The sequence below is a fragment of the Pseudomonas sp. RP-B7 genome (assembly GCF_059803535.1).
On sequence record NZ_JAPFHC010000017.1, the window covers coordinates 57,672 to 111,681 of the forward strand.

The window sequence follows — 54,010 nt, forward strand, 5'->3', positions numbered from 1 at the left end:
CACCTTGCAGTTGGCGGCGGGGATGAACCTGCATGTGTTCACCACAGGGCGTGGCACGCCTTACGGGCTGGCGATGGCGCCGGTGGTGAAGGTGTCGACGCGTACGGAGTTGGCGCAGCGCTGGCCGGACCTGATCGATATCGACGCTGGGCGTATTGCAACTGGGCGGGCGAGCATCGAGGAACTGGGTTGGGAGTTGTTTCACTTCTATCTGGACGTGGCCAGCGGCAAGAAGCAAACGTGGGCTGAGCATCACAAGCTGCATAACGACATCACCTTGTTCAACCCAGCACCCATTACCTGAGACCGCCGCGGACCTTGTGGGAGCAGGCAAGCCAGCTCCCACATATGATCAGCGTTGCCGGGACGAAGTGGGCTGCATGGCTTATCATTAGCCACCTAACGACGCTCACCAAGGTTCTCCCCGGCATGCTGGCAATTTTCCTCACCACCCTGTCCATCACCGCGCCGGTGTTTGCCATGCTGTTTCTCGGTGTGCTGCTCAAGCGCATCGACTGGATCAACGACAACTTTATCCACACGGCGTCGTCCCTGGTGTTCAACGTCACCATGCCGGCGCTGCTGTTTCTTGGCATCCTGCATGCCGACCTGCACTCGGCACTCAAGCCGGGTTTGCTGATCTATTTTGCCGTCGCCACGCTGCTCAGCTTTGCCCTGGCCTGGGGCTGGGCGCTGTTTCGCTGCCCGCGTGAAGACCGCGGCATCTATACCCAGGGCGCCTTTCGCGGCAACAACGGGGTGATTGGCCTGGCGTTGGCGGCCAGCATGTACGGCGATTACGGTATCTCCCTCGGCGCGATCCTCGCCGCGCTGGTGATCCTGTTCTACAACACGCTGTCGACCATTGTGCTGGCGGTGTACAGCCCGGTGATCAAGTCCGACCCATGGAGCATCTGCAAGAGTGTGGTGGCCAACCCGTTGATCATCAGCGTGATCGTGGCCACGCCGTTCGCGGTGTTCCAGATTGGCCTGCCGGGTTGGTTGGAGTCTTCCGGCCGCTATCTGGCAGACATGACCTTGCCGCTGGCGCTGATCTGCATCGGTGGCACCCTGTCGCTGGCGGCGCTGCGTAAAAGCGGGAGCATGGCCTTGAGTGCGAGCCTGGTGAAGATGATCGGGTTGCCGCTGGTGGCCACGCTGGGCGCCTGGCTGTTGGGTTTCCGGGGTCCGGAGTTGGGGATTCTGTTCCTGTATTTCGGCGCGCCGACGGCCGCGGCCAGTTTTGTGATGGCCAGGGCAGCGGAGGGCAATCACGAGCTGGCGGCGGCGATTATCGTGATCACCACGCTGATGGCGGCGGTGACCACGAATATCGGGATTTTCGTGTTGCAGGCGGGTGGGTGGATCTGAATTTTGTGGGGGCCATTCGCGAGCAAGCCCGCTCCCACATCCGGCCGCGTTCTCAGGTTGAAGCTTGGCCAACTGGGGGAGCGGGCTTGCCCGCGAATGCTAGCTAGCCGTCACTGCTGATCGGCCTGATACGCCTCAATCACTTCCTGCGCCGCCCTGAACGCATCGATCGCCGCCGGTACACCCGCATACACCGCGCAATGCAGCAGTGCCTCGCGAATCTCTTCCACCGTACAGCCATTGTTCAACGCACCCCGTACGTGCCCCTTGAGTTCCTGCGGGCACTTGAGCGCGGTGAGGGCGGCGAGAGTGATCAGGCTGCGGGTCTTCAGCGGCAAGCCTTCGCGATTCCACACACCGCCCCATGCATGTTCATTGACGAAATCCTGCAACGGTTGTGTGAATTCGGTGGCGTTGCCCAAGGCGCGGTCGACGAACACGTCGCCCATGACCTGGCGACGCATTTCAACCCCGGACTTCTTCTGATCGGTCATTGCGATTCCCTCTTGTGTTGACGGCGCCAGGCTCGCAGCGTGCTGAACAACAGGAATGCCACCAGCACTGGCAGGACGTAATACAGCATCAGGTGTTCAAGCTTGGTGGCCAGCGGCATGCCAGTGGTGAACGACATCACATGCAGCCCATACGCCAGGTACAGGCCCAGCAGCACCAGGCCTTCGGCGCGGGTTACGCGGTAGCCGCTGTAGAACACCGGCAGGCACAGCGCCGCGGCGGCGAGCATCACCGGCAGGTCGAAATCCAAGGCATTGGGCGATACCGACAGCGGCGTGGGCGCCACCAGGGCGGTGAACCCCAGCACACCCAGCAGGTTGAACAGGTTGCTGCCGATCACGTTGCCCACGGCGATTTCCCGCTGGCCGCGCAGGGCGGCGATCAGCGAGGTCGCCAGGCACGGCAGGGAGGTGCCGACGCCGATCAGCGTCAGGCCGATTATGCGCTCCGACAAGCCCAGGTCCGCCGCTACATCCACCGCCCCAGCGAGCAGCAGGTGGCCGGCAAGCAGCAGGATCAGCAGCCCACCGACTATCAACAGCACGCTGCTCAGCCAGGGCGCGCGGGCCACGGTGTCCAGGGTGCGTGGGCGGCGAGAGTGGCGGGTCTGGTAGTGCAGCACGCCGAGGTAGGCGATCAGCGCGCTCAGCAACAACAGGCCATCGGCCGGTGTGAGTGCTTCATTGGCCGCCAGCGTGAACACCAGCAGCGCGGCGAGAATCATCACCGGGATGTCCAGGCGTACCAGCTGGCGCGAGACCCGCAGCGGGATGATCAGCGCCGACAGGCCCAGGGTGACGAGGATATTGAAGATGCTGCTGCCGATCACGCTGCCCACCGCGATGTCGGTGTTGCCTGCCAGGGTGGCTTGCAGGCTGACGCTCATCTGCGGTGCGCTGCTGCCGAAGGCGACGATCGTCAGGCCGATGATCAGTGGCCGCACCTTGAGGCTGGCAGCCAGGCGCACCGCCGCGCGCACCAGGATTTCGGCGCCGGTGATCAGCAGCAGCAGGCCGCCGACTAGTTCGAGCAGGCTCCAGGGGGAGAGGGCTGTCAGTAATCCGAAAATGGCCAGGGCTCCTCAGTTGCCAAGGGCTTGTACCCGCACGCGTGCGGTCCCGCTGCTGATCATGCCCAACTGCTCGGCGGCCTTGCGTGAAAGATCGATCAAGCGCCCACGGGTATGCGGGCCGCGATCATTGATACGCACCACCACGGATTTGTCGTTGTTCAAGTTGGTGACCTTGACCTGGGTGCCGAACGGCAGTTGCCGGTGGGCGGCGGTCAGGGCGTTCTGGTTGAAGGGTTCACCGCTGGCGGTCTTTTTGCCGTGGTGCTTGGCGCCGTAATAGGAGGCGGTGCCGGTTTCGTCGTAGCCGTTGGGGTTGATGACGCCGCTGGCGCAGCCGGCCAACAGCGAGAACAGGGCCAGAAGGGCAAATAGACGCTGCATTTTCAAGGATACCCCCTTATCAAATGTGGGAGCGGGCTTGCTCGCGAAGGCGGTGTGTCAGCCAAGTATTCCTTCACTGATCAACCACCTTCGCGAGCAAGCCCGCTCCCACAAAGGGTCCGAGTTGAGCATGGGATCTCGCTCGGACCATTCGTCGCTATCAGCCTTCGAGCTTGCTTTTGAGCAATTCGTTCACCTGTTGCGGGTTGGCCTTGCCTTTGGAGGCTTTCATTGCCTGGCCCACAAAGAAGCCGAACATCTTGCCGCGCTTGGCTTCGTCTGCCGCACGGTACTGTTCGACCTGCTCGGCGTTGGCCGCGAGCATTTCGTCCAGCACGGCCGAGATCGCGCCGCTGTCGGTGACTTGCTTGAGGCCGCGGTTCTCGATGATCTCGTCGGCGCTGCCTTCACCGCTGGCCATGGCTTCGAACACGGTCTTGGCGATCTTGCCGGAGATGGTGTTGTCCTTGATGCGCAGCAGCATGCCGCCCAACTGCTCGGCAGTGACCGGGGCTTCGTCGATTTCCAGGCCCTGCTTGTTCAACAGGCTGCCCAGCTCGACCATCACCCAGTTGGCCGCCAGCTTGGCGTCACCGGCAATGCTCACGACTTTTTCGAAGTAGTTGGCTTGCTCACGGCTGGAGGCCAGCACGCTGGCATCGTAGACCGACAGGCCGAACTGCGCCTGGAAGCGCTCGCGTTTCTGCTGCGGCAATTCCGGCAGGGTGGCGCGTACGTCATTGAGGAACGCGTCCTCGATGACCACCGGCAACAGGTCCGGATCGGGGAAGTAACGGTAGTCGTTGGCTTCCTCCTTGCTGCGCATGGCGCGGGTTTCGTCTTTGTTCGGGTCGTACAGGCGGGTCTGCTGGATGACCTTGCCGCCGTCTTCGATCAGCTCGATCTGGCGACGCACTTCACTGTTGATCGCTTTCTCGATGAAGCGGAACGAGTTGACGTTCTTGATCTCGCAGCGGGTGCCGAACTCGACCTGGCCCTTTGGACGGATCGACACGTTGCAGTCGCAACGCAGCGAACCTTCTGCCATGTTGCCGTCGCAGATGCCCAGGTAGCGCACCAGTGCGTGGATGGTCTTGACGTAGGCCACGGCTTCCTTGGCGCTGCGCATGTCCGGTTCGGAAACGATCTCCAGCAGCGGCGTACCGGCACGGTTCAGGTCGATGCCGGTGGCGCCCGGGAATTCTTCGTGCAGGCTCTTGCCGGCATCTTCTTCCAGGTGTGCGCGGGTGACGCCGACGCGCTTGATGGTGCCGTCTTCCAGAGGGATGTCCAGGTGGCCCTTGCCGACAATCGGCAGTTCCATCTGGCTGATCTGGTAGCCCTTGGGCAGGTCCGGGTAGAAGTAGTTCTTGCGCGCGAACACGTTGTGCTGGCCGATCTCGGCGTCTATCGCCAGGCCGAACATCACCGCCATGCGCACCGCTTCCTGATTCAGCACCGGCAAGACACCGGGCATGCCCAGGTCGACCAGGCTGGCCTGGGTGTTGGGCTCGGAGCCGAACGTGGTGGCGCTACCGGAGAAAATCTTCGATTGGGTGGCGAGCTGGGTATGAATCTCCAGCCCGATCACGACTTCCCATTGCATAGTGTTCTCCTCAGAAGCCGGTAGGGGTGCGGGTGTGCCAGTCGGTGTGCAACTGGTACTGGTGCGCCACATTGAGCAGGCGGCCTTCCTGGAAATACGGGGCGAGCAATTGCACGCCCACCGGCAGGCCATCGACGAAACCGGCAGGCATGGACAAGCCCGGCAGGCCCGCGAGGTTGGCGGTGATGGTGTACAAGTCTTCGAGGTACGCAGCCACCGGGTCGCCATTTTTGGCGCCGAGCTTCCAGGCCGGGTTCGGCGTGGTGGGGCCGAGGATCACGTCGACTTCATTAAAGGCAGCCATGAAGTCGTTCTTCACCAGGCGACGGATCTTTTGCGCCTTGAGGTAGTACGCGTCGTAGTAGCCGGCCGACAGGGCGTAGGCACCGACCATGATGCGGCGTTGTACTTCGGCACCGAAGCCTTCGCCTCGGGAGCGTTTGTACAGGTCGGTCAGGTCTTTCGGGTTTTCGCAGCGATAGCCGAAGCGCACGCCGTCGAAACGCGACAGGTTGGAAGAGGCTTCAGCCGGGGCGATCACATAGTAGGCAGGGATCGCGTGCTGATTGTTCGGCAGGCTGATTTCCTTGATCACCGCGCCGAGCTTTTCCAGCTCCTTGACGCTGTTGTGCACCAGTTCGGCGATGCGTGGGTCGAGACCGGCGCTGAAGTACTCCTTCGGCACGCCGATGCGCAGGCCCTTGATCGACGTGTTGAGGCTGGCGCTGTAGTCCGGCACTGGCTCATCGATGCTGGTGGAGTCCTGTTGATCGAACCCGGCCATGCCTTGTAACAAAATTGCGCAGTCTTCGGCAGTGCGTGCCAACGGGCCGCCCTGATCAAGGCTGGAGGCGTAGGCGATCATGCCCCAGCGGGAAACGCGACCGTAGGTCGGCTTCAGGCCGGTGAGGTTGGTGAACGCCGCTGGCTGGCGGATCGAACCGCCGGTGTCGGTGGCGGTGGCCGCCGGCAGGAAGCGCGCGGCAACGGCTGCAGCCGAACCGCCGGACGAGCCGCCGGGCACGTGCTCCAGGTTCCACGGGTTTTTCACCGCGCCGTAGTAGCTCGATTCGTTGGCCGAACCCATGGCGAATTCATCCATGTTGGTCTTGCCCAGGGTCACGGCCCCGGCGGCAGCCAGCTTGGACACCACGGTGGCGTCATAGGGCGCTTTGAAGTTGTCGAGCATCTTCGAGCCGCAGCTGGTGCGAATACCCTGGGTGCAGAACAAGTCCTTGTGGGCGATTGGAGCGCCCAGCAGTGCGCCATTCTCACCGTTGGCGCGACGTGCGTCGGCGGCCTTGGCCTGGCTCAGGGCCAGCTCTTCGGTGAGGCTGATGAAGCTGTTGACCTGCGGGTCCAGTGCGGCGATACGCGCCAGCAGGGTCCTGGTCAGCTCTTCGGAAGAAAACTTTTTGTCGGCGAGACCGCGGGCGATCTCGGCCAGAGTCATGTGATGCATGAAAGGCTCTTTCCCTTTAGTCGATGACTTTCGGAACCAGATACAGGCCGTTTTCGACCGCTGGTGCGATGGACTGGTAGGCCTCGCGATTATTACGTTCGGTCACGACGTCTGCGCGCAGGCGCTGGCTGGCTTCCAGTGGGTGAGCCAGGGGCTCGATGCCGTCGGTATTCACGGCCTGCATTTGGTCAACCAGCCCGAGAATGCTGTTCAGGGCTGCGGTGGTTTGTGGAATTTCGCTTTCAACCAGGTCCAGGTGGGCCAGGTGAGCGATTTTTTCCACGTCGGAGCGTTCAAGCGCCATGGGATTCTCCAGTGGAAAGGCGTCCGTGTGTTAGATTGTCGGAACACTACCGCATTTCTACGGTCATATGGCCGCGATTGTGGGGGTTGGTGCGTAGAAAGTCGGCCAATTTAGCACATTGGCGCCTTGCCCAAAATCCCTGTCGTTGTTAGAGTTTGCCGCACTTTTTTACCCACGCGTTGCCTAGGGTCCTTTCCCCATGTTCAAGAAACTGCGTGGCATGTTTTCCAGCGATCTTTCCATTGACCTGGGCACTGCCAACACCCTTATTTACGTGCGCGAGCGCGGTATCGTTCTGAATGAGCCATCGGTTGTGGCCATTCGGACCCATGGTAATCAGAAAAGTGTCGTTGCCGTCGGCACCGAGGCCAAGCGCATGCTCGGCCGTACACCAGGCAATATTGCCGCCATCCGTCCGATGAAAGACGGCGTGATCGCCGACTTCAGCGTCTGCGAGAAGATGCTGCAGTACTTCATCAACAAGGTTCACGAAAACAGTTTCCTGCAGCCCAGCCCGCGTGTGCTGATCTGCGTTCCGTGCAAGTCCACCCAGGTGGAGCGTCGTGCCATCCGTGAATCGGCCCTTGGTGCTGGTGCTCGCGAAGTCTTCCTGATCGAAGAGCCAATGGCCGCTGCGATCGGTGCCGGCCTGCCGGTTGAAGAAGCCCGCGGTTCGATGGTGGTGGATATCGGTGGTGGTACTACCGAAATCGCCCTGATCTCCCTGAACGGTGTGGTGTATGCCGAATCCGTCCGCGTCGGCGGCGACCGCTTCGATGAAGCGATCATCACCTATGTGCGCCGTAACTACGGCAGCCTGATCGGTGAATCCACCGCAGAGCGCATCAAGCAGGAAATCGGCACCGCCTACCCGGGCGGCGAAGTGCGCGAAGTCGATGTTCGCGGTCGCAACCTGGCCGAAGGTGTTCCACGTGCCTTCACCCTGAACTCCAATGAAGTGCTGGAAGCTCTGCAAGAGTCCCTGGCCACCATCGTTCAGGCTGTGAAGAGCGCCCTGGAGCAATCGCCGCCGGAACTGGCTTCCGACATCGCCGAGCGTGGCCTGGTGCTGACCGGCGGTGGCGCCTTGCTGCGCGACCTGGACAAGTTGCTGGCCCAGGAAACCGGCCTGCCGGTGATCGTTGCCGAAGACCCGCTGACCTGCGTTGCCCGTGGCGGTGGTCGTGCACTGGAAATGATGGATAAACACACCATGGACCTGCTCTCCAGCGAATAAGCTTCGTTGGTCGGTTCATGCGTCGCCAACAGGCAGCACTTTGCAGTGCTGCCTGTTGGCGTTTATCTTCTTCAACCTGCATCCAGGCCGGTTAGATGCCGTATGAGTAAAGAGAACATTTGCCTGGGAGGAGCGGCCTATTAAACCGCTTTTCGCCAAAGGCCCCTCATTGGGCGTGCGCTTGTTGGTGCTGGTCGTGCTTTCGGTCGCGCTGATGGTGGTCGATGCCCGTTTCGCACTGCTCAAGCCCGTGCGCAGCCAGATGTCGCTGGTGTTGATGCAGACTTACTGGATCACCGACCTGCCGCAACGGCTGTTCCAGGGCGTGGCCAGCCAATTCGGCAGCCGCACCGAGCTGGTCGCCGAGAACGAAAAACTCAAGACTGAAAACCTGCTGCTGCAGGGGCGCATGCAAAAGCTGGCGGCCCTCACCGAGCAGAACGTTCGGCTGCGCGAGTTGCTCAACTCTTCCGCGCTGGTCAACGAGAAGGTCGAAGTCGCCGAGTTGATCGGCATGGACCCCAACCCCTTCACCCATCGCATCATCATCAACAAAGGTGAGCGCGACGGTGTGGTCCTCGGCCAACCGGTGCTCGATGCCCGTGGCTTGATGGGCCAGGTGGTCGAGTTGATGCCCTACACCTCGCGCGTACTGTTGCTGACGGACACGACCCATAGCATTCCGGTGCAGGTCAACCGCAACGGCCTGCGTGCGATTGCCAGCGGCACCGGCAACCCGGAACGCCTGGAATTGCGTCATGTGGCCGATACCGCCGACATCAAGGAAGGCGACCTGTTGGTCAGCTCCGGCCTGGGTCAACGGTTCCCGGCGGGTTATCCGGTGGCGACGGTCAAGGAAGTGATCCACGACTCCGGCCAGCCATTCGCCATCGTCCGTGCCGTGCCGACTGCCGCCTTGAACCGCAGCCGCTATCTGCTGCTGGTGTTCAGCGACAACCGCACCCCGGAAGAGCGCGCCAACGATGCCGCCCAAGCCCAGGAAGCCGAAGACAAGCAGAACGGCACCACGCCGATCGTCCCTGCGACGGTGCCCAAGCCTGCCGCTGCGCCATCGGCCACACCTGCGGCCACTCCCGCTGCCGCGGCGCCGGTCGCAACGCCGGTCAAGCCAGCTGCGCACAACGCGCACGCGGTCAAGCCGGCGGCCACCAAACCACCTGCTTCGGCGCCCGCGACTGCCACGCCTGCGACCAAACCGCCTGCTGCAACGCCGGCTGCCCGTCCAGCGGCAACGGCCCCGGCAACCACGCGGCAGAGGGAGGAATAATGGCCGGTACTCATTCGCGCAATGGCTGGATCGTCTGGTTGACCTTCGCGGTCGGCTTGCTGCTCAGCGTTTCTCCGTTGCCGCAATTCATGGAAATCCTGCGTCCGCTCTGGCTGGCATTGCTGCTGGCCTTCTGGTCGCTGAACCTGCCGCACAAGATCGGCATGGTCACCGCGCTGTTCCTGGGCTTGGCGGAAGACGTGCTGTATGGCACCTTGCTGGGCCAGAACGCGCTGATCCTGACGCTGATCACGTTCCTGGTGCTGTCGTTGCAGCAGCGTTTGCGCATGTTTCCGATGTGGCAGCAGTGCCTGGTGATCCTGGTGATCTTCGGCCTGGCGCAGTTGGTGCAGCTATGGCTCAGTGCCCTGACGGGCAACCGCCAGCCGACGCTCGCATTGGTATTGCCGGCGCTGGTCAGTGCACTGCTGTGGCCTTGGATCAGTTTTGGCCTGCGTGGGTTACGTCGTCGCTATAAAATCAATTGAATGGATTGCGAGGCTCTGCCTGGTTATCGAGTCCTACAGGGAGAGTCTGCATGAATTCGCTTTATCTGGCCTCGGGCTCCCCGAGGCGACGTGAGTTGCTGACCCAGATCGGTGTGCCCTTCACCGTGGTCAGCGCCGCGATTGATGAAACTCCTCTTACCCACGAATCCGCCGTTTCCTACGTCGAGCGTCTGGCGCGCGGCAAGGCTGCGGCGGGTTTGGCTGCGCTTGAACACGCCTCGGGTGCCTGTGTGCTGGGGGCCGACACCGCCGTCATTGTCGACGGCCAGATCCTCGGCAAACCCGTGGATCAAGCCGATGCCCTGGCCATGTTGATGGCCCTGGCGGGGCGTGAACATGACGTGCTCACTGCCATTGCCGTTACCGATGGCCAGCGCTGCGAAACTGTTTGTGTAAGCAGTCGTGTACGTTTTCGCAGTATTTCTGTCGAGGAAGCTACAACCTACTGGCACAGTGGCGAACCCCAGGACAAGGCGGGCGGCTATGCTATTCAAGGGCTTGGATCGGTGTTTGTCGCCGGGCTCAATGGCAGTTATTCCGCCGTGGTAGGCCTGCCGGTGTGCGAAACCGCGCAACTGCTCGGTCAATTCGGCATACCCTGTTGGCAACACCTTACCGCGCGCTGAACGCCTAACCCCAGCGCCCAGCCCTAAGCGATCGGTCACTATTGTGAAAACGCCTGAACGAGACCCAGCCATGAGTGAAGAGATTCTGATCAATATCACGCCGATGGAATCACGCGTGGCGGTGGTAGAGAACGGTGTTCTGCAAGAAGTGCACGTCGAGCGCACCCAAAAGCGCGGGATCGTTGGCAATATCTATAAAGGCAAGGTGGTGCGTGTATTGCCGGGCATGCAGGCGGCATTCGTCGACATCGGCCTGGACCGTGCAGCGTTTATCCACGCATCGGAAATCTCCCTGCGCGAAGGCCCGGCGGTAGAGAGCATCAGCGCGCTGGTGCACGAAGGGCAGAGCCTGGTGGTGCAAGTCACCAAGGACCCCATCGGCTCCAAAGGCGCGCGCCTGACCACGCAGCTGTCGATTCCGTCGCGCTATCTGGTGTACATGCCGCGTACTGCCCACGTCGGCATTTCCCTGAAGATCGAAGATGAAGCCGAGCGTGAGCGCCTGAAGAAGGTGGTCAGCGACTGTGTGGCGGCCGAAGGCATCAAGGAGGCCGGTGGTTTCATCCTGCGCACTGCCGCCGAGGGTGCCGGTGCCGATGAAATCCTCATGGACATCCGTTACCTGCGGCGCCTGTGGGACCAGATCGGCGCACAGATCAAGACCATCGGCGCACCCAGTGTCATCTACGAAGACCTGGGCCTGGCCCTGCGTACCCTGCGTGATCTGGTCAGCCCCAAGATTGAGAAAATTCGCATCGACTCGCGGGAAACCTTCCAGCGCACCACGCAATTTGTTGCCGAGCTGATGCCGGAAATTGCCGATCGCCTGGAGCACTATCCTGGCGAGCGGCCGATCTTTGACCTGTATGGCGTTGAAGATGAAATCCAGAAAGCCCTGGAACGCAAAGTGCCACTGAAGTCCGGTGGCTATCTGGTGGTGGACCCTGCGGAGGCCATGACCACCATCGACGTCAACACTGGCGCGTTCGTGGGGCATCGCAATCTCGAAGAAACCATCTTCAAGACCAACCTCGAAGCGGCCACTGCGATTGCCCGTCAACTGCGCCTGCGCAACCTGGGCGGGATCATCATCATCGACTTCATCGACATGGAAGATGAAGAACACCAGCGCCAGGTGCTGCGCACCCTCGAGAAGCAACTGGAGCGCGACCACGCCAAGACGAACATTATCGGCATCACCGAGCTGGGCCTGGTACAGATGACCCGCAAGCGCACCCGCGAAAGCCTTGAGCAAGTGCTGTGCGAGCCGTGCAGCAGTTGCCAGGGGCGCGGTAAATTGAAGACTCCGGAAACCGTTTGCTACGAGATTTTCCGGGAAATCCTACGAGAGGCGCGAGCTTACCAGGCCGAAGGTTATAGAGTGCTCGCCAACCAGAAAGTGGTCGACCGCCTGTTGGACGAAGAGTCGGGCAACGTCGCCGAATTGGAGGGGTTTATCGGGCGCACAATTCGTTTCCAGGTTGAAACCATGTATTCCCAGGAACAATACGACGTGGTGCTGCTCTGATCCCCATTCGCTTACTTTTGACTGTCTTGAGGGTCGCCTGACATGGAGCGTCTGACACGCTTTTTTGCCGCTTTGACCCGTTGGGGCCTGGGCCTTTGCGCGTTGCTGCTGGTACTGGCGGCGGTGTACGTGAGCCTGGGGCGCGAATTGACCCCGCTTGTGGCCGAATATCGCGCCGAAGTCGAGGCCAGGGCCCAGGCGGCGGTAGATATGCCGCTGCACATTGGCAGCCTTGAAGGCCGTTGGAGCGGCTTTGCGCCGATGCTGCTGGCCCACGACGTGATGCTGGGCGAGGGCAGCAGCGCCTTGCGCCTGGATCAGGTCGAAGTGGTGCCGGACATCTGGGCCAGCCTGATGGCGCGTGAAGTGCGCGTCGCACATCTGGAAGTCAGTGGCCTGCAACTCAGCGTCAAGGAGGACAAGGACGGCCACTGGGCGCTGCAAGGCCTGCCGGCGCAGGATGACCAGCCGCTGGACCCACAGCAATTGCTACAGCGTATGCAGATGGTCAAGCGCGTGTCGCTGCTCGACAGCCAGGTGACCTTGCAACCCTTCGACCAGCCCCCGCTGACCCTGACATATGTCGGCCTGAGCTTGCACACCGGCATCACCCGCCAGCGCCTGGACGCGCGCCTGACCCTGCCTGACGGCCAGCCCCTGGCACTGAGCTTGCGCACGCGGATTCGTGCGAGCCAATGGCAAGACGCTGAAGCACAGGCCTACCTGAGCCTGCCCCAGAGCGACTGGGCCAAGTGGATTCCGGCCAAGCTGACGCAGCAATGGAAACTCACCCAATTCAAGGCCGGCGGCGAATTCTGGCTGACCTGGGCAAAGGGCACCATGCAAAGCGCGGTGGTGCGCCTCAACTCGCCACAGATCAAGGGCAGCTACGCCGAGCGCAAGCCGGTGCACATTGAAAACCTGGCCCTCAACGCCTACCTGCAACGCAGTGATAGCGGTCTTACGGTGCTGTTCGACTCGCTGGCGATGAACCTGGGCGAGACCCGCTGGGAATCGCGCGTGCAATTGCAGCAAAGCCTGGCCACCGACAAGGACCAAGAGGTGTGGAAGCTTCAGGCGGACCGCCTGGACCTGACCCCCATCACACCGTTGCTCAATGCCCTGGCGCCGTTGCCCGAAGGTTTCGCCACGACCATCGAGCACCTGAAGGCGATTGGCCTGCTGCGCAATGTGCTGGTGGATTTCCGTCCTCAGGACACCACGGATCAAAAACTCAGTTTCGCCGCCAATCTCGAACGTGTGGGGTTTGACGCCTACTTCGGTGCCCCGGCTGCCCGTAACATTTCCGGCAGTATCAGCGGTGACCTTGGCCATGGCGAACTGCGCATGGACAGCAAGGACTTTTCCCTGCACCTGGATCCCATCTTTGCCAAACCCTGGCAGTACATCCAGGCCAATGCGCGCCTGACGTGGAAGCTGGATAAAGATGGCTTCACCCTGATCGCGCCGTATATCAAGGTGCTGGGCGAAGAGGGCAAAGTGGCTGCCGATTTCTTGATTCGCCTGAGTTTTGACCAAAGCCGCGAAGACTACATGGACCTGCGGGTGGGCATGGTCGATGGCGACGGGCGCTTCACCTCCAAATACCTGCCGGCGGTGTTGAGCCCGGCGCTGGATGAATGGCTGCGCACGGCGATTCTCAAAGGTGCGGTCGACGAGGGGTTCTTCCAATACCAGGGCTCGCTCAACCACGATGCGTTGCCCGCCTCGCGCAATATCAGCCTGTTCTTCAAGGTGCATGACGCCGAACTGGCGTTCCAGCCAGGCTGGCCGCATGTGAGCAAGGTCACGGGTGAGGTGTTCGTCGAAGAGAGCGGTGTGCGCATCCTGGCCAGCAAGGGGCAATTGCTCGACACCAAGGTCAACGACATCTACGTCAATATTCCCCATGCGCCGGCGGACAAGGACAGCCACCTGCTGCTCACCGGCGGTTTTGCCGGCAGCCTGGGAGATGGTCTGAAGATCCTTCAGGAAGCGCCGATCGGCACGGCTTCGACGTTTGCCGGCTGGAAGGGCGAGGGCGACCTGCAAGGCAGCCTGGATCTGGACATACCGCTGGCCAAGGGCGCCGAACCGAAAATCGTGGTGGACTTCAAGACCGACAAGTCCCGCCTGCAATTGGCCGAGCCCACCTTGGACCTGACCCAACTCAAGGGGGATTTCCGCTTCGACAGCGCCAAGGGCCTCAGTGGCCAGAACATCACGGCCCAGGCGTTCGACCGGCCGATCAGCGCGCAGATTGTTGCCGGCGGCAAGCCGGGCAATATCAGTACGCGCGTGACGGCCAAAGGGCAGGTCACGGTCAAGCGGCTGACGGACTGGTTGAAAATCAGCCAGCCGTTGCCGGTTTCCGGCGATATTCCATACCAGCTGCAACTGAACCTTGACGGTGCCGACAGTCAACTGATGGTCAGCTCCAACCTCAAGGGCGTGGCAGTGGATTTGCCGGCGCCCTTTGGCATGCCGGCCAGCCAGGGGCGTGACAGTGTGTTCCGCATGACCTTGCAGGGTAACGAGCGCCGCTACTGGTTCGATTATGGCGAGTTGGCGAATTTCACCTTCGCGGCGCCGCCGGACAAGTTCAATGACGGCCGGGGCGAGTTGTTCCTCGGTGATGGCGATGCGCTGTTGCCGACAGTCAAAGGCCTGCGCATTCGCGGAGTCTTGTCGGAACTGGATCTGGACCCGTGGAAGAAGCTCGTGGACCGTTATGCGGGCAACGACCCGGGCGGCAGCGCCAAGCAATTGCTCAGTGGGGCCGACTTCAAGGTCGGCAAGCTGACCGGCTTTGGCACCCAGTTCGATCAGGTCAAATTGCAGTTGGACCGCAAACCCGCGGCGTGGGGCCTGCAGCTCGACAGCCAGCAGGCCAAGGGCACGGTGAACCTGCCGGACGCCAAGGGCGCGCCGATTGCGATCAACCTGCAGTATGTGAAATTGCCGGCCGTGGACCCGAGCGTACAGGCCGATGAAAACGCCCCGGACCCTTTGGCCGACATCGACCCCAAGGATATTCCCGCGCTCGACATTGCCATCGACCAGCTGTTCCAAGGGCCGGACTTGATCGGCGCGTGGTCGTTGAAGATCCGCCCGACAACCAAGGGTTTGGCCTTCACCAATCTGGACCTTGGCCTCAAGGGCATGCAGCTCAAGGGTGATGGCGGCTGGGAAGGCACGCCGGGAAGCAGCGGCAGTTGGTACAAGGGGCGCCTGGACGGTAAGAATATCGGCGATGTACTCAAGGGCTGGGGTTATGCGCCGACCGTCACCAGCAAGGACTTCCATCTGGACGTGGACGGGCGCTGGCCGGGCTCGCCGGCCTATGTGGGGCCGAAACGTTTCTCCGGCAGCCTGGACGCATCCTTTCGCAGCGGTCAGTTCGTGGAAGTGGAAGGCGGCGCCCAAGCCCTGCGTGTGTTTGGCCTGCTCAATTTCAACTCCATTGGGCGCCGGTTGCGCCTGGACTTTTCCGACTTGCTCGGCAAGGGCTTGAGTTATGACCGGGTCAAAGGCCTGTTGGCTGCCAGTAACGGCGTGTTCGTTACCCGCGAGCCGATCACCATGACCGGGCCGTCGACCAACCTTGAGCTTAACGGCACCCTGGATCTGGTGGCCGACCGTGTCGACGCCAAGTTGCTGGTGACATTGCCGGTCACCAACAACCTGCCGATTGCCGCGTTGATCGTGGGGGCTCCGGCGATTGGTGGGGCGTTGTTCCTGATCGACAAGCTGATCGGTGACCGCGTTTCGCGCTTCGCCAGCGTGCAATACAAAGTCGAGGGGCCGTGGAAGGATCCGAAAATCACCTTCGACAAGCCATTTGAAAAGCCAAACTGAGAGCCTGTGGAGTAGCATGGTCGCACGCCCATTACGGAGAGTCGGCCCATGTCCTTTGCGGTAATTCAAATGGTCAGCCAGAGCGATGTGCTGGCCAATCTTGCCCAGGCCCGGCGCCTGCTGGAGCAAGCGGCGGCAGGGGGGGCGAAGCTGGCGGTGCTGCCGGAAAACTTTGCCGCCATGGGCCGGCGTGATGTGGCCGATATCGGCCGGACCGAGGCATTGGGCGAAGGACCGATCCTGCCGTGGTTGAAACAGACCGCCCGCGACCTCACCTTATGGATAGTGGCTGGCACCTTGCCGTTGCCGCCCAGGGATCAGCCGTACGCCAAGTCCAACGCCTGTTCGCTGCTGGTCGATGACCAGGGCGAAATCGTTGCCCGATACGACAAGTTGCACCTGTTCGATGTGGACGTTGCCGACGCGCGCGGTCGTTATCGTGAATCCGACGACTATGCTTTCGGCAGCAACGTGGTGGTGGCGGACACGCCGGTGGGGCGATTGGGCCTGACGGTGTGTTACGACCTGCGCTTCCCCGAGCTGTACAGCGAGTTGCGTGCAGCAGGGGCTGAATTGATTACCGCGCCTTCGGCGTTTACCGCGGTGACCGGCGCGGCGCACTGGGACGTGCTGATTCGCGCACGCGCCATCGAAACCCAGTGTTACCTGCTGGCGGCCGCCCAGGGCGGCGTGCATCCGGGGCCGCGGGAAACCTATGGTCACGCGGCGATCGTCGACCCGTGGGGACGGGTGCTGGCGCAACAGGATCAAGGCGAAGCGGTGTTGTTGGCCGAGCGCGATAGCAGTGAACAAGCGTCGATACGGGCGCGTATGCCGGTGGTCAGCCACCGGCGTTTTTTCTCGCAGGGCGCACAGCGGCCTGCTTCGGAACGATGAATTTAAGGCCAAACCTATGAGCGAGTTGTTGTCCTCAGTCAGTGAACACCTCCTGGCACCTGGTGGCGTGACCATCGAAAGCTTGCAAACCGTGCTGGGCGATCTGGCCGGGCCGGGTATCGACGCGGCTGACCTGTATTTCCAGGGGCAGATCTCCGAGTCCTGGGCCCTTGAAGACGGCATCGTCAAGGAAGGCAGTTTCAACCTTGACCAAGGTGTAGGCGTGCGTGCGCAATCCGGAGAAAAAACCGGTTTTGCCTACAGCAACGCGATCACCCTGGAAGCCTTGGGCCTGGCGGCGCGCGCGGCGCGTTCGATCTCCCGTGCCGGGCAAAACGGTACGGTGCAGGCGTTCAGTACCCAGGACGTGGCGCAATTGTATGCCCCCGATAACCCCCTGGAAGTGATCAGCCGTGCGGAGAAGGTCGAGCTGCTCAAGCGTGTCGACGCGGCTACCCGCGCTCTTGACCCGCGTATCCAGCAGGTCACCGTGAGCATGGCCGGTGTGTGGGAGCGCATCCTGGTGGCCTCCACCGATGGCGGCCTGGCGGCGGATGTACGGCCGCTGGTGCGCTTCAACGTCAGTGTGATCGTCGAGCAGAATGGCCGCCGGGAGCGCGGCGGGCACGGCGGCGGCGGGCGTACCGACTACCGTTATTTCCTCACTGATGACCGCGCCATGGGGTATGCCCGTGAAGCGCTGCGTCAGGCGCTGGTGAACCTGGAGGCCATTCCGGCCCCGGCCGGTACCTTGCCGGTGGTGTTGGGCTCGGGTTGGTCCGGCGTATTGCTGCACGAGGCCGTGGGCCATGGTCTGGAAGGTGACTTCAACCGCAAGGGCAGCTCGGCCTACAGCGGGCGCATGGGCGAGATGGTTGCGTCCAAGCTGTGCACCATTGTCGATGACGGCACTTTGGCCGGGCGCCGTGGCTCGTTGAGTGTCGACGACGAAGGCACTCCAACCGAATGCACCACGCTGATCGAAAACGGTGTGCTCAAGGGCTATATGCAAGACAAACTCAACGCTCGTCTGATGGGCGTGGCACGTACCGGCAACGGTCGTCGCGAGTCCTATGCGCACCTGCCGATGCCACGCATGACCAACACCTACATGCTCGGTGGCGAAAGCGACCCGGCGGAAATCATCGCCTCGGTAAAACGCGGAATCTACTGCGCCAACCTGGGTGGCGGCCAGGTGGACATCACCAGTGGCAAGTTCGTGTTCTCCACCAGCGAGGCGTACCTGATCGAAGACGGCAAGATCACCGCGCCGGTCAAAGGCGCAACGTTGATTGGCAACGGGCCGGAAGCCATGAGCAAGGTGTCGATGGTCGGTAACGACCTGTCGCTGGACAGCGGCGTGGGCACATGCGGCAAGGATGGGCAGTCGGTGCCGGTGGGTGTCGGCCAGCCAACGCTGAAAATTGATGCGATCACCGTGGGAGGCACGGGCTCGTAGGAAGGGTGGAGCTTCGGGTGGCGAAGATCGCCACCCGGGGAAGAGGATCAGCGCAGACCGCGTTGAGTCTCGTCCAGCTCACGGATGTACTTGAAGATTTTACGGCTGGTGGCCGGCGCCTTGTTATGCGCCAGTTCGTGTTGGGCCTGGCGGATCAGGGAGCGCAATTGCTGGCGGTCCGCGTCCGGGTAGTCCAGCACGAATTTCTCCAGCACGGCGTCGTCGCCCGAGATCAGGCGGTCACGCCAACGTTCCAGGTTATGGAAACGTTCGTTGTACTGGCGAGTGGAGGCATCGGTTTGATCGAGCAAGGCCAGAATGGCGTCAGTGTCCTGATCGCGCATCAGCTTGCCGATAAACATGATGTGGCGTTTACGCGCGATATTCGCGGTGTGCTTGGGTGCGTCTGCAAGAGCCCGGCGCATTTCGTCGGTCAATGGCAGTTTTGCAATCAAGTCTTTCTTGAGCGTTGTAAGGCGCTCGCCCAGATCAACCAGAGCATGCAGCTCACGTTTGACCTGGGTTTTGCTTTTCTCCCCATCGAGGGAGTCGTCGTAAGAATCAACCATGGTGGCAGTCCGCAAAGAAACGCCGCCATGATAACCAGTCGGGGGCCGCTTGTCCGGCCCGGTCGCTCGATGGCCTTAACCGAAAGCAGAATTTGAGTGGAGAAAACCATGAGTGCAGCCCAAAGCGTCGGCCCGCAAGCGTTACCGGCACTGCAGGAACAAGTCGAGCAGATCCTTGCCGAGGCCAAGCGCCAGGGGGCCAGTGCCTGTGAGGTGGCGGTGTCGCTGGAGCAGGGGCTGTCGACATCGGTACGCCAGCGGGAAGTGGAAACCGTTGAGTTCAACCGCGACCAGGGTTTTGGCATCACCTTGTACGTAGGGCAGCGCAAAGGTTCGGCCAGTACGTCGGCGAGCGGCCCGGAGGCGATCCGCGAAACCGTCGCCGCCGCGTTGGCGATTGCCAAGCACACCTCCGAGGATGAAAGCTCGGGCCTGGCCGACAAAGCGCTGATGGCCAAGGACTTGAAAGACTTCGATCTGTTCCACGCCTGGGACATTACCCCGGAGCAGGCCATTGAACTGGCATTGACCTGCGAAGCCGCTGCGTTCGATGCAGATGCCCGCATCAAGAACGCCGATGGCACCACGTTGAGCACGCATCAGGGCTGTCGTGTCTACGGCAACAGCCATGGTTTTGTAGGGGGGTATGCCTCCACTCGCCATAGCCTGAGCTGCGTGATGATTGCTGAAGCCAACGGCCAGATGCAGCGTGATTACTGGTACGACGTAAGCCGCCAGGGCGAGTTGCTGGCGGACCCGGTCAGCATTGGCCAGCGCGCCGCACAACGTGCCGCCAGCCGCTTGGGCGCGCGTCCGGTGCCAACTTGCGAAGTGCCGGTGTTGTTTTCGGCGGAGTTGGCCGGTGGTTTGTTCAGCAGTTTCCTAGGCGCGATTTCCGGCGGCAACCTGTACCGCAAGTCGTCGTTCCTTGAGGGCGCTATCGGGCAAAAGCTGTTCCCGGAGTGGTTGACCCTTGATGAGCGCCCGCACCTGATGCGTGCCATGGGGAGCTCGGCGTTCGACGGCGATGGCCTGGCGACCTATGCCAAACCGTTCGTCGAAAACGGCGAGTTGGTGTCCTATGTGCTGGGGACATACTCCGGCCGCAAGCTCGGCCTGCCAAGCACGGCCAACGCCGGTGGCGTGCACAACCTGTTCGTTACCCATGGCGATGAAGACCAGGCGGCGTTGCTGCGTCGCATGGGACGTGGCCTGCTGGTGACTGAGTTGATGGGGCATGGCCTGAACATGGTGACCGGTGATTACTCCCGTGGTGCGGCGGGTTTCTGGGTGGAAAACGGCGAGATTCAGTTCGCGGTCCAGGAAGTGACCATCGCCGGCAACATGCGCGACATGTTCAAGCAAATCGTCGCGGTGGGTAACGACCTGGAACGGCGTAGCAACATTCACACAGGTTCGGTATTGATTGAGCGGATGACTGTCGCTGGCAGCTGACCCTCCCGACGCTTCAACAGAAAAGGCGCGCCATCATCACTGATGGCGCGCCTTTTTTGTGCTTGCGTGACAGGTGGATTGATTTGCTGCTCTTGTTTTGATTCTCAATATCATTTAATAATAAATATCATTACCGAATGAGTGTGGATCATGAGTTCTGTCCTGCATGAGGATCCTTACCTGGAGAGCTGGCGCTGGATGAGTCGTCAGATTCGCTGCGGCCTCAATCCCGACGAGCCGCGCCTGATCGAACATTACCTCAACGAGGGTCGATACCTGGCGTGCTGCACTGCGACCCATCCATGGACGATCGCTGAAACCTCATTCCATCTGTTGCTCGACACCGCCGGCGATATTGCGCTGCCCTGGCATTGGCGCACGACATGCCTGGACCAGGCCTGGCGCCCCCTGCGCGACCTGGAAAAACTGTCCCACTGCGCCTGCCGCCTCAAGCGCTGGCAGACCTTTGCCTGGCAATTGGCGACCTGCGAGTTGCTGCCTTCCCTTTCTGTGTCTGACCTTGTGCAAGGATCCTCCGATGAGTAACACCCGTATCGAACGCGACAGCATGGGCGAACTGCAAGTGCCGGCCGAGGCCTTGTATGGCGCACAAACCCAGCGCGCGGTGAACAACTTCCCGATCAGCCGTCAACGTATGCCCGCGCAATTCATTCGCGCGCTGATCCTGGCCAAGGCTGCCGCCGCCAAGGTCAACGTCGACCTCAAGCAAATCAGCGAAGGGCAGGGCAAGGCCATTGTCGATGCGGCCCAAGGCTTGCTCGAAGGCGATTTCATGCAGCACTTCCCGGTGGATGTTTTCCAGACCGGTTCCGGCACCAGCTCCAATATGAACGCCAACGAAGTGATTGCGACCCTCGCCACACGCTTGCTGGGCGAGGCGGTCAACCCCAATGACCACGTGAACTGCGGCCAAAGCAGCAATGACATCATTCCGACCACCATCCACGTCAGCGCCGCGTTGGTCTTGCATGAGCAAACCCTGCCGGCCCTGCTGCATCTGGTGCAGGTGATCGAACGCAAGGCCGAAGAAGTCCACCCGTTCATCAAGACCGGCCGCACCCACCTGATGGACGCCATGCCGGTGCGCATGAGCCAGGTACTCAATGGCTGGGCGCAGCAACTCAAGGCCAATATCGGCCATCTGCAGGACCTGCTGCCAAGCCTGCAGGCCCTGGCCCAGGGCGGCACTGCGGTCGGCACCGGGATCAACGCGCATCCGGAATTCGCCGCACGTTTCAGCCAGCAACTGAGCAGGCTGACCGACGTCACATTCACGCCGGGCAAGAACCTGTTCGCGCTGATCGGCTCCCAGGACACCGCTGTCGCCGTTTCCGGTCAGTTGAAAGCCACCGCGGTATCGCTGATGAAGATCGCCAATGATCTGCGCTGGATGAACTCCGGGCCGCTCGCCGGTCTCGGTGAAATCGAGCTTGAGGGCCTGCAGCCGGGCTCCTCGATCATGCCGGGCAAGGTCAATCCGGTGATTCCGGAAGCCACTGCCATGGTCGCGGCCCAAGTGATCGGCAATGACACGGTGATCACCGTCGCAGGCCAGTCCGGCAACTTCGAGCTGAACGTAATGCTGCCGATCATCGCCCAGAACCTGCTCAGCAGCCTCGAATTGCTGGCCAACTCCAGCCGTCTGCTGGCGGACAAGGCGATTGGCAGCTTCAAGGTCAACGAAGCCAAGCTCAAGGAGGCGTTGTCGCGTAACCCGATCCTGGTCACTGCACTCAACCCGATCATCGGTTACCAGAAGGCTGCTGAAATCGCCAAGAAGGCTTATCAGCAGGGCCGTCCGGTGATTGATGTCGCCCTGGAGCACACCGACTTGCCCCGCAGCCAACTGGAAGTCCTGCTGGACCCGGAAAAGCTCACGGCCGGCGGCGTGTAATCACCGACACTGCTTTGGAGGCTCACCATGGAGCACTGGAAACGCACGATCGAACGGGCCAATCGCTGCTTTATGCAAGGCGAGTTGGTTGACGCTCGCGAGGCCTATTTGCAAGCCCTGGCCCTGGCCCAAGTGTTGTTCGAACGCTGGGCGGATGCCGACGAAGCGGTGGCGGCTTTTGTCATTTCCCATCACAACCTGGCGGACCTGCATCTGCGTCTGAACCAGCCGGAAGAAAGCGCGGAGTACCTCTGCGCCATTCACCAGCGCTTGTTGCATGCGATGCAGGACCCGCGCCTGACCCCGCAGTTACGCGAGGCGGCGCTACGCCAGAGCAGCAAGACCTACATTGAACTGTTGAATTTCATCAGCGATCACGGTGAGTACCCGCGTACCCATCGCCTGCTGGGCAGCACCGCGGCGCAACAGGATGCGTCGACTCGCAACAGTCCTTATTACGGAGCACATTGAGATGTCCTACACCTTGCCTGCCTTGCCTTACGCCTACGACGCCCTGGAGCCACATATCGATGCGCAAACCATGGAGATTCACTACACCAAGCACCATCAGACCTACATCAATAACCTCAACGCTGCCGTCGAAGGCACCGAGTTCGCGGGCTGGCCGGTAGAGAAACTGGTGTCCAGTGTGCAGCAATTGCCGGAAACACTGCGCGCTGCGGTGATCAACCAAGGTGGCGGCCATGCCAACCACTCGTTGTTCTGGGCAGTGATGTCGCCACAAGGCGGAGGCAAGCCTGAGGGCGCGCTGGGCAAGGCTATCGACGAGCAAGTGGGCGGTTTCGAGAGCTTCAAGGAAGCCTTCACCAAAGCCGCACTGACCCGTTTCGGCAGCGGCTGGGCCTGGCTGAGCGTTACTCCACAAAAGACCCTGGTCGTCGAAAGCAGCGGTAATCAGGACAGCCCCCTGATGAATGGCAACACGCCAATCCTCGGCCTGGACGTGTGGGAGCATGCCTACTACCTGCGTTATCAGAACCGGCGTCCGGAATATATCAACGCGTTCTATAGCGTGATCAATTGGCCGGAAGTTGCCGCACGCTATCAGGCCGCCTTGGCCTGACATTCACCTCCATAACAAGATCTAAGGCCGACTATGGGCACTGAAACACTGGCGGTCAGCAGCGGGCGGATGTTTCGTTATGCGTTTGGCTCGCTGCTGCTATTGGCAGGGACTGCATTGCTGGTGGCCCATGGGCTGGACTGGCTGAACCTGGAGCCGCGAATCCTGCGCGCGCTGCAAGGCGGCGCAATCTGCGCACTGGGCACGGCACTCGGTGCGGTGCCGGTGCTGGTGATTCGGCGCATGCCGGTGGCGCTCAGTGACACCTTGCTGGGTTTTGGTGCCGGGGTCATGCTCGCGGCGACGGCATTTTCGCTGATCGTGCCGGGCATCGCCGCCGCCGAAGGCCTGGGGCTTTCGCCTTGGGGGGCCAGTGGCCTGATCAGCGTTGGCATCATGCTGGGGGCATTCGGGTTGTATCTGGTTGATCGCAAGGTCTCCGGTGCCAGCCCGGAAATGCTGGTAGGCACGCCCGATCACCCGGTGATCCCGCCGCGTATCTGGTTATTCGTGTTTGCCATCATTGCCCACAACATCCCCGAAGGCATGGCCGTGGGGGTTTCGGCGGGCGGCGCAATGCCCGATGCCGACAGCCTGGCCATGGGCATTGCCTTGCAGGATGTGCCCGAAGGCTTGGTGATTGCGTTGGTGTTGGCCGGGGCAGGGATGTCGCGGATCAAGGCGTTCTTGATCGGAGCTGCTTCAGGGTTGGTCGAGCCGGTGTTCGCGGTGCTCTGCGCCTGGTTGGTAAGCCTGGCTGAAGTGCTGTTGCCGCTTGGGCTGGCGCTCGCCGCGGGGGCCATGTTGTTGGTGGTGACTCACGAGGTCATCCCCGAGTCGCGGCGCAACGGTCACGAGATGCTCGCCAGCCTGGGGTTGTGCATCGGGTTTTGTTTGATGATGGTGATGGATACCGCATTGGGCTGAAGTCGTTGCGACTTCACGCCCGTCTTCAAGGGTGTCACTCACCCTCATCAAAGAAGTTGTTGATCAGCGCCACCAGGGCGTCCATGGCTTCCTGCTCTTGCTCGCCTTCCGTCTTCAAGTGAATCCGGGTGCCCTTGCCGGCGGCCAACATCATCATGGCCATAATGCTTTTGCCATCGACCATGGACTCTGGCGTACGCCCCGCGCGGATCTGGCAGGGGAACTGCCCGGCAACGCCGACGAACTTCGCGGAAGCCCGGGCATGCAGCCCCAACTTGTTGATGATTTCAATTTCCAGAGCAGGCATCGCGGGGGTGTTCCTTTCAGCTAAGGTCGCGGTGGCGAACCTGGACGTTCTTGAGGGTTTGTTGCAGCAGTTGGCCCAGGCGTTCGGTCAGGTAGACCGAGCGGTGGTGGCCGCCGGTGCAGCCAATGGCAATGGTGACATACGCCCGATTGCTTGCAGCGAAGCGCGGCAGCCATTTGAGCAGGTAGCTGGAAATGTCCTGGAACATCTCCTCGACATCCGGTTGCGCCGCCAGGTATTCAGCCACAGGTTGGTCCAGCCCGGACTGATCACGCAGTTCCGGTTTCCAATAAGGGTTGGGCAGGCAGCGCACATCGAACACCAGGTCGGCGTCCACCGGCATGCCGCGCTTGAAGCCAAACGACTCGACGAGGAATGCCGTACCCGGCTCGGGCTGGTTCAGCAGACGCAGCTTGATGGCATCACGCAACTGGTACAGGTTGAGCCCGGTGGTGTTGATCTTGAGGTCGGCGAGGTCAATGATCGGCCCCAGCAACTTGGTTTCGTCCTCGATGGCTTCTGCCAGGGAGCGATGGGGGCTGCTGAGGGGGTGGCGTCGACGGGTTTCAGAGAAGCGCTTTAGCAGGGTCTCTTCGTCGGCGTCCAGGTACAGCACATCGCAATGAATGTGCTTGGCGCGAACTTCCTCGAGCAGTTGCGGGAACCGCTCAAGGTGGCTGGGCAGGTTGCGGGCATCGATCGATACGGCCACCAGCGGTTGCGCCAGCTCGGTGTGGATCAACGCGCGTTCCGCGAGCTCTGGCAGCAGGCCGGCGGGCAGGTTGTCGATGCAGTAGAAGCCACTGTCCTCAAGTACGTTGAGGGCGGTGCTTTTACCCGAGCCGGAACGGCCGCTGACGATGATCAAACGCATGATTACTGCCCGTTCTGTTCATCCAGGACTACCTGATACAGCGCCTCATTGCTGCTGGCACTGCGCAGTTTGTCGCGTACTTCCTTGCGGTCGAGCATGCTGGCGATCTGCCGGAGCAGTTCCAGGTGCGCATCGGTGGCGGCTTGCGGGACCAGCAGAACAAACAGCAGGTCGACCGGGGCGCCGTCGATGGCGTCGAAATCGATGGGAGCGTCCAGGTGCAGCAGGGCGCTGACAGGTGCCTCACAACTTTTGAGGCGGCAGTGGGGAATGGCGATGCCGTTGCCAAAACCGGTGGAGCCGAGTTTTTCACGGGCAATCAGAGCCTCGTAGACATCTTGCATCTCCAGGTCAGGCACTTCGCGGCTGATCAGGTTGGCAATTTGCTCAAGGGCTTTCTTTTTACTGCCACCCGGCGCGTTCACGAGGGAACGGCCGGGGGTCAGGATGGTTTCAAGTCGAATCATGGGTGGGGAGTGTTAGCGGCCTGTGCCCTGGAGGAGGCTCTGCTGCTTTTCCTTATGCTTTTTGATTTGGCGATCCAGCTTGTCGGTCAGGTCGTCAATGGCGGCATACATATCTGAATGCTCGGCATTAGCGACTACTTCCCCGCCGGGTATACGCAAGGTGGCTTCGATTTTCTGCTTCAGCTTTTCGACAGTCATGATGACTTGCACGTTGGTGATCTTGTCGAAATGCCCCTCAATTCTTTTGAGTTTTTCGCCGATATAGGCGCGCAGCGGTTCGGTCACTTCCAGTTGGTGTCCACTGATGTTGACTTGCATACAGCTTCTCCTTCGTTGCCAGTGCATAAAGCGGTGGGCAGGAATACCCACCACTGGAACGCTATGGCCCGCCCGTCACATCAAACGCTTACGCTCGCTGGAAGGCGCGATCCCGAGGGACTCGCGGTACTTGGCGACGGTTCGACGGGCGACCTGAATGCCTTGTGCCTCCAGTAAACCAGCGATCTTACTGTCACTCAATGGCTTTTTCTGATTTTCCGCGGCAACCAGTTTTTTGATGATCGCGCGGATCGCCGTGGACGAGCATTCGCCGCCTTCGGAGGTGCTGACGTGGCTGGAGAAAAAGTATTTCAGCTCATAAATACCCCGTGGGGTATGCATGAATTTCTGCGTGGTCACCCGTGAAATCGTCGATTCGTGCATGCCGACTGCTTCGGCGATGTCATGCAGCACCAACGGTTTCATCGCTTCGTCGCCGTATTCCAGGAAGCCGCGCTGGTGCTCGACGATCTGGGTGGCGACTTTCATCAGAGTTTCGTTGCGGCTTTGCAGGCTCTTGATGAACCAGCGGGCCTCCTGCAACTGGTTGCGCATGAAGGTGTTGTCGGCGCTGGTATCGGCGCGGCGTACAAAGCCGGCGTATTGCGGGTTGACCCGCAGGCGTGGCACCGACTCCTGGTTCAACTCCACCAGCCAGCGTTCGTTGTCCTTGCGCACGATGACGTCAGGCACCACGTATTCGGCTTCGCTGGACTCGATCTGCGAGCCCGGGCGCGGATTGAGGCTCTGTACCAGCTCGATCACCTGGCGCAGGTCGTCTTCCTTGAGTTTCATGCGGCGCATCAACTGGCTGTAGTCGCGGCTACCCAGCAAGTCGATGTAGTCGGTCACCAAGCGCTGGGCTTCAACGAGCCAAGGCGTCTTGGCAGGCAGTTGGCGCAATTGCAGCAACAGGCATTCGCTGAGGGTGCGGGCGCCGATGCCGGCGGGTTCGAACTGTTGGATGCGGTGCAGGACGGCTTCGATCTCGTCCAGTTCGATGTCCAGTTCCGGGTCGAACGCTTCGAGGATCTCCTCAAGCGTCTCGTCCAGGTAGCCCTGGTTGTTGATGCAGTCGATCAGGGTCACAGCGATCAGGCGATCGGTGTCCGACATCGGCGCGAGGTTCAATTGCCACAACAGATGGCTCTGCAGGCTTTCACCGGCGGAGGTGCGGGTGGTGAAGTCCCACTCATCATCATCGTTGCTGGGCAGGCTGCTGGCGCTGGTCTGGTAGACGTCTTCCCAGGCGGTATCCACGGGAAGTTCGTTAGGAATGCGTTCGTTCCATTCACCTTCTTCCAGGTTATCCACCGTTGGGGCGGTTTCCTGATAGGAAGGTTCCTGCACGTCGGAATTGGGTTTTTGCTCGATGTTGTCGGCCAGCGGGTCTGCGTTATCGAAGTCGTCGCCTTCTTCCTGGCGTTCGAGCATCGGGTTGGACTCCAGGGCCTCCTGGATTTCCTGTTGCAGGTCCAGGGTCGACAATTGGAGCAGGCGGATGGCCTGTTGCAGCTGCGGTGTCATCGTCAGCTGCTGGCCCATTCTCAGGACTAGCGATGGTTTCATGGCAGGGGCTTAACACCTTATTCGCCGGCGCAATGCGCCATCCACGACAGGGCGCGTGAGCGCCAAACATAAGCAAATTATATGCCTGATGTCGGGGGCTTTGCCTAGAGCACGGTAACAATAAAAATCCGGAGGTTTTCATTGACTCCCGCGCATCTTGGCAGCGGCCGTGACACCACGGTGTTTACAGGCGGAACTCGTGACCCAGGTAGACTTCCTTCACCAATTCGTTGGCCAGGATCGTGGCGGCGTCGCCTTCGGCAATCAGCTGGCCATCGTTGACGATATATGCGGTTTCGCAGATGTCGAGGGTTTCACGCACGTTGTGGTCGGTGATCAATACACCGATGCCCTTGGCTTTCAGGTGGTGGATGATTTGTTTGATGTCGCCGACCGAGATCGGGTCGACGCCGGCAAACGGTTCGTCCAGCAGGATGAATTTCGGCGCAGTGGCCAGGGCGCGGGCGATTTCCACGCGACGACGCTCGCCGCCGGACAGGCTCATGCCGAGGTTGTCGCGAATGTGGTTGATGTGGAATTCCTGCAGCAGGCTTTCCAGCTCCTTGCGACGGCCATCACGGTCGAGTTCCTTGCGGGTCTCGAGGATCGCCATGATGTTGTCGGCCACCGACAGTTTGCGGAAGATCGACGCTTCTTGCGGAAGATAGCCGATACCGGCCCGTGCACGACCGTGCATTGGCTGGTGGCTGACATCCAGGTCGTCGATCAGGACGCGACCCTGATCCGCCTGGACCAGGCCGACGATCATGTAGAAGCAGGTGGTCTTGCCGGCGCCGTTGGGGCCGAGCAGGCCGACGATCTGGCCGCTGTCGATCGACAGGCTGACGTCGCGCACGACCTGGCGGCTTTTATAGGCCTTGGCCAGATGCTGGGCTTTCAGGGTTGCCATTACTCGGCCTTCTTCTTCGGCTGGATAACCATGTCGATTCGCGGACGTGGCGCAGTCACCTTGGCACCATTGGCGCGGCCGGCGTTGGCGATCTGTTTCACGGTGTCATAGGTGATTTTCTCACCTTCCGTGGAGTTGCCGTCCGGGCTGAGGACCTTGGCCTGGTCGATCAGGACAATACGGTTCTGCTGGGCGTGATACTGGATGGTCTTGCCGTAGCCCTTCATCGGGCCGCTGTCGGTCGGCGACTGCTTCTGCTCGAAGTAAGCCAGGTTGCCCACCGAAGTCACCACGTCAATGTCGCCATTGGCGGTACGCGTCAAGGTCACCGTGTTGCCGGTGATCTTCATCGAGCCCTGGGTGATGATCACGCCGCCGGTGTAGGTGGCGACGCCTTGCTTGTCGTCCAGTTGCGCATCGTCAGCCGAAATGTGGATCGGTTGCTGGCTATCGTTCGGCAGAGCCCAGGCGCTCACGCTTCCCAGTGCTGCGCCCAGACTGAGCAAAATAGGGAGAGTTTTAACGAGCCTCATACTGTCCTCTTACGTTCGATAGCAGGTGTATCCTGCTTTCTTTCAAATACGCTTTCATTCCCTTGCCAGTCGATACCCCGCCAGCGCCGTCGATTCTAACGTCTTGCTCGGTCTGCGCATATTGCTTCTGCGGGAATACGGTCATACGACTGCTGGTAATCACGGTGTCACGGTTTTTATCGTCGGTACGCGCGACGCGCACCGAGTCGATCAGTTCCACTTCGGTGCCGTCCGGGTTGACCTCGCCACGCTTGCTGGTGACATGCCACGGAAACTCGGTGCCACGGTAGATGTTCATGTCCGGGTTGGTCAGCAGGGTGACTTCAGTGGCCTTCAAGTGCTCGACCTTGTCCGACGTCATCTCATACTGCACCTTGCCGTCGGGCAGGAACTGGATGCTGTAGGCATTGGTGGCGTAATAGTCGATAGCCCCTTCGTCAACCTGCGCAACAGGCTGGTCGAGAAAGCGCTCCGGGCTGATATTCCAGTAGCCCACCGCCAGGAAGAGCGCGGCGATGACCCCGAATAACAGGAAGTTGCGAATCTTTTTGCTCAGCATAAAACGCTCTATAGGTAGGCGGCGTGGGCCGCTTCAAGGCTGCCTTGGGCGCGCAGGATCAGCTCGCAGAACTCGCGGGCGGCACCTTCGCCGCCGCGGGCGGTGGTGATGCCATGGGCGTGTTCGCGAACAAAGGCTGCCGCATTGGCGACGGCCATGCCCAGGCCGACTCGACGGATCACCGGCAAGTCAGGCAGGTCATCGCCCAAATAGGCGACCTGCTCATAGCTTAGGTTGAGTTGGCCAAGAAGCTCGTCCAAGACCACCAGTTTATCCTCGCGGCCCTGATACAGGTGAGGAATCCCCAGGTTTTGTGCGCGGCGTTCCACAACCGGGGTTTTTCTGCCGCTGATGATCGCCGTTTGCACGCCCGCTGCCATCAGCATCTTGATGCCTTGGCCGTCGAGGGTGTTGAAGGTCTTGAATTCGCTGCCGTCTTCGAGGAAATAGAGGCGGCCATCGGTCAGCACGCCGTCTACGTCGAAAATCGCCAGTTTGATGTTCTTGCCGCGTTGCAACAGGTCGCCTGTCATTTACATCACTCCCGCACGCAGCAAGTCGTGCATGTTCAGGGCGCCAATCGGGTGGTCTTGATGATCGACCACCACCAGCGCGCCGATCTTGTGGTCTTCCATGATTTTCAAGGCTTCAGCTGCCAGCATCTCGGGGCGAGCGGTCTTGCCGTGGGGCGTCATCACAGCATCTATGGTCGCGGTATGGATGTCGATGGTGCGGTCCAGGGTGCGACGCAAGTCGCCGTCGGTGAATACCCCGGCCAGTTTGCCGTCGGCTTCCAGGATCACCGTCATGCCCAGGCCCTTGCGGGTCATTTCCATCAGCGCGTCCTTCAGCAGCGTGCCGCGCTGGACGTGGGGCAATTCATCGCCCGAGTGCATGACGTTTTCCACTTTCAACAGCAGGCGACGGCCCAGGGCGCCCCCTGGGTGGGAGAACGCGAAGTCTTCGGCGGTAAACCCGCGCGCTTCCAGCAACGCCACGGCCAGCGCATCACCCATGACCAGGGCGGCGGTCGTGGAGGAGGTCGGTGCCAGGTTCAGCGGGCAGGCCTCATGGGCCACATGCACGTTGAGGTTCACTTCGGCGGCCTTGGCCAACGTCGATTCGGGGTTGCCGGTGATGCTGATCATCTTGATGCCCAGACGCTTGATCAGCGGCAGCAGCGTCACGATTTCGTTGGTGGTGCCGGAGTTGGACAGTGCCAGGATGATGTCATCCTTGGTGATCATGCCCATGTCGCCGTGGCTGGCTTCGGCCGGGTGCACAAAAAATGCGGTGGTCCCAGTGCTGGCCAGAGTGGCGGCAATCTTGTTGCCGACGTGGCCGGATTTGCCCATGCCGACGACAACAACGCGGCCCTTGCTGGCCAGAATCATCTCGCATGCGCGTACGAAATCTGCGTCGATATGCGCCAACAAGCCTTCTACGGCTTCAAGCTCGAGGCGGATGGTGCGTTGTGCGGATTGAATAAGGTCGCTGGATTGGCTCATGTCTGAAATCGTATAGCCTGACGAAAAGTCGGCGATTATAGCGGTAATGAGCAATTCCCTCACGCAAGTTCGTCAGGGTTTGTTCGTGATGCGCGTGAGATTCATCTTAAGCAACGGTTTTTCCCTGTCTTCAGTCTGAACAAGCACAGTTCCGGCCTTGGGCGCGTTGTACCAGCAGTGATATAGTTCGCCGCCAGTTCGGTCCGCCCAGCCCATGTGGCTAACTATTGCACGAGCGTTGCAAACGTTTGGCGCAAACATGGTGTCTGAGTGAAAGGCTGCATCCCAAGGAGTTTAGATGAGTGCCGATAACGCCTACGCGGTCGAGCTGAAGGGTCTTACCTTCAAGCGCGGGACGCGCAGCATCTTCAATAACGTCGATATTCGCATTCCACGCGGCAAGGTCACGGGCATCATGGGGCCTTCCGGTTGCGGCAAGACCACCCTGTTGCGCCTGATGGGCATGCAATTGCGCCCGACTGCCGGCGAAGTGTGGGTCAACGGCCAGAACCTGCCGACGTTGTCGCGCAGCGACCTGTTCGACGCGCGCAAGCACATGGGCGTGTTGTTCCAGAGCGGCGCACTGTTTACCGATCTTGACGTTTTCGAGAACGTCGCCTTCCCGCTGCGGGTCCATACCCAACTGTCCGACGAGATGATTCGCGACATCGTGTTGCTGAAACTGCAGGCCGTAGGGCTGCGCGGTGCCATCGACCTGATGCCCGACGAGCTGTCGGGTGGCATGAAACGTCGTGTCGCCCTGGCGCGGGCTATCGCCCTCGATCCGCAGATCCTCATGTACGACGAACCTTTTGTCGGCCAGGACCCTATCGCCATGGGCGTGCTGGTGCGGTTGATCCGCCTGCTCAACGACGCGCTGGGCATTACCAGCATCGTGGTTTCCCATGACCTTGCAGAAACCGCGAGCATCGCCGATTACCTCTATGTCGTCGGCGATGGCCAAGTGTTGGGGCAGGGTACGCCTGAAGAGTTGATGAACGCCGACAACCCGCGCATTCGCCAATTCATGACCGGCGATCCCGACGGCCCGGTGCCATTTCATTTTCCGGCAGCGGACTACCGCTCTGATCTTCTGGGGAAGCGTTGATGCGCAAGACTTCACTTATCGAGAAGGTTCGCCTTTTCGGTCGCTCGGGCATCGACATCATCGAAGTGCTCGGCCGTTCGACGATTTTCCTGTTCCATGCCCTGTTGGGGCGCGGCGGCATTGGCGGCGGTTTTGGTCTGTTGATCAAGCAGTTGCATGCGGTGGGCGTGATGTCGCTGGTGATCATCGTGGTCTCCGGCGTGTTCATCGGAATGGTACTGGCGCTGCAAGGCTTCAATATTCTCTCCAGCTACGGTTCGGAGCAGGCCGTAGGGCAGATGGTTGCCCTGACACTGTTGCGTGAACTGGGGCCGGTGGTCACTGCGTTGTTGTTCGCCGGGCGCGCAGGTTCTGCGCTGACTGCCGAGATTGGCAACATGAAGTCCACCGAGCAGTTGTCCAGCCTGGAAATGATCGGCGTGGACCCGCTCAAGTACATTGTTGCCCCGCGTCTGTGGGCCGGCTTCATTTCCCTGCCACTGCTGGCGATGATCTTCAGCGTGGTGGGTATCTGGGGCGGTTCGTGGGTGGCGGTGGACTGGCTGGGGGTCTACGACGGCTCCTACTGGGCCAACATGCAAAACAGCGTGACCTTCAGCGGTGACGTGCTCAACGGCATCATAAAGAGCATCGTCTTCGCCTTTGTAGTGACCTGGATCGCCGTATTCCAAGGCTACGACTGTGAGCCCACTTCAGAAGGGATCAGTCGTGCCACCACCAAGACCGTTGTGTACGCCTCGCTGGCGGTACTGGGCCTTGACTTCATTTTGACCGCCTTGATGTTTGGAGATTTCTGATGCAAAACCGCACTGTGGAAATCGGTGTCGGCCTTTTCTTGCTGGCTGGCATCCTGGCTTTACTGTTGCTGGCGCTGCGAGTCAGCGGCCTGTCGGCCAGCCCCACCGCCGATACTTATAAACTTTACGCGTACTTCGACAATATCGCCGGTTTGACTGTCAGAGCTAAAGTGACCATGGCCGGTGTAACCATCGGCAAGGTCACGGCAATCGATCTGGATCGCGACAGCTTCACCGGTCGAGTGACGATGCAGTTGGACAAGAAGGTAGATAATCTGCCGACCGACTCCACTGCATCTATCCTCACTGCGGGTCTGCTGGGCGAGAAGTACATCGGTATCAGCGTGGGTGGGGAAACAGCCCTGCTCAAGGATGGCTCGACCATCCACGACACGCAGTCGTCGCTGGTACTTGAGGACCTGATCGGTAAATTCCTGCTCAATACGGTCAATAAAGACGCCAAATGAGGAATCTGTTCATGATCTCTACCTTGCGACGTGGCCTGCTGGTGCTGCTTGCAGCGTTGCCGTTGATGGCCAACGCGGCAGGTTCTGCCCACGAACTGGTGCAAGACACGACCAACAAGATGTTGGCCGACCTGAAGGCGAACAAAGAGCAGTACAAGCAAGACCCGACCAGGTTCTATGACGCGCTGAACACCATTGTCGGCCCGGTGGTCGATGCCGAAGGCATTTCCCGCAGCATCATGACGGTCAAGTATTCGCGCAAGGCTACCCCGGCGCAGATGCAGACGTTTCAGGAGAACTTCAAGAAAGGCCTGTTCCAGTTCTATGGCAACGCGTTGCTGGAGTACAACAACCAGGGCATTACCGTCGATCCCGCCAAGGATGAGTCCGGTGACCGCACCAGCGTTGGCATGACCGTCAAGGGTTCCAACGGTGCCGTCTACCCGGTGCAGTACACCCTGGAGAAGATCAACGGCGAGTGGAAACTGCGCAATGTGATCATCAACGGCATCAACATCGGCAAGCTGTTCCGTGATCAGTTCGCCGATGCCATGCAGCGCAATGGCAACGACCTGGACAAAACCATCAATGGTTGGGCCGGTGAAGTCGCCAAGGCCAAGGAAGAAACCGACAAGCAAGCTGCCGGGAAGCCTGCGCAATGACCGAATCGGCCGTTCGTCTCGGCGATGCCGGCGAGTTGTTCATCAGCGGCGTACTGGACTATCGCTCCGGGCCGGGCCTGCGCAAGCAGGGCCAGGCACTGATCAACAGCAGCAGCGCGTCTGCGTTGGTGGTGGATTGCTCGCAGGTGACCAAGTCCAGCAGCGTGGGTTTGTCCTTGCTGCTGTGCTTCATGCGCGATGCCGAGGCAGCCAACAAAACGGTCAGCATCCGCGCCATGCCTGAAGACATGCGCGAAATTGCCGAGGTTTCGGGTTTGACCGAGCTGTTGGCACATCCTTAATACACACTATTAGAGAAGCCCCCCGTCAGAGTCCTGCTATGCGGGGTTCGCAGGCGCGGGGCTTTTTTGTATGATGTGCGACCCGTGCGCACTGGGCGCCGATAGAGGTTGAGCATGCAGGCCCTAGAAGTTAAGAGCTTTCTTGAAGGAAAGCTGCCGGAAACGACCGTAGAAGTTGAAGGCGAAGGCTGCAACTTCCAGCTGAACGTGATTAGCGATGAACTGGCGGCACTGAGCCCGGTCAAGCGTCAGCAGCAGATCTATGCCCATTTGAACCCGTGGATCACCGATGGCAGCATCCATGCGGTCACTATGAAATTTTTCAGCCGCGCGGCCTGGGCCGAGCGCACCTGAGCCCCCAAGGCGTCGAGATTCTTATGGATAAATTGATTATTACCGGCGGTGCCCGCCTTGATGGCGAGATTCGCATCTCCGGTGCAAAAAACTCCGCCTTGCCGATCCTGGCAGCGACCCTGCTGTGTGATGGCCCGGTCACCGTGGCCAACCTGCCGCACTTGCACGACATCACCACCATGATCGAGCTGTTCGGTCGCATGGGTATCGAGCCTGTGATCGACGAAAAGCTGTCGGTCGAAATTGACCCGCGCACCATCAAGACCCTGATCGCCCCGTACGAATTGGTGAAAACCATGCGTGCATCGATCCTGGTGCTGGGCCCGATGGTTGCCCGTTTCGGCGAGGCCGAAGTGGCCCTGCCTGGCGGTTGCGCCATCGGCTCGCGTCCGGTGGACCTGCACATCCGTGGCCTTGAAGCCATGGGCGCAACCATCGACGTCGAAGGTGGCTACATCAAGGCCAAGGCGCCGGAAGGCGGTCTGCGTGGCGCCAGCTTCTTCTTTGATACCGTCAGCGTGACCGGTACCGAGAACATCATGATGGCCGCTGCCCTGGCCAACGGCCGCAGCGTCCTGCAGAACGCTGCGCGCGAGCCGGAAGTGGTCGACCTGGCCAACTTCCTGAACGCCATGGGCGCCAAGGTTTCCGGTGCTGGCACCGACACCATCACCATTGACGGTGTGGCGCGCCTGCACACGGCGACCTACAAGGTCATGCCCGACCGTATCGAAACCGGCACCTACCTGGTTGCCGCTGCCGTCACTGGCGGCCGCGTCAAGGTCAAGGACACCGATCCGACCATCCTGGAAGCGGTCCTCGAAAAACTGCGCGAAGCGGGTGCGGACATCACCACCGGCGAAGACTGGATCGAGCTGAACATGCACGGCAAGCGGCCTAAAGCCGTCAACGTGCGTACCGCTCCGTACCCGGCGTTCCCGACCGACATGCAGGCTCAGTTCATTTCCCTGAACGCGATTGCCGAAGGTACCGGTGCCGTGATCGAGACCATCTTCGAAAACCGCTTCATGCACGTGTACGAACTGCACCGCATGGGCGCGAAGATCCAGGTTGAAGGCAACACCGCCATCGTCACCGGTATCGACAAGCTCAAGGGCGCGCCAGTGATGGCCACCGACCTGCGTGCGTCGGCTAGCCTGGTGATTTCGGCACTGTGCGCCGACGGCGACACCCTGATCGACCGCATCTACCACATCGACCGTGGCTACGAGTGCATCGAAGAAAAACTGCAGATGCTCGGCGCGAAAATCCGCCGCGTACCGGGCTAGTCCCAAACGCTAGTGTAGTGAGTGGGCTTGCCCCGCGCTGGAGTGCGCAGCGCTCCCAAGATTTTTAGGGCTGCTTCGCAACCCCGCGCGGGGCAGGCCCGCTCACTACAGAAGCTTGCTGTGAATTTGTTTCAAGTCGAGGCTGTCATGGCCTCGATCTGTGTCCGGCGCCGTTTGCGACCGGACCGCAATAGCCTGATGAAGGACTGACGTTTCCCATGTTGACCATCGCACTGTCCAAGGGCCGCATCCTTGACGACACTTTGCCGCTTCTGGCTGAAGCGGGCATCGTGCCGACCGAGAATCCGGACAAGAGCCGCAAGCTGATCATCCCCACGACCCAGGACGACGTTCGCCTGTTGATCGTGCGGGCTACCGACGTGCCGACCTACGTTGAACATGGCGCGGCCGACCTGGGCGTCGCCGGTAAGGACGTGCTGATGGAATACGGCGGCCAGGGCCTGTACGAGCCCCTGGACCTGCGCATCGCCCTGTGCAAGCTGATGACCGCCGGCCGTGTCGGTGACGTCGAGCCCAAAGGCCGTCTGCGTGTGGCGACCAAGTTCGTCAACGTCGCCAAGCGCTACTACGCCGAGCAAGGCCGTCAGGTCGACATCATCAAGCTCTACGGCTCCATGGAGCTGGCTCCGCTGATTGGCCTGGCCGACAAGATCATCGATGTGGTCGACACCGGTAATACCCTGCGTGCCAACGGTCTTGAACCACAAGAATTCATTGCCGACATCAGCTCTCGCCTGATCGTCAACAAAGCATCGATGAAGATGCAGCACGCCCGTATCCAGGCGTTGATCGACACCCTGCGCAAGGCAGTGGAGTCGCGACACCGCGGTTGACCTACCCGCGTAGCTGAAAGGCTGCGCCCGTCTATCCGCCTCATAGCCAGAATTCTCAGGTGCCCAAGCGGAAACGACTGCTAGTTTAGGGCGCCTGAGTTTTTGCCAATTCTATTGAGGCCCTCGCTATGACCACGTCCACTGCAATTGCCCGACTCAACGCTGCCGACCCGGATTTCGCCCATCATCTGGATCATCTGCTGAGCTGGGAAAGTGTGTCCGACGAGTCGGTCAACGGGCGAGTACTCGACATCATCAAGGCCGTGCGCGAGCGCGGTGACGCGGCGCTGGTGGATTTCACCCGCCAGTTCGACGGCCTCGATGTGGCGTCGATGTCCGACCTGATCCTGCCCCGCGAACGCCTGGAGCTGGCCCTGACGCGCATCACCGCCGCGCAGCGTGAAGCGCTGGAAGTGGCGGCGACGCGGGTGCGCAGCTACCACGAAAAGCAGAAGCAGGATTCGTGGAGCTACACCGAGGCCGACGGCACCGTGCTGGGCCAGAAGGTCACGCCGCTGGACCGTGCCGGCCTGTACGTGCCGGGCGGCAAGGCGTCGTACCCGTCGTCGGTGTTGATGAATGCGATTCCGGCCAAGGTTGCCGGCGTGACCGAAGTGGTCATGGTCGTACCGACCCCGCGCGGCGAAATCAACGAACTGGTACTGGCCGCCGCGTGCATCGCCGGTGTCGACCGCGTGTTCACCATCGGTGGCGCCCAGGCTGTTGCGGCCCTGGCCTATGGCACCGAAAGCGTGCCGAAAGTCGACAAGGTGGTCGGCCCCGGCAACATCTACGTTGCCACTGCCAAGCGCCACGTGTTTGGCCAGGTCGGCATCGATATGATTGCAGGCCCGTCGGAAATCCTCGTGGTGTGTGACGGCCAGACCGACCCGGACTGGATCGCCATGGACCTGTTCTCCCAGGCCGAGCACGACGAAGACGCCCAGGCGATCCTGGTCAGCCCGGATGCCGAGTTCCTCGACAAGGTTGCCGCCAGCATCGACAAGCTGCTACCGACCATGGACCGCGCCGAGATCATCGAGAAGTCGATCAATGGCCGTGGTGCATTGATCCTGGTACGCGACATGGAGCAGGCCATCGAAGTGGCCAACCGTATCGCGCCGGAGCACCTGGAGCTGTCTGTGGCCGACCCACAGGCCTGGCTGCCATCGATTCGCCACGCCGGTGCGATCTTCATGGGCCGCCACACCAGCGAAGCCCTGGGCGACTACTGCGCAGGCCCGAACCACGTGTTGCCGACGTCCGGCACCGCACGCTTTTCGTCGCCGCTGGGGGTTTATGACTTCCAGAAGCGTTCGTCGATCATTTTCTGCTCGCCACAAGGCGCGTCCGAGCTGGGCAAGACCGCCTCGGTGCTGGCCCGTGGTGAATCGCTGAGCGCACACGCACGTAGCGCCGAATATCGCATCGTCAAGGGAGAGTGAGGCATGAGCAAATTCTGGAGCCCCTTCGTCAAGGACCTCGTGCCTTACGTGCCGGGTGAACAACCGAAGCTGACCAAACTGGTCAAGCTCAACACCAACGAAAACCCCTACGGGCCATCGCCCAAGGCGTTGGCGGCAATGCAGGCCGAGTTGAACGATAACCTGCGCCTGTACCCGGACCCCAACAGCGACCTGCTCAAGCAGGCGGTGGCCAAGTACTACGGCGTGGATGCCGGCAAGGTATTTCTCGGAAACGGTTCCGATGAAGTCCTCGCGCACATCTTCCACGGCCTGTTCCAACACGACTTGCCGCTGCTGTTCCCGGACATCAGCTACAGCTTCTATCCGGTTTACTGCGGCCTGTATGGCATCACGTTCGAACCGGTGCCGCTGGACGAGCAGTTCCAGATCCGTGTGGCGGACTACGCCAGGCCCAACGGCGGGATCATCTTCCCCAACCCGAACGCGCCGACGGGCTGCGTGCTCGCGCTGGATGCGGTGGAGCAGATCGTCAAGGCCAGCCCGGATTCGGTGGTGGTGGTTGATGAGGCCTACATCGACTTCGGCGGTGAAAGCGCCATCAGCCTGGTGGATCGCTATCCGAACCTGCTGGTGACCCAGACCCTGTCCAAATCGCGCTCACTGGCCGGTTTGCGCGTGGGCCTGGCCGTGGGCCACCCGGACCTGATCGAGGCGCTGGAGCGGGTCAAGAACAGCTTCAACTCGTACCCCCTGGATCGCCTGGCGATTGTCGGCGCAGCGGCGGCGTTTGAAGACCGTGAGTACTTCGAGAAGACCTGCCAGTTGGTGATCGACAGCCGCAACACCGTCGTCGCGCAGTTGGAAGGTAAAGGCTTTGAAGTATTGCCGTCGGCGGCCAACTTCATCTTTGCCCGTCACCCCAAGCACGACGCTGCCGGCCTAGCGGCCAAGTTGCGTGAGCAGGGTGTGATCGTGCGGCACTTCAAGCAGGAGCGGATTGCCCAGTTCCTGCGGATCAGCATCGGTACGCCGGAGCAGAACCAGGCATTGATCGATGGGCTAGGCGAGCTTTAATTCTCGGTTGGCTTGACGGGCCCCATCGCGGGCAAGCCCGCTCCCACATTGGAATGCAGTTCCCTGTGGGAGCGGGCTTGCCCGCGATGAGGTCATCAGCGACACCGTATGGTTAAAGCAATGGCTCATCCGGCTTCTTGTTCTTCCAGCCATCATTGCCCGGTAGCAGCAGGTTCAAGCCAATCGCTACCACCGCACACAGGGCGATGCCCTTCAGGCCGAAATCGTCCGGGCCGGTGCCGGTGCCGACCAGCACACCGCCAATCCCGAACACCAACGTCACCGAGACGATCACCAGGTTGCGCGCTTCGCCCAGGTCGATCTTGTGGCGGATCAACGTGTTCATCCCCACCGCTGCAATCGAACCGAACAGCAGGCACAGAATCCCGCCCATTACCGGCACCGGGATGCTTTGCAGCAGTGCGCCGAACTTGCCGATAAACGCCAGGCTGATGGCAAACACCGCCGCCCAAGTCATGATTTTCGGGTTGTAGTTCTTGGTCAGCATCACCGCGCCAGTCACTTCGGCGTAGGTGGTGTTCGGCGGGCCGCCAAACAGGCCGGCGGCGGTGGTGGCGATGCCGTCACCCAGCAGGGTACGATGCAGACCGGGCTTCTTCAGGTAGTCGCGACCGGTCACGCTGCCCACCGCAATCACGCCGCCGATATGCTCGATCGCCGGGGCCAGGGCCACCGGGACGATGAACAGGATCGCCTGCCAGTTGAACTCCGGTGCGGTGAAGTGGGGCAGGGCGAACCAGGGGGCCGCGGCGATCTTCGCCGTGTCGACCACGCCAAAGTAGAACGACATGGCAAAGCCCACCAGCACGCCGGAAATGATCGGCACCAGGCGGAAGATGCCTTTGCCGAACACCGCCACGATCAACGTGGTCAGCAGTGCCGGCATCGAGATCATCATCGCCGTCTGGTAGTGGATCAACTCGGCGCCATCGCCGGATTTACCCATCGCCATGTTCGCGGCAATCGGTGCCATGGCCAGGCCGATGGAGATAATCACCGGCCCGATCACGACTGGAGGCAGCAGACGGTCAATAAATCCGGTGCCCTTGATCTTCACGGCCAGGCCAAGGAAGGTGTAGACGAAACCGGCCGCCATCACGCCGCCCATGGTCGCTGCGAGGCCGAACTGGCCCTTGGCGAGAATGATCGGCGTGATAAATGCAAAGCTCGACGCCAGGAAGACCGGCACCTGCCGCCCTGTGACCACCTGGAACAACAAGGTGCCCAGGCCTGCGGTAAACAGTGCAACGTTTGGATCAAGACCTGTGATCAGCGGCATCAACACCAGCGCGCCAAATGCCACGAAGAGCATTTGTGCGCCAGACAGGATCTGGCGCCAAAGCGGGTCGTTGAATTCATCCTGCATGCTCACGCGTCCTTCTGCTTGGTGCCGAAGATCTTGTCGCCGGCGTCGCCCAGGCCCGGGATGATGTAGCCGTGTTCGTTCAGGCGCTCGTCGATGGACGCGGTGTAGATCTGCACGTCCGGGTGGGCCTTCTCGACCGCGGCGATACCTTCCGGCGCGGCGACCAGCACCATGGCGCGGATGTCTTTGCAGCCGGCTTTTTTCAGCAGGTCGATGGTGGCGACCATGGAGCTGCCGGTGGCGAGCATCGGGTCGATGATCATTGCCAGGCGCTCGTCGATTTCCGGGACGAGTTTTTCCAGGTAGGTGTGCGCCTCCAGCGTTTCTTCATTGCGGGCAACGCCCACGGCGCTGACCTTGGCGCCCGGGATCAGGCTGAGCACACCTTCGAGCATGCCGATACCGGCACGCAGGATCGGGACGACGGTGATTTTTTTACCGGCGATTTTCTCGACCTGGACGGGACCGGCCCAACCAGGAATCTCGTAGCTCTCCAGGGGCAAATCCTTGGTGGCTTCGTAAGTGAGCAGCGCTCCGACTTCCTGAGCAAGCTCACGGAAATTCTTCGTGCTAATGTCGGCGCGGCGCATAAGGCCGAGTTTGTGTCGGATCAGCGGGTGGCGGATCTCGCGAGTGGGCATGGGAAAGGCTCCGGCGGCGGGCAAAAAAACCGGCCTAGATTAATCTATCCGAGGGTGTTGTCCTATAGACATCTAGTACGTTAGTCCATTAGCGCTTGATCGGAGCGCACGAGAAGCGTACCTTCGCCCGCTTTTCTTGCCACAGCACCCCCTTGGAGAGCGCCATGTCCGCTGATCTCGAGCATATCCGTCAAATCATGCGCGAGGCTGACTGCCTGTACACCGAAGCGCAAGTCGAAGAGGCGATCGCCAAGGTCGGCGCGCACATCAGCCGCGAAATGGCCGACACCAACCCGGTGGTTTTCTGTGTGATGAACGGCGGCCTGATCTTTGCCGGCAAATTGCTCACCCACCTGCAATTCCCGCTGGAAGCGTCCTACCTGCACGCCACCCGTTATCGCAATGAAACCAGCGGCGGCGACCTGTTCTGGAAAGCCAAGCCGGAAGTCTCGTTCATCGACCGTGACGTGCTGATCATCGACGACATCCTCGACGAAGGTCACACCCTGGGCGCGATCATCGACTTCTGCAAACACGCAGGCGCGCGCAAAGTGCATACCGCCGTGCTGATCGACAAAGATCACGACCGCAAGGCCCGCCCAGAACTGAAAGCCGATTTCGTCGGCCTGCCATGCGTTGACCGCTACATCTTCGGTTACGGCATGGACTACAAGGGCTACTGGCGCAATGCCAATGGCATCTATGCCGTCAAAGGCATGTAAACGCGCTTCATCAGGTGCAGGGCCGGCATGCTAGAGTGCCTGGCCCTGCGTCTGGAGCTTTCCATGAGCCTGTTGATTCGCACCTGCGCCGTCCTGGCGCTGACCCTCAGCCTGCCCCTGGCTGCCGCCCCCGCACCGATGCATAGCCAATTCCTGCCGCCGGATGACCTGAGCCTGCGTGCCGGAACTCCCGACCAGCAGCAGTTGCTGCAAGTCACCGAGTATGCGGTGGTGGTGGGTAACCAGCGTCAGTCCACTCAGCAACCGATCCCGGTGACTTCGCCGTTGATGATCCGCCTCAAGGGCAAGTCCCTGAACAAAGGCGCGACCATCAATCAGGTGGTGCTCAATTTCGACGCTGAAAGCAAAAGCCTGAAAAAACCGGCGTATGACGACAAGAGCAAGACGTTGACCTTGTCGTATCCGGTGGCCCAATACCGCGTGATCGTCGACCTGCTGCGTAATGACACCTTGTATGTGCAATTCCTCAGTTACGCCAATGGCCACATCTGGGCGGACTTACACACCGGTGCCGTTCGTACCAAATAGCCAGAACATTGAGGATCCAAATGTGGGAGCGGGCTTGCTCGCGAAAGCGGTGGGTCAGTCGATAAATGCTTCAACTGATATACCGCTTTCGCGAGCAAGCCCGCTCCCACATTGGACCTCCAGCGCTTTCGAAGGCGGCGTCTCGCAGGTAGACTTCCAGTCCCGTGTAAATGTCTGCAGGCTGGAGTCGGTAATGCGTAAAGATAAGAAACAGGTGATTGGTGACGAGATCGGTGATGATCAGATCAAGTTGTTCCTGGACTTCGAGCCGGTCGACGCGACTTCCCCGTCCCTGCACAAGCTGATCAAGGCTTACCGTGGCCTGCGCATCGACGACTTCGAGCGTTTCCTGGGTTTCTTCAAGGAAGCCGGCTTGGACCTCGATGGCAAGGATGAACATGGCCAGACCTTTGTCGACCTGGTCAAGGATCAGCGCAACGCCGATGAGTACATCGAACTGATCGAAAAAGCCCGCGGCTGATTTTCCGAGACATACAAAAACGCCCCGTCCTCATGCAGAGGGCGGGGCGTTTTTTATGGCTTCAAGGCCTCAAGCGTAGCTCTCGGTCTCGGCGGCAGGCTCCACCAGCTCCAGGCTGATGTTGTTCTGCGTGTTGATCTTGCGATACAGCTCGGCATCGGTCTCCAGGACTTTTTCCCGCGCGGGGAATATTTCCTGAAGCTTGGCAGCCCATTCACCGGCAGCTTTGCCGGGGAAGCATTTTTCGATCAGTTCCAGCATGATCGAAACGGTCACCGAAGCACCCGGGGATGCGCCCAGCAGTGCGGCCAGCGAGCCGTCCTTGGCCGCGACCAGCTCGGTGCCGAATTGCAGCACGCCGCCTTTCTTCGGGTCTTTCTTGATGATCTGCACCCGTTGGCCGGCCACTTCCAGGCGCCAGTCTTCGGCTTTCGCTTCAGGGTAGAAGCGACGCAGGGACTCCAGGCGCTGTTCCATGGACTGGCGCACTTCGCTGACCAGGTACTTGGTCAGGTCCATGTTGTCGCGGGCCACGGCCAGCATCGGGCCGATGTTGCCGGCGCGGATCGACAGTGGCAGGTCGAGGAACGAACCGTGCTTGAGGAACTTGGTGGTGAAGCCGGCGTAGGGCCCGAACAGCAGGGACTTCTTGCCATCGACCACACGGGTGTCCAGGTGTGGCACGGACATCGGCGGCGAACCCACGGCAGCCTGGCTGTAGACCTTGGCCTGGTGGTGCTTGACCACTTCCGGGTTGTCGCAACGCAGCCACTGGCCGCTGACCGGGAAACCGCCAAAGCCTTTGCTTTCTTCGATCCCCGAGGCTTGCAGCAGCGGCAGGGCCGCGCCACCGGCGCCGAGGAAGACGAACTTGGCGTCGACTTCACGGCTGTTGCCGCTGTTGACGTCCTTGATGCTCACGGTCCAGCCAGCGCCATTGCGCTTGAGGCCGGTGACGCGCTTGCAGTACTTGACCTGGGCATCCGGCGAGCTGGTCAGGTGACCCAGCAGCTGGTTGGTCAGGGCGCCGAAGTTGACGTCGGTGCCGTTGAGTACGCGGGTGGCGGCGATTTTTTCGTCGAGCGGGCGGCCCGGCATCATCAGCGGCATCCACTCGGCCATCTCGGCGCGGTCTTCGGTGTAGTGCATGTCCGAAAATGCGTGATGGCGGCTGAGGGAATCAAAGCGCTTCTTGAGGAACTCCACGCCTTTTTCGCCCTGTACGAAGCTCAGGTGTGGCACCGGGCTGATAAAGGACTTGGACGAGCCAAAGGTGCCCTTTTGGGTCAGGTACGCCCAGAACTGCTTCGACACCTCGAACTGGGTGTTGATGTGCACGGCTTTCTTGATGTCGATGGAGCCATCGGCGGCCTGCGGCGTGTAGTTCAGCTCACACAGCCCGGCGTGACCGGTGCCGGCGTTGTTCCACGGGTTGGAACTTTCCGCGGCACCCGAATCCATCAGCTCAACGACTTCCAGCTTGAGGCCGGGGTCGAGCTCTTTAAGCAGTACGGCCAGGGTGGCACTCATGATGCCGGCCCCTACCAGTACTACGTCGACTGCTTCGTTATGCGCCATTTAACGCGTCTCCAAAATCTGCAGCACCAAATTGACGGCATGGCTGCCAGGAGTGACGGGGCGGTTCACGTGTTGCCCCAGGATACTCATGGCCAGGATCGCCATGTCCGTTTCGCAATTCTTTGCAACTTCAGCACACGCTTCCTGCCCGGCCAATCCGCCTATGAACGCATTCATGGCCGCCTGTGGCAATTCGACTTATGGTCAAAGCGTGTGATTCGTGCAACCAATCCGTAGCGGACAGGCTCAAGCTCCGGTTTTTGAGGAGGGCTCGGTCCTGTGTGGTTGGGCTGTTAAAGACGCTGATGGTGCTTGTACACACGCCAAACTATTCATTTGCTCGCCACACTCTTGTGAAGTTGTGAAAACCCGTTTTTTTCACGCTCTTTTGAAGACGTGAACCTCAAAAAAGGGCTGCCTCAGCCTGGCACCTTGGCCCGGATTGCTTGCCGACAGGCGGCAAAAACGGGCAAACAACTCAAGTGGCCGAGCGCAATGGCAGCTCTGGCAGATTCGATATAAAGAGGGGGTGGTTTGCAACGAAAGCAGCAAGCACGCCAGCTCTATTCGATCTGTGTGGGCGGCTCTCTGTGGGCGATTGGGGGGTTAATACCGAGGCATTAACGATGTTGCGGGGCCCGATCAGGAGACGTCCTTATAATCGGGGTGAGATTGTAGCGAAGAACGCCAAGGAAATGGGCGTGTTTTATGACTTTTATTAGGTGTTCGGTCAGGCGGCCAACGGCTGGTGCCGGGGCGACTGCGCCGCACGCGGGCTGACGCGGGCCCGGGCTGGCAGCGGGCGGTGCATCCAGCTCAGGCGGATCTCGTCGATTTCCACCCAGCCATTGCCCACCGGCGGCTGGTCGCACTCCTTGAATGCCTGGCAGCGGCCTTGTGCATCGAGCAGGGCAAACTGGCGAAGGGCGGGCTTGCGCACGAACAATGACCAGAGAAAATTCATGGTGATCAACCTCCTGAGATTGAGGCCAAGCTTGCCTGCGGGGGATGACGAGCGGATGTATCGGCTGTGACATATCGGTGACAGCGAACCGCCGCCGCCCTTGCGGGTCTCAGGTTGTAACTGATGCTAGTTCCGGGCAGTGGCGCACCGCTATACTGCCGGCCTGTCGGTACTTGATTTCTGGAGAGAAGCGCATGTTGCAACGCCTGTTGTTCGGTTTGATCACTGTGACCAGCTTGACCCTGGTTGGCTGCGCCAACAGCCCGCAACAACTCAGCCCGCAACCGAAGCTCACCACGCAGCTGGCGCCAGTGGGCCACGGCCAGCCGGTGTCGGTGCGTGTGGTGGACGGCCGTCCGTCGCCAACCCTGGGTTCCCGTGGTGGCTTGTACCCGGAGACTGCGCTGATTTCGGTCACCGGCCAGGACGTGCTGCCCAAGCTGCAAGCCCAGGCTGAAGCGGCCGTGCGCCTGCTGGGCTTCACGCCGAGCCCCAACGCGCCGGGCGCCCCGCAACTGACCATCACCCTGGCCGAGCTGAAATATCAGTCGCCCAAGGAAGGCCTGTACGTGACCGAAGCCTCCATCGGCGCCACCTTCAAGTCCGACGTCACCGCCGGCACCCGTCGCTACAGCGGCCGCTACGGCGCATCGTTGAACCAGCGTTTCGGTATGTCGCCGAACCAGGAAACCAACACCAAGCTGGTCAGCGACGTGTTGAGCGATGCCTTGACCCGCCTGTTCAAGGACCCAAGCATCGGTTCGTTGCTCAGTTCGCAATAACCGATCCAAAAAACCGGGCCCAGTGATGGGCCCGGTTTTTTTACGCCTTGAGTTTCACGCGGCGGTGTCGATACAGAAGTCCAACAGGCTCACGCCGGTCAACAAGTCTGCTTCCGGCAAGTCCGCGTGCTGGTGCCCGCCAAGGGCGCAATACACCAGCCAATGACGATCCTGAACGTTGAATGCCAGGCCGCCGATCAGCGCCTCTTGTTCATCACTTTGGGTGATCAGATACAGCCGATCCTGGTTGTGTGCGTGCAGCATGACAAGCTCCCGAACGTTCGAAGGGCAACAGAGTGGCTTGTTAAGGTGACGTTCAGGTGACGCTGTAAATTACTGGCTACATTAGCCGTCCATGCTGGGAATGAAACATGAGTGGCGCAAGATGCCACTGCGTCCGGATAGGTATCCGAACTGATACCCAGGCACTGTTTTCCCGAGGTTTGCGATGGCGCTGCCCGCTCTATTGATCAATGTTGTTGCTTTGGCGGTGGCGCTCCCGGGTTCGGCGCTGCTGGCCATTACCCGCCTGCGCGAGCAACGCGCCATGGCCGACCTGACCGCACAAGGCGAAGATCGCGCTATCGACCAGCCGATGTTGTTTCTGGATGTACGCACCGAACGGGCGCATCGAGTGGCTTACCGCATAGGGTTCGCCTGCCTGGGCTTGGCGCTGGCTATTTCCTGGCTCAGCACCCACCTCTAAAACACACTACAAAACAAATGTGGGAGCGGGCTTGCTCGCGAATGCGGTGGGTCAGTAACAAATCTAGTGACTGAAACTCCGCATTCGCGAGCAAGCCCGCTCCCACACAAGCCCGCTCCCACATTTTCGTCTACAGCGGGATGCCAGCCTTGACCCGGTATTGGTTGCGCACCGGCGTGGCGTACTGCACCACCAGGAACGGCCGATGTTCAGCCGGGCATTCGTGCAAGCGTCGCTCCCACTCGGCCTTCGCCTTCGCCAGCTCATCGGCCGGGAATACCTCGGCGGCCGTCGGCACCTGCAACTGCGGATCAGCTTCGCTCCACTGCGCGTACGCCAGGTAGTGCACCGGGAACAACCGATAACCGCCGAGAATCTGCCGGTCCATTTCCATGGCCAGCACCTTGGTGTCTTCGAACCGCTCGGTGATCGGCGGCGCGAAGTTCACGTGCACCCGGCCCTTGTAGCCGGTGATGCCCAGGGCAATGCTCACGTCATCTTCGCCCGGTGCCTTGCTGTAGGTGCCGGTGGTGGCGCGGATGTACAGCTCGCGGGCCTTGGCTGAATCGCACGGGTCGTATTCGTAGCTGATGGACACCGGCGTCAGGTTCAGCGACTGGATCACCTCGGCAAACGGCTCATCCTTGCGGCTGACGTGGAACATCTTGAGGATCGCCGACTCGGTGCGATCATCCCCGTCCTTGGCTCGACCCTCGGCCTGGGCGATCCAGATCGACTCGCCGTCATTGCGGATCGAATGGTTGATGTAGGCCGACAGCAGGTTGAACGCCGCCATCTTCTCCTTTCGCCCACTGATCGAGCGGTGCACGATAAAGCTCTTGTTCAGGCGCATCAGGTCGCTGACAAACGGCTTTTGCAGCAGGTTGTCGCCGATGGCGATACGTGGCGTCGGCAGGCCGGCGTGGTATACGGCGTAGTTGACGAAGGCCGGGTCCATCACGATGTCGCGATGGTTGGCGAGGAACAGGTAGGCGGTGCCGGACTTGAGCTGCTCGACGCCGGTGTAGGTCACGCCGTCGGTCGCGCGGTCGATGGTATGGTCGACGTAGTACTCGACTTTGTCTTGTAGCGTGGCCACGGTGGTGACGCCGGCAAATTCACGGCGCAGCTTGCGGGCGATCATCGGCTTGAGCAGCCAGCCCAGGGCGCCGGCGAAGCGCGGGAAACGGAAGTGGGTCAGGATGTCCAGAAAGGCCTTGTCACTGAACAGCCGGTCCAGCACTGCCGGGACTTCGCTGTCGTTGTAAGGTCGGATGGTATCGAATTGGCCCATCATGCTCTCTTGTTAGAAACGGCTAGGGTAAGTAGAGGAAATACCAGGGTACGGTCCGGGTAATGGTCCCGGCCGAAAATAACCCTGTAAATAGACCGGCGATTATACGCACAAGTCACCTTGGAGGCCGCGATGGAAGAAGAGTCGTACGAATGTCCTTATTGTGGGGAGCTGGTCACGGCGCTGCTGGACCTGTCCGGGGGCGATCAGGAATATATAGAAGACTGCCCGGTGTGCTGCCGGCCGATCATTTTTGACCTGCAGGTGCACGGCGGCGAATGGATGCTGAACGTGCGCGGTGAAAACGAATAACAGGTGGGTCCATGCAGCGAATCTACGAGCCGGAAAACCTGATGGAAGGCGAGTTGTTGCAACAGATGCTCGCCAGCGAGGGCATCGAGGCGCATCTGGTTGGCCGGCATTTGCTCGGCGGCACGGGCGAGCTGCCGATCTTCGGCCTGCTGGGCCTGGAAGTGGATAACGACCAGGCCGCCAATGCCCGCGCGCTGATCACCGCCTATATCGGTGCACAGCCCGTGGCGGGCGATGAACCCGACAGCTTCCCCGACGTGTTGGTCTGTTAGGCTGTCGGTCGGTTTACCCAAGAGTCGTGTTGCCCCATGTGTGGACGTTATGCCCTGTTTCGCTGGAATCCCTCCTTTGCTGCCTTGCCGGGTTTTCCGGCCGATCAGCAGGCCCAGTGGAACATTTCTCCGAATGACTCGGTGCTGATCCAGCGCGCCGACGCCGGCCAGCGCACCCTGGCCCGTGCCCGTTGGGGGTTGACGCCGCCGTGGCTGACTGACCTTTCGCGTACCCCCGCCCACGCCCGCGCCGAGACCCTTGCCGAACAACCGATGTTTCGCGAGGCATTTCGCCAGCGCCGCTGCCTGCTACCGGCCAACGGGTTCTACGAATGGCGCGGAACCCAACGCAAGCGCCCGTACTGGCTGACGCCGGGGGAGGGCTCTACGCTGTTTTTTGCGGCGATCTGGGAAGCGTACCCTGTGCAGGAGCAAGTGTGGCTGAGCACGGCAGTGGTCACCCAGGCCGCGCAAAGCCAGCGGCGGCCGTTGATTCTGGATGCGGCAGGGCAGGAGGCGTGGCTCAATCCGGAGACGCCCTTGCACACGCTTCAGGCGTTGCTGGCCAGCGAGCCTGGTGCGTTGCGTGAGCGTGTATTGGCCAATATGGTCAATGATCCGAAGCTGAACGGGCCGGAGTGTTTGACGCCCGGTTGAGCGGCATGTGAGATGTATCTGAAATTATCCGGCTACACGTCTGTTGTATCTGGCGCCAATACAAATGACCGCCTACGATACGCGCCATGTTTTCAGGGAGAGTGTTCATGAAGAAATCATTGGCAATAAACGTACTGGCAGCGGCGCTATTGCTGGCCGGTTGCCAGTCGGTCAACACCACCAGCGGCGGCGCCGTCGGGGTTGAGCGCAAGCAATACATGTTCAGCATGCTGTCGAGTCAGGAAGTCGACCAGATGTATGCCCAGTCCTACCAGCAGACCTTGGGTGAAGCCAGCAGCAAGGGCCAGTTGGACAAGACCAGCACCAACGCCAAGCGCGTGCAGGACATCGCCAACCGCTTGATCGCCCAGGCACCGACCTTCCGCCCCGATGCGGCGCAGTGGAAGTGGGAAGTGAACCTGATCAAGAGCGACGAAATGAACGCCAACTGCGGGCCTGGCGGCAAGATCTTTGTGTACAGCGCTTTGATCGACAACCTCAAGTTGACCGATGACGAGCTGGCGGCGGTGATGGGGCATGAAATCGCCCACGCCTTGCGCGAGCACGGTCGCGAAGCCATGTCCAAGGCGTATGGCATCGAGATGGCGAAGCAGGGCGCGGGCGCGTTGTTCGGCCTGGGCCAGGACAGCCTGGCATTGGCCGATACCGTGGCCAACTACGGCATGACTTTGCCCAACAGCCGAGCCAATGAAAACGAGGCAGACTTGATCGGCCTGGAGCTGTCGGCTCGCGCCGGTTACAACCCGAATGCGGCGATCACGCTGTGGAACAAAATGGCCAAGGCTTCGGAAGGTGCACCACCGGAGTTCATGAGCACTCACCCGGCGTCGGACAGCCGAATCGCCTCGTTGCAAGCGGCGATTCCAAAAGTGATGCCGCTGTATCAGCAGGCCAAGAAATCCTGATCTCCCAGTTCCTATAGCCCCCCAAATGTTGTGGGGGGCACCCCGTTAGCAAGGTGTCAGTTAATGAAGAAGGTACTGACACACTGCTATTGGGGGGCTCTGAAAAAGCGCCATCGTCTTTTGCGCCAGGCCATTTGTATGGTGCCTTGATGAGCTAGTCTCCGTATCTTTGCCGCAGCGGCAACCCAAGCTCGTTGAGGAGCGCGTTTTCGTTGTAAGGCCAGGGATTGGTGTTGGTAGGCGGCGTCCGGGGATTGCGGTCAAAGTCAAAATAGCTCGATGTGGGGAGTCCTACCGCCTGGCGTTCATAATTCGCCTCCCATTCCAGACCACGGCCATTCCAGACTAGCGATGACCCCGGCAGAATCGTGCCCCGCCCCCCGTTGACCGCATGGGAAAGTTCATGTTGAAGAATAACCAGTGGAGGCCGCTGGTGCCCGGGAGCAATGAATGATCGGTCATACTCAACCGCTGGGTTTTGCGCCGGAGTGCCTGCAACACCGTTTTTTATTACGCCAGGCGTGCGCGCCAAACCCTGCTCCGGGGGGGTCATGCGACGCCCGCCCGGGTCGTCGTAATAATAGAAACTACCTGATACGCCTTCTTTCAGGGTCACAGGTGCATCAAGCGAATCTATGATTTTCAGGGTTTCCTGCCCGGCCCGAGTGCTTCTCAGGGACTCCAGGTCATCATTCACGCGCTGAGTGAACGAAGGACTACCCTGGACGTTAATGCCGCGCGCGCCGGCATCAGGGGAGGGTATTGTGTGCTCAAAGGACGACGATGGGTGGACGTGACTAAGATCGTCTGCTCTTTCCCCAATGACATGATCATTCCTGGAGTGTGTCTGCACCCAGTCGTTACCTTTGCCTGGAACAATAGTGCTGCTGTCACCCGCGTAGATGTAGTCATCTCCGTTCCCTCCAAACAACACGTTACGACCCCTCCCGCCATAGATGAGGTCCCTGCCGTCTCCCCCGTCCACGTAGTTGATTTTCGTATCTGGCCCTCCACCCGCACGTATCTCATCACTGCCAGGTCCACCGTAAATCGTTGCATGTCCTGAGCCACCAGTGATGAAGTCATCCCCATCACCGCCTTCAGCGTAGCCTTCGCCACTTCCCAGATTGATATTGTCCTGGCCAGGCCCTCCGTAGATTTTGGTCCTTCCAGATCCGGCGAACGCGCTATCATCGCCCCTTCCAAGGTCGATGTTGACGTTATGTGCGAGTCTGTTATCAATAACGACGGAATCGTTCCCATCGCCAGTCTTGACATCAATGGTCTGTTGATTCCGCCTGTTTGCCTCAAAAGGAATCTCGTAAGACCGCCCGTTTACCTGTGCAAGAACTCCGCCATTTCGCCCCTCGGTAACATAAACCGCATCATTTCCCTGGCCGGTTTCAATCGACAGCCTTTCGTGGGTTGTATTTGAGCCATTCGGGCGCCCTGCGGAGTATTTAATTCGAACATTCCCATCATTGAGTCCGTTATTCAGGTCAACCTTGGTTGGCGCAGACGATGATTGAGGGCTGCCGTATTGAATCGGTCCTTCACGGCCTTGGGCCTCATAGCGGATTTGTTCTGGCGTGGGACCGCGCTGATAGCTGGAACCACCGCCGCCCCTTTGCTCAGGGTGACGGGACATACCGCCCGCGTCGCCTTGGGGAATCGAGCTAACGCTGATCGAGCGCTGCTCCGATGTGGAGGGTTCAGAGTTGTTGTTGTACGTAAATGGCACATTCGCCATGTAAGGCGCAGCGTTCGCCGCTTGATAGGCAGGGTCGCTCGCATTGTTATAGGCGGCTTGCTCTTTATTATCCTCGCTTGATTGTTTTCGTTGCACGGCGTTGGACGAAGAAACTGAATATGACGTGTCCATCGGTACCTCTCATTGCGTAGAAAGGGTTATGACACGTTTGTGGTATCCAGATCTGAAGTGTTCCTTCAGATAATTCCGCAAAGGCTCGCGCACTGGCTTACCCCTGTGTGTATTGCCGAAAGACGCGCCGTGGAGAATCCTGCCCTGACCCTTCGGCCAGGGCGCACACAGCGCGCCGTTGCAGGTTATGAACTGAACGAGTTTGCGCAGAAAGCCAAAAGCCCTCCCTCATTGGATTGGTGTTGGAGTCTTAGATCCAGCCGCTGCTCTGCATGGCCTTGTACACCGCAACCACCGCCAGTACGAAAAACGCCGTAGCCGCCAATCGCCGAATCAAGGTCAGCGGCAGCTTCTCCGCCGCAAAATTTCCCGCCAGAACCACCGGCACGTTGGCAATCAGCATGCCCAGCGTCGTGCCGATAATCACCAGCCACAACTCGGGATACTGTGCCGCCAGCATCACTGTGGCGATCTGGGTCTTGTCACCGATTTCGGCGAGGAAGAATGCGATCAGCGTGGTCAGGAACGGCCCGAACTTGCGGGTGGTGCTGGCTTCGTCGTCATCGAGTTTGTCCGGCACCAAGGTCCACAGCGCGGTGGCGCAAAAGCTCGCTGCGAGGATCCAGTGCAGCACCGCATCCGAGAAGAAGCTGCCAAACCACGCCCCCACGGCACCGGCGGCCGCATGGTTGGCCAGGGTCGCGGCGACGATGCCGGCGATGATCGGCCAGGGTTTGCGAAAGCGTGCGGCAAGGATGAGCGCGAGCAGTTGCGTCTTGTCGCCGATTTCGGCCAAGGCAACGATTGCGGTAGGAACGAGTAATGAATCCAGCATCAGGTAGGTTTCCAGGGGCGGGTCGACACGGCTATGACACGTACAGCCTTCCCGCCCCGGGTAAGGTGTGCGTGTCATAGGTCTTGTCAAACCCTGGTCCGTCTGTGCGGACACCTGGGTCGCATACGCCATGGCCTGTTGACCAAGTATGTTGACGTATGCCGGACGAGCATGGCGCTCGTGGGAGACTACTCCCCTAGGACGGAGCGGATTCTGCCTAGGCAGAATCCATTCGGCAAGCCTTCTTTTTCAAACGCCCGTCAGCCGCGCTTGGCGCGATAGATGCGGAAGCCATTGCCTTCGGCCTTGATTGCGCACACGCCCAGATGCTCTTCGATCAGTGGTTGGTACTTCAGGAAACTGTTGGCGACCAAGCGCAGTTCGCCGCCTTTTGCCAGATGTTTCGCCGCTTTTCGCAGCAGGTTTTCCGTGGCGAAGTAATCGGTGTGTACACCGACATGGAACGGCGGATTGCTCAGAATCGTGTTCAAACCCATCGGCGCAGCGTCGATTCCGTCGCCCGTCAGCACCTCGGCTTCCAGACCGTTGGCAGCCAGGGTCAAGCGACTGCTGGCCGCGGCG

At 60.5% G+C, this 54,010-nt stretch carries 62 protein-coding genes and 1 riboswitch (2 of these 63 only partly in view); of the genes, 35 read left to right on the top strand and 27 right to left on the bottom strand.

Annotated features, from left to right (window positions below; genetic code table 11):
* Together garD and OPU96_RS16890 are read left to right on the top strand one after the other, a co-directional pair.
* A protein-coding gene (gene garD / locus OPU96_RS16885; RefSeq protein ID WP_498559388.1) for a galactarate dehydratase crosses the window boundary here: on the top strand, positions 1-304 show its final stretch. The gene continues 1,250 nt to the left of window position 1, outside the view; the window shows 304 of its 1,554 coding nt (coding positions 1,251-1,554); the start codon falls outside the window, past its left edge; its stop codon occupies positions 302-304.
* Positions 305-429: 125 nt separating this feature from the next.
* The gene (locus OPU96_RS16890) at positions 430-1,371 is read left to right on the top strand and encodes an AEC family transporter (RefSeq protein WP_192297690.1); all 942 of its coding nucleotides are present in this window, start codon (positions 430-432) and stop codon (positions 1,369-1,371) included.
* A gap of 110 nt (positions 1,372-1,481) precedes the next feature.
* On the opposite strand, the gene OPU96_RS16895 is transcribed toward OPU96_RS16890, so the two are convergent.
* The 6 genes from OPU96_RS16895 to gatC form a co-directional block, all read right to left on the bottom strand.
* Positions 1,482-1,865 (bottom strand): carboxymuconolactone decarboxylase family protein, encoded by a 384-nt coding sequence (locus tag OPU96_RS16895; RefSeq protein ID WP_124527480.1) that lies wholly within the window; start codon positions 1,863-1,865, stop codon positions 1,482-1,484.
* The gene (locus tag OPU96_RS16900; RefSeq protein ID WP_192297836.1) at positions 1,862-2,941 is read right to left on the bottom strand and encodes a calcium/sodium antiporter; all 1,080 of its coding nucleotides are present in this window, start codon (positions 2,939-2,941) and stop codon (positions 1,862-1,864) included. Before OPU96_RS16900 ends, OPU96_RS16895 begins: the two co-directional genes overlap by 4 nt.
* Before the next feature lie 24 nt (positions 2,942-2,965).
* Positions 2,966-3,337, bottom strand: coding sequence for a septal ring lytic transglycosylase RlpA family protein (locus tag OPU96_RS16905; protein WP_192297689.1), 372 nt, complete (start codon positions 3,335-3,337; stop codon positions 2,966-2,968).
* A gap of 160 nt (positions 3,338-3,497) precedes the next feature.
* On the bottom strand, positions 3,498-4,943 hold the full coding sequence (gene gatB / locus OPU96_RS16910) for an Asp-tRNA(Asn)/Glu-tRNA(Gln) amidotransferase subunit GatB (RefSeq protein ID WP_226456475.1): 1,446 nt from the start codon (positions 4,941-4,943) through the stop codon (positions 3,498-3,500).
* A 10-nt stretch (positions 4,944-4,953) separates the two neighbouring features.
* A complete protein-coding gene (gatA, locus tag OPU96_RS16915; protein ID WP_192297687.1) occupies positions 4,954-6,405 on the bottom strand; it encodes an Asp-tRNA(Asn)/Glu-tRNA(Gln) amidotransferase subunit GatA in 1,452 nt (483 codons plus the stop codon).
* 16 nt (positions 6,406-6,421) lie between these two features.
* Positions 6,422-6,709, bottom strand: coding sequence for an Asp-tRNA(Asn)/Glu-tRNA(Gln) amidotransferase subunit GatC (gene gatC / locus OPU96_RS16920; protein ID WP_192297686.1), 288 nt, complete (start codon positions 6,707-6,709; stop codon positions 6,422-6,424).
* Between the two features lie 199 nt (positions 6,710-6,908).
* Here gatC and mreB point away from each other — a divergent pair, with 199 nt between their 5' ends.
* From mreB to tldD, 8 genes are all read left to right on the top strand, one after another.
* The gene (mreB, locus tag OPU96_RS16925) at positions 6,909-7,946 is read left to right on the top strand and encodes a rod shape-determining protein MreB (protein ID WP_002555108.1); all 1,038 of its coding nucleotides are present in this window, start codon (positions 6,909-6,911) and stop codon (positions 7,944-7,946) included.
* Positions 7,947-8,085: 139 nt separating this feature from the next.
* Positions 8,086-9,234: a rod shape-determining protein MreC gene (gene mreC / locus OPU96_RS16930; protein ID WP_498559398.1), complete on the top strand. Its 1,149-nt coding sequence runs from the start codon at positions 8,086-8,088 to the stop codon at positions 9,232-9,234.
* Positions 9,234-9,722: a rod shape-determining protein MreD gene (gene mreD, locus OPU96_RS16935; RefSeq protein WP_192297685.1), complete on the top strand. Its 489-nt coding sequence runs from the start codon at positions 9,234-9,236 to the stop codon at positions 9,720-9,722. Before mreC ends, mreD begins: the two co-directional genes overlap by 1 nt.
* 50 nt (positions 9,723-9,772) lie before the next feature.
* Complete coding sequence (locus tag OPU96_RS16940; protein WP_192297684.1) at positions 9,773-10,369, top strand: Maf family protein; 597 nt, start codon at positions 9,773-9,775, stop codon at positions 10,367-10,369.
* 70 nt (positions 10,370-10,439) lie between these two features.
* Positions 10,440-11,897: a ribonuclease G gene (gene rng, locus OPU96_RS16945; protein ID WP_010213134.1), complete on the top strand. Its 1,458-nt coding sequence runs from the start codon at positions 10,440-10,442 to the stop codon at positions 11,895-11,897.
* Positions 11,898-11,939: 42 nt separating this feature from the next.
* Positions 11,940-15,755: a YhdP family protein gene (locus OPU96_RS16950; RefSeq protein WP_498559389.1), complete on the top strand. Its 3,816-nt coding sequence runs from the start codon at positions 11,940-11,942 to the stop codon at positions 15,753-15,755.
* 48 nt (positions 15,756-15,803) lie between these two features.
* Positions 15,804-16,652 (top strand): carbon-nitrogen hydrolase family protein, encoded by an 849-nt coding sequence (locus OPU96_RS16955; RefSeq protein ID WP_192297682.1) that lies wholly within the window; start codon positions 15,804-15,806, stop codon positions 16,650-16,652.
* Positions 16,653-16,668: 16 nt separating this feature from the next.
* Positions 16,669-18,111 (top strand): metalloprotease TldD, encoded by a 1,443-nt coding sequence (gene tldD, locus OPU96_RS16960; RefSeq protein ID WP_053131569.1) that lies wholly within the window; start codon positions 16,669-16,671, stop codon positions 18,109-18,111.
* A 47-nt stretch (positions 18,112-18,158) separates the two neighbouring features.
* Here the strand turns inward: tldD and yjgA are convergent, their stop codons facing one another.
* Positions 18,159-18,680, bottom strand: a complete 522-nt coding sequence (gene yjgA / locus OPU96_RS16965) for a ribosome biogenesis factor YjgA (RefSeq protein WP_025856302.1) — start codon at positions 18,678-18,680, stop codon at positions 18,159-18,161.
* Between the two features lie 108 nt (positions 18,681-18,788).
* On the opposite strand from yjgA, the gene pmbA reads away from it, so the two are divergent.
* The 6 genes from pmbA (at position 18,789) to OPU96_RS16995 (ending at position 24,061) form a co-directional block, all read left to right on the top strand.
* Positions 18,789-20,135: a metalloprotease PmbA gene (pmbA, locus tag OPU96_RS16970; RefSeq protein ID WP_192297681.1), complete on the top strand. Its 1,347-nt coding sequence runs from the start codon at positions 18,789-18,791 to the stop codon at positions 20,133-20,135.
* A 150-nt stretch (positions 20,136-20,285) separates the two neighbouring features.
* On the top strand, positions 20,286-20,681 hold the full coding sequence (locus tag OPU96_RS16975) for a FagA protein (RefSeq protein WP_192297680.1): 396 nt from the start codon (positions 20,286-20,288) through the stop codon (positions 20,679-20,681).
* On the top strand, positions 20,674-22,050 hold the full coding sequence (locus tag OPU96_RS16980) for a class II fumarate hydratase (protein ID WP_192297679.1): 1,377 nt from the start codon (positions 20,674-20,676) through the stop codon (positions 22,048-22,050). Before OPU96_RS16975 ends, OPU96_RS16980 begins: the two co-directional genes overlap by 8 nt.
* 27 nt (positions 22,051-22,077) lie before the next feature.
* A complete protein-coding gene (locus tag OPU96_RS16985) occupies positions 22,078-22,521 on the top strand; it encodes a DUF2753 family protein (protein ID WP_192297678.1) in 444 nt (147 codons plus the stop codon).
* A 1-nt stretch (position 22,522) separates the two neighbouring features.
* Complete coding sequence (locus tag OPU96_RS16990) at positions 22,523-23,134, top strand: superoxide dismutase (protein WP_192297677.1); 612 nt, start codon at positions 22,523-22,525, stop codon at positions 23,132-23,134.
* Positions 23,135-23,167: 33 nt separating this feature from the next.
* Complete coding sequence (locus OPU96_RS16995; RefSeq protein WP_305392075.1) at positions 23,168-24,061, top strand: ZIP family metal transporter; 894 nt, start codon at positions 23,168-23,170, stop codon at positions 24,059-24,061.
* Positions 24,062-24,095: 34 nt separating this feature from the next.
* On the opposite strand, the gene OPU96_RS17000 is transcribed toward OPU96_RS16995, so the two are convergent.
* The 10 genes from OPU96_RS17000 to OPU96_RS17045 form a co-directional block, all read right to left on the bottom strand.
* Positions 24,096-24,368, bottom strand: coding sequence for an HPr family phosphocarrier protein (locus OPU96_RS17000; RefSeq protein WP_017738759.1), 273 nt, complete (start codon positions 24,366-24,368; stop codon positions 24,096-24,098).
* Positions 24,369-24,384: 16 nt separating this feature from the next.
* Positions 24,385-25,242, bottom strand: coding sequence for an RNase adapter RapZ (gene rapZ, locus OPU96_RS17005; RefSeq protein ID WP_226456470.1), 858 nt, complete (start codon positions 25,240-25,242; stop codon positions 24,385-24,387).
* Positions 25,243-25,244: 2 nt separating this feature from the next.
* Complete coding sequence (ptsN, locus tag OPU96_RS17010) at positions 25,245-25,709, bottom strand: PTS IIA-like nitrogen regulatory protein PtsN (RefSeq protein WP_017738757.1); 465 nt, start codon at positions 25,707-25,709, stop codon at positions 25,245-25,247.
* Between the two features lie 12 nt (positions 25,710-25,721).
* Positions 25,722-26,027: a ribosome hibernation-promoting factor, HPF/YfiA family gene (gene hpf, locus OPU96_RS17015; protein ID WP_010170586.1), complete on the bottom strand. Its 306-nt coding sequence runs from the start codon at positions 26,025-26,027 to the stop codon at positions 25,722-25,724.
* Between the two features lie 75 nt (positions 26,028-26,102).
* Positions 26,103-27,596 (bottom strand): RNA polymerase factor sigma-54, encoded by a 1,494-nt coding sequence (locus tag OPU96_RS17020; RefSeq protein ID WP_226456469.1) that lies wholly within the window; start codon positions 27,594-27,596, stop codon positions 26,103-26,105.
* A gap of 184 nt (positions 27,597-27,780) precedes the next feature.
* Positions 27,781-28,506, bottom strand: a complete 726-nt coding sequence (lptB, locus tag OPU96_RS17025) for an LPS export ABC transporter ATP-binding protein (protein WP_192297672.1) — start codon at positions 28,504-28,506, stop codon at positions 27,781-27,783.
* Positions 28,506-29,039, bottom strand: a complete 534-nt coding sequence (gene lptA / locus OPU96_RS17030; RefSeq protein WP_192297671.1) for a lipopolysaccharide transport periplasmic protein LptA — start codon at positions 29,037-29,039, stop codon at positions 28,506-28,508. Before lptA ends, lptB begins: the two co-directional genes overlap by 1 nt.
* Complete coding sequence (lptC, locus tag OPU96_RS17035) at positions 29,026-29,598, bottom strand: LPS export ABC transporter periplasmic protein LptC (protein ID WP_192297670.1); 573 nt, start codon at positions 29,596-29,598, stop codon at positions 29,026-29,028. The genes lptA and lptC overlap by 14 nt, the downstream gene beginning before the upstream one ends.
* An 8-nt stretch (positions 29,599-29,606) precedes the next feature.
* On the bottom strand, positions 29,607-30,131 hold the full coding sequence (locus OPU96_RS17040; protein ID WP_178922703.1) for a KdsC family phosphatase: 525 nt from the start codon (positions 30,129-30,131) through the stop codon (positions 29,607-29,609).
* Complete coding sequence (locus OPU96_RS17045) at positions 30,132-31,106, bottom strand: KpsF/GutQ family sugar-phosphate isomerase (RefSeq protein ID WP_192297669.1); 975 nt, start codon at positions 31,104-31,106, stop codon at positions 30,132-30,134.
* Positions 31,107-31,404: 298 nt separating this feature from the next.
* Here OPU96_RS17045 and OPU96_RS17050 point away from each other — a divergent pair, with 298 nt between their 5' ends.
* From OPU96_RS17050 to hisC, 10 genes are all read left to right on the top strand, one after another.
* Positions 31,405-32,214: an ATP-binding cassette domain-containing protein gene (locus OPU96_RS17050; RefSeq protein WP_017738751.1), complete on the top strand. Its 810-nt coding sequence runs from the start codon at positions 31,405-31,407 to the stop codon at positions 32,212-32,214.
* Complete coding sequence (mlaE, locus tag OPU96_RS17055; RefSeq protein WP_017738750.1) at positions 32,214-33,011, top strand: lipid asymmetry maintenance ABC transporter permease subunit MlaE; 798 nt, start codon at positions 32,214-32,216, stop codon at positions 33,009-33,011. The genes OPU96_RS17050 and mlaE overlap by 1 nt, the downstream gene beginning before the upstream one ends.
* Entirely contained in the window at positions 33,011-33,478 is a 468-nt protein-coding gene (gene mlaD / locus OPU96_RS17060) for an outer membrane lipid asymmetry maintenance protein MlaD (RefSeq protein WP_017845975.1), read from the top strand. Before mlaE ends, mlaD begins: the two co-directional genes overlap by 1 nt.
* Before the next feature lie 11 nt (positions 33,479-33,489).
* Positions 33,490-34,140 (top strand): MlaC/ttg2D family ABC transporter substrate-binding protein, encoded by a 651-nt coding sequence (locus tag OPU96_RS17065; RefSeq protein WP_226456468.1) that lies wholly within the window; start codon positions 33,490-33,492, stop codon positions 34,138-34,140.
* Positions 34,137-34,442, top strand: a complete 306-nt coding sequence (locus tag OPU96_RS17070) for an STAS domain-containing protein (RefSeq protein WP_498559390.1) — start codon at positions 34,137-34,139, stop codon at positions 34,440-34,442. The genes OPU96_RS17065 and OPU96_RS17070 overlap by 4 nt, the downstream gene beginning before the upstream one ends.
* 114 nt (positions 34,443-34,556) lie before the next feature.
* On the top strand, positions 34,557-34,796 hold the full coding sequence (locus tag OPU96_RS17075) for a BolA family protein (protein ID WP_003188597.1): 240 nt from the start codon (positions 34,557-34,559) through the stop codon (positions 34,794-34,796).
* A 23-nt stretch (positions 34,797-34,819) separates the two neighbouring features.
* Complete coding sequence (murA, locus tag OPU96_RS17080) at positions 34,820-36,085, top strand: UDP-N-acetylglucosamine 1-carboxyvinyltransferase (protein ID WP_192297666.1); 1,266 nt, start codon at positions 34,820-34,822, stop codon at positions 36,083-36,085.
* A 218-nt stretch (positions 36,086-36,303) separates the two neighbouring features.
* Positions 36,304-36,939, top strand: coding sequence for an ATP phosphoribosyltransferase (gene hisG, locus OPU96_RS17085; RefSeq protein WP_010213102.1), 636 nt, complete (start codon positions 36,304-36,306; stop codon positions 36,937-36,939).
* A gap of 128 nt (positions 36,940-37,067) precedes the next feature.
* A complete protein-coding gene (hisD, locus tag OPU96_RS17090; RefSeq protein WP_192297665.1) occupies positions 37,068-38,384 on the top strand; it encodes a histidinol dehydrogenase in 1,317 nt (438 codons plus the stop codon).
* A 3-nt stretch (positions 38,385-38,387) separates the two neighbouring features.
* The gene (hisC, locus tag OPU96_RS17095; protein ID WP_192297664.1) at positions 38,388-39,440 is read left to right on the top strand and encodes a histidinol-phosphate transaminase; all 1,053 of its coding nucleotides are present in this window, start codon (positions 38,388-38,390) and stop codon (positions 39,438-39,440) included.
* Positions 39,441-39,552: 112 nt separating this feature from the next.
* On the opposite strand, the gene OPU96_RS17100 is transcribed toward hisC, so the two are convergent.
* Together OPU96_RS17100 and upp are read right to left on the bottom strand one after the other, a co-directional pair.
* On the bottom strand, positions 39,553-40,827 hold the full coding sequence (locus OPU96_RS17100) for a uracil-xanthine permease family protein (RefSeq protein ID WP_192297663.1): 1,275 nt from the start codon (positions 40,825-40,827) through the stop codon (positions 39,553-39,555).
* Between the two features lie 2 nt (positions 40,828-40,829).
* Positions 40,830-41,468: a uracil phosphoribosyltransferase gene (upp, locus tag OPU96_RS17105; RefSeq protein WP_192297662.1), complete on the bottom strand. Its 639-nt coding sequence runs from the start codon at positions 41,466-41,468 to the stop codon at positions 40,830-40,832.
* Positions 41,469-41,632: 164 nt separating this feature from the next.
* Between upp and OPU96_RS17110 the strand changes: the two genes are divergently transcribed.
* From OPU96_RS17110 to OPU96_RS17120, 3 genes are all read left to right on the top strand, one after another.
* On the top strand, positions 41,633-42,190 hold the full coding sequence (locus OPU96_RS17110) for a hypoxanthine-guanine phosphoribosyltransferase (protein ID WP_017738742.1): 558 nt from the start codon (positions 41,633-41,635) through the stop codon (positions 42,188-42,190).
* 63 nt (positions 42,191-42,253) lie between these two features.
* The gene (locus OPU96_RS17115; protein WP_192297661.1) at positions 42,254-42,739 is read left to right on the top strand and encodes a hypothetical protein; all 486 of its coding nucleotides are present in this window, start codon (positions 42,254-42,256) and stop codon (positions 42,737-42,739) included.
* A 193-nt stretch (positions 42,740-42,932) separates the two neighbouring features.
* On the top strand, positions 42,933-43,220 hold the full coding sequence (locus OPU96_RS17120; RefSeq protein WP_192297660.1) for a PA4642 family protein: 288 nt from the start codon (positions 42,933-42,935) through the stop codon (positions 43,218-43,220).
* Positions 43,221-43,289: 69 nt separating this feature from the next.
* Here OPU96_RS17120 and mqo read toward each other — a convergent pair whose 3' ends face one another.
* From mqo to OPU96_RS17135, 3 genes are all read right to left on the bottom strand, one after another.
* Positions 43,290-44,798, bottom strand: a complete 1,509-nt coding sequence (gene mqo, locus OPU96_RS17125) for a malate dehydrogenase (quinone) (RefSeq protein ID WP_498559391.1) — start codon at positions 44,796-44,798, stop codon at positions 43,290-43,292.
* On the bottom strand, positions 44,799-44,975 hold the full coding sequence (locus OPU96_RS17130) for a hypothetical protein (protein WP_226456595.1): 177 nt from the start codon (positions 44,973-44,975) through the stop codon (positions 44,799-44,801).
* A gap of 553 nt (positions 44,976-45,528) precedes the next feature.
* Positions 45,529-45,762, bottom strand: coding sequence for a hypothetical protein (locus OPU96_RS17135; protein ID WP_192297658.1), 234 nt, complete (start codon positions 45,760-45,762; stop codon positions 45,529-45,531).
* Positions 45,763-45,956: 194 nt separating this feature from the next.
* Between OPU96_RS17135 and OPU96_RS17140 the strand changes: the two genes are divergently transcribed.
* Entirely contained in the window at positions 45,957-46,544 is a 588-nt protein-coding gene (locus tag OPU96_RS17140; protein WP_192297657.1) for a YajG family lipoprotein, read from the top strand.
* 54 nt (positions 46,545-46,598) lie between these two features.
* On the opposite strand, the gene OPU96_RS17145 is transcribed toward OPU96_RS17140, so the two are convergent.
* Positions 46,599-46,808 (bottom strand): hypothetical protein, encoded by a 210-nt coding sequence (locus OPU96_RS17145; protein ID WP_226456466.1) that lies wholly within the window; start codon positions 46,806-46,808, stop codon positions 46,599-46,601.
* 184 nt (positions 46,809-46,992) lie between these two features.
* Here OPU96_RS17145 and OPU96_RS17150 point away from each other — a divergent pair, with 184 nt between their 5' ends.
* On the top strand, positions 46,993-47,250 hold the full coding sequence (locus OPU96_RS17150; protein ID WP_226456465.1) for a hypothetical protein: 258 nt from the start codon (positions 46,993-46,995) through the stop codon (positions 47,248-47,250).
* A 130-nt stretch (positions 47,251-47,380) separates the two neighbouring features.
* On the opposite strand, the gene OPU96_RS17155 is transcribed toward OPU96_RS17150, so the two are convergent.
* A complete protein-coding gene (locus OPU96_RS17155; protein WP_192297654.1) occupies positions 47,381-48,544 on the bottom strand; it encodes a 1-acyl-sn-glycerol-3-phosphate acyltransferase in 1,164 nt (387 codons plus the stop codon).
* Between the two features lie 132 nt (positions 48,545-48,676).
* Between OPU96_RS17155 and OPU96_RS17160 the strand changes: the two genes are divergently transcribed.
* From OPU96_RS17160 to OPU96_RS17175, 4 genes are all read left to right on the top strand, one after another.
* Entirely contained in the window at positions 48,677-48,856 is a 180-nt protein-coding gene (locus tag OPU96_RS17160; protein WP_192297653.1) for a CPXCG motif-containing cysteine-rich protein, read from the top strand.
* A gap of 11 nt (positions 48,857-48,867) precedes the next feature.
* The gene (locus OPU96_RS17165) at positions 48,868-49,128 is read left to right on the top strand and encodes a putative signal transducing protein (protein WP_192297652.1); all 261 of its coding nucleotides are present in this window, start codon (positions 48,868-48,870) and stop codon (positions 49,126-49,128) included.
* A gap of 36 nt (positions 49,129-49,164) precedes the next feature.
* Positions 49,165-49,785, top strand: a complete 621-nt coding sequence (locus OPU96_RS17170; protein ID WP_192297651.1) for an SOS response-associated peptidase — start codon at positions 49,165-49,167, stop codon at positions 49,783-49,785.
* Between the two features lie 107 nt (positions 49,786-49,892).
* Positions 49,893-50,711: a M48 family metallopeptidase gene (locus tag OPU96_RS17175; RefSeq protein WP_498559392.1), complete on the top strand. Its 819-nt coding sequence runs from the start codon at positions 49,893-49,895 to the stop codon at positions 50,709-50,711.
* 154 nt (positions 50,712-50,865) lie between these two features.
* Here OPU96_RS17175 and OPU96_RS17180 read toward each other — a convergent pair whose 3' ends face one another.
* From OPU96_RS17180 to OPU96_RS17190, 3 genes are all read right to left on the bottom strand, one after another.
* The gene (locus OPU96_RS17180) at positions 50,866-52,593 is read right to left on the bottom strand and encodes a M91 family zinc metallopeptidase (protein ID WP_498559393.1); all 1,728 of its coding nucleotides are present in this window, start codon (positions 52,591-52,593) and stop codon (positions 50,866-50,868) included.
* Positions 52,594-52,843: 250 nt separating this feature from the next.
* Positions 52,844-53,428, bottom strand: a complete 585-nt coding sequence (locus OPU96_RS17185) for a TMEM165/GDT1 family protein (protein WP_016974259.1) — start codon at positions 53,426-53,428, stop codon at positions 52,844-52,846.
* A gap of 88 nt (positions 53,429-53,516) precedes the next feature.
* A riboswitch (yybP-ykoY riboswitch) is annotated at positions 53,517-53,638 on the bottom strand.
* 50 nt (positions 53,639-53,688) lie between these two features.
* Positions 53,689-54,010: the final stretch of a methyltransferase gene (locus OPU96_RS17190; protein WP_226456462.1), read on the bottom strand. Its footprint extends 677 nt past the window's final position; 322 of the gene's 999 nt are visible here — the last part of the coding sequence; the start codon falls outside the window, past its right edge; its stop codon occupies positions 53,689-53,691.

Coding starts and splice junctions, on each gene's coding strand:
- OPU96_RS16890 (WP_192297690.1), top strand. CDS start 430: ATGCTGGCAATTTTCCTCACCACCCTGTCCATCACCGCGCCGGTGTTT.
- OPU96_RS16895 (WP_124527480.1), bottom strand. CDS start 1,865: ATGACCGATCAGAAGAAGTCCGGGGTTGAAATGCGTCGCCAGGTCATG.
- OPU96_RS16905 (WP_192297689.1), bottom strand. CDS start 3,337: ATGCAGCGTCTATTTGCCCTTCTGGCCCTGTTCTCGCTGTTGGCCGGC.
- gatB (WP_226456475.1), bottom strand. CDS start 4,943: ATGCAATGGGAAGTCGTGATCGGGCTGGAGATTCATACCCAGCTCGCC.
- gatA (WP_192297687.1), bottom strand. CDS start 6,405: ATGCATCACATGACTCTGGCCGAGATCGCCCGCGGTCTCGCCGACAAA.
- gatC (WP_192297686.1), bottom strand. CDS start 6,709: ATGGCGCTTGAACGCTCCGACGTGGAAAAAATCGCTCACCTGGCCCAC.
- mreB (WP_002555108.1), top strand. CDS start 6,909: ATGTTCAAGAAACTGCGTGGCATGTTTTCCAGCGATCTTTCCATTGAC.
- mreD (WP_192297685.1), top strand. CDS start 9,234: ATGGCCGGTACTCATTCGCGCAATGGCTGGATCGTCTGGTTGACCTTC.
- OPU96_RS16940 (WP_192297684.1), top strand. CDS start 9,773: ATGAATTCGCTTTATCTGGCCTCGGGCTCCCCGAGGCGACGTGAGTTG.
- rng (WP_010213134.1), top strand. CDS start 10,440: ATGAGTGAAGAGATTCTGATCAATATCACGCCGATGGAATCACGCGTG.
- OPU96_RS16950 (WP_498559389.1), top strand. CDS start 11,940: ATGGAGCGTCTGACACGCTTTTTTGCCGCTTTGACCCGTTGGGGCCTG.
- OPU96_RS16955 (WP_192297682.1), top strand. CDS start 15,804: ATGTCCTTTGCGGTAATTCAAATGGTCAGCCAGAGCGATGTGCTGGCC.
- tldD (WP_053131569.1), top strand. CDS start 16,669: ATGAGCGAGTTGTTGTCCTCAGTCAGTGAACACCTCCTGGCACCTGGT.
- yjgA (WP_025856302.1), bottom strand. CDS start 18,680: ATGGTTGATTCTTACGACGACTCCCTCGATGGGGAGAAAAGCAAAACC.
- pmbA (WP_192297681.1), top strand. CDS start 18,789: ATGAGTGCAGCCCAAAGCGTCGGCCCGCAAGCGTTACCGGCACTGCAG.
- OPU96_RS16975 (WP_192297680.1), top strand. CDS start 20,286: ATGAGTTCTGTCCTGCATGAGGATCCTTACCTGGAGAGCTGGCGCTGG.
- OPU96_RS16980 (WP_192297679.1), top strand. CDS start 20,674: ATGAGTAACACCCGTATCGAACGCGACAGCATGGGCGAACTGCAAGTG.
- OPU96_RS16985 (WP_192297678.1), top strand. CDS start 22,078: ATGGAGCACTGGAAACGCACGATCGAACGGGCCAATCGCTGCTTTATG.
- OPU96_RS16990 (WP_192297677.1), top strand. CDS start 22,523: ATGTCCTACACCTTGCCTGCCTTGCCTTACGCCTACGACGCCCTGGAG.
- OPU96_RS16995 (WP_305392075.1), top strand. CDS start 23,168: ATGGGCACTGAAACACTGGCGGTCAGCAGCGGGCGGATGTTTCGTTAT.
- OPU96_RS17000 (WP_017738759.1), bottom strand. CDS start 24,368: ATGCCTGCTCTGGAAATTGAAATCATCAACAAGTTGGGGCTGCATGCC.
- rapZ (WP_226456470.1), bottom strand. CDS start 25,242: ATGCGTTTGATCATCGTCAGCGGCCGTTCCGGCTCGGGTAAAAGCACC.
- ptsN (WP_017738757.1), bottom strand. CDS start 25,709: ATGATTCGACTTGAAACCATCCTGACCCCCGGCCGTTCCCTCGTGAAC.
- hpf (WP_010170586.1), bottom strand. CDS start 26,027: ATGCAAGTCAACATCAGTGGACACCAACTGGAAGTGACCGAACCGCTG.
- OPU96_RS17020 (WP_226456469.1), bottom strand. CDS start 27,596: ATGAAACCATCGCTAGTCCTGAGAATGGGCCAGCAGCTGACGATGACA.
- lptB (WP_192297672.1), bottom strand. CDS start 28,506: ATGGCAACCCTGAAAGCCCAGCATCTGGCCAAGGCCTATAAAAGCCGC.
- lptA (WP_192297671.1), bottom strand. CDS start 29,039: ATGAGGCTCGTTAAAACTCTCCCTATTTTGCTCAGTCTGGGCGCAGCA.
- lptC (WP_192297670.1), bottom strand. CDS start 29,598: ATGCTGAGCAAAAAGATTCGCAACTTCCTGTTATTCGGGGTCATCGCC.
- OPU96_RS17040 (WP_178922703.1), bottom strand. CDS start 30,131: ATGACAGGCGACCTGTTGCAACGCGGCAAGAACATCAAACTGGCGATT.
- OPU96_RS17045 (WP_192297669.1), bottom strand. CDS start 31,106: ATGAGCCAATCCAGCGACCTTATTCAATCCGCACAACGCACCATCCGC.
- OPU96_RS17050 (WP_017738751.1), top strand. CDS start 31,405: ATGAGTGCCGATAACGCCTACGCGGTCGAGCTGAAGGGTCTTACCTTC.
- mlaE (WP_017738750.1), top strand. CDS start 32,214: ATGCGCAAGACTTCACTTATCGAGAAGGTTCGCCTTTTCGGTCGCTCG.
- mlaD (WP_017845975.1), top strand. CDS start 33,011: ATGCAAAACCGCACTGTGGAAATCGGTGTCGGCCTTTTCTTGCTGGCT.
- OPU96_RS17065 (WP_226456468.1), top strand. CDS start 33,490: ATGATCTCTACCTTGCGACGTGGCCTGCTGGTGCTGCTTGCAGCGTTG.
- OPU96_RS17070 (WP_498559390.1), top strand. CDS start 34,137: ATGACCGAATCGGCCGTTCGTCTCGGCGATGCCGGCGAGTTGTTCATC.
- OPU96_RS17075 (WP_003188597.1), top strand. CDS start 34,557: ATGCAGGCCCTAGAAGTTAAGAGCTTTCTTGAAGGAAAGCTGCCGGAA.
- murA (WP_192297666.1), top strand. CDS start 34,820: ATGGATAAATTGATTATTACCGGCGGTGCCCGCCTTGATGGCGAGATT.
- hisG (WP_010213102.1), top strand. CDS start 36,304: ATGTTGACCATCGCACTGTCCAAGGGCCGCATCCTTGACGACACTTTG.
- hisD (WP_192297665.1), top strand. CDS start 37,068: ATGACCACGTCCACTGCAATTGCCCGACTCAACGCTGCCGACCCGGAT.
- hisC (WP_192297664.1), top strand. CDS start 38,388: ATGAGCAAATTCTGGAGCCCCTTCGTCAAGGACCTCGTGCCTTACGTG.
- OPU96_RS17100 (WP_192297663.1), bottom strand. CDS start 40,827: ATGCAGGATGAATTCAACGACCCGCTTTGGCGCCAGATCCTGTCTGGC.
- upp (WP_192297662.1), bottom strand. CDS start 41,468: ATGCCCACTCGCGAGATCCGCCACCCGCTGATCCGACACAAACTCGGC.
- OPU96_RS17110 (WP_017738742.1), top strand. CDS start 41,633: ATGTCCGCTGATCTCGAGCATATCCGTCAAATCATGCGCGAGGCTGAC.
- OPU96_RS17115 (WP_192297661.1), top strand. CDS start 42,254: ATGAGCCTGTTGATTCGCACCTGCGCCGTCCTGGCGCTGACCCTCAGC.
- OPU96_RS17120 (WP_192297660.1), top strand. CDS start 42,933: ATGCGTAAAGATAAGAAACAGGTGATTGGTGACGAGATCGGTGATGAT.
- mqo (WP_498559391.1), bottom strand. CDS start 44,798: ATGGCGCATAACGAAGCAGTCGACGTAGTACTGGTAGGGGCCGGCATC.
- OPU96_RS17130 (WP_226456595.1), bottom strand. CDS start 44,975: ATGAATGCGTTCATAGGCGGATTGGCCGGGCAGGAAGCGTGTGCTGAA.
- OPU96_RS17135 (WP_192297658.1), bottom strand. CDS start 45,762: ATGAATTTTCTCTGGTCATTGTTCGTGCGCAAGCCCGCCCTTCGCCAG.
- OPU96_RS17140 (WP_192297657.1), top strand. CDS start 45,957: ATGTTGCAACGCCTGTTGTTCGGTTTGATCACTGTGACCAGCTTGACC.
- OPU96_RS17145 (WP_226456466.1), bottom strand. CDS start 46,808: ATGCTGCACGCACACAACCAGGATCGGCTGTATCTGATCACCCAAAGT.
- OPU96_RS17150 (WP_226456465.1), top strand. CDS start 46,993: ATGGCGCTGCCCGCTCTATTGATCAATGTTGTTGCTTTGGCGGTGGCG.
- OPU96_RS17155 (WP_192297654.1), bottom strand. CDS start 48,544: ATGGGCCAATTCGATACCATCCGACCTTACAACGACAGCGAAGTCCCG.
- OPU96_RS17160 (WP_192297653.1), top strand. CDS start 48,677: ATGGAAGAAGAGTCGTACGAATGTCCTTATTGTGGGGAGCTGGTCACG.
- OPU96_RS17165 (WP_192297652.1), top strand. CDS start 48,868: ATGCAGCGAATCTACGAGCCGGAAAACCTGATGGAAGGCGAGTTGTTG.
- OPU96_RS17170 (WP_192297651.1), top strand. CDS start 49,165: ATGTGTGGACGTTATGCCCTGTTTCGCTGGAATCCCTCCTTTGCTGCC.
- OPU96_RS17175 (WP_498559392.1), top strand. CDS start 49,893: ATGAAGAAATCATTGGCAATAAACGTACTGGCAGCGGCGCTATTGCTG.
- OPU96_RS17180 (WP_498559393.1), bottom strand. CDS start 52,593: ATGGACACGTCATATTCAGTTTCTTCGTCCAACGCCGTGCAACGAAAA.
- OPU96_RS17185 (WP_016974259.1), bottom strand. CDS start 53,428: ATGCTGGATTCATTACTCGTTCCTACCGCAATCGTTGCCTTGGCCGAA.